The organism is Arthrobacter sp. lap29 (assembly GCF_032458965.1).
Classification (GTDB): domain Bacteria; phylum Actinomycetota; class Actinomycetes; order Actinomycetales; family Micrococcaceae; genus Specibacter; species Specibacter psychrochitiniphilus.
In genome coordinates, this window is the sequence record NZ_JAUCEK010000001.1 from 519,043 (window position 1) to 575,762 (window position 56,720).

At 60.1% G+C, this 56,720-nt stretch carries 55 protein-coding genes (2 of these 55 only partly in view); 36 read left to right on the forward strand and 19 right to left on the reverse strand.

Features of this window, described 5'->3' with window-relative positions; translation table 11 throughout:
* The 4 genes in view from murA to RY113_RS02350 are tightly spaced (at most 17 nt apart) and all read left to right on the forward strand, a layout consistent with a single transcriptional unit that may run on beyond the window.
* Positions 1-253: the end of a UDP-N-acetylglucosamine 1-carboxyvinyltransferase gene (gene murA, locus RY113_RS02335; RefSeq protein ID WP_110107400.1), read on the forward strand. 1,085 nt of this gene lie to the left of the window's left edge; only the last 253 of its 1,338 coding nucleotides appear in the window; its start codon lies beyond the left edge, outside the window; it ends in the stop codon at positions 251-253.
* A 17-nt stretch (positions 254-270) separates the two neighbouring features.
* Positions 271-1,071: a lysophospholipid acyltransferase family protein gene (locus tag RY113_RS02340; RefSeq protein ID WP_315913371.1), complete on the forward strand. Its 801-nt coding sequence runs from the start codon at positions 271-273 to the stop codon at positions 1,069-1,071.
* On the forward strand, positions 1,068-2,105 hold the full coding sequence (locus RY113_RS02345; protein ID WP_315913163.1) for an NAD(P)H-dependent glycerol-3-phosphate dehydrogenase: 1,038 nt from the start codon (positions 1,068-1,070) through the stop codon (positions 2,103-2,105). Before RY113_RS02340 ends, RY113_RS02345 begins: the two co-directional genes overlap by 4 nt.
* A gap of 3 nt (positions 2,106-2,108) precedes the next feature.
* Entirely contained in the window at positions 2,109-3,245 is a 1,137-nt protein-coding gene (locus RY113_RS02350; protein WP_315913164.1) for a D-alanine--D-alanine ligase family protein, read from the forward strand.
* Positions 3,246-3,279: 34 nt separating this feature from the next.
* Here the strand turns inward: RY113_RS02350 and RY113_RS02355 are convergent, their stop codons facing one another.
* The 4 genes from RY113_RS02355 to RY113_RS02370 all read right to left on the reverse strand — a co-directional run bounded on the left by RY113_RS02355 (position 3,280) and on the right by RY113_RS02370 (position 5,946).
* The gene (locus tag RY113_RS02355; protein ID WP_315913165.1) at positions 3,280-3,828 is read right to left on the reverse strand and encodes a hypothetical protein; all 549 of its coding nucleotides are present in this window, start codon (positions 3,826-3,828) and stop codon (positions 3,280-3,282) included.
* Positions 3,829-3,936: 108 nt separating this feature from the next.
* Positions 3,937-4,344: a cupredoxin domain-containing protein gene (locus tag RY113_RS02360; RefSeq protein WP_315913167.1), complete on the reverse strand. Its 408-nt coding sequence runs from the start codon at positions 4,342-4,344 to the stop codon at positions 3,937-3,939.
* A gap of 63 nt (positions 4,345-4,407) precedes the next feature.
* Positions 4,408-5,136 carry a class F sortase gene (locus RY113_RS02365; RefSeq protein WP_315913168.1) on the reverse strand — a complete coding sequence of 243 codons (729 nt, stop codon included), beginning with the start codon at positions 5,134-5,136 and terminating at the stop codon, positions 4,408-4,410.
* 6 nt (positions 5,137-5,142) lie between these two features.
* Complete coding sequence (locus RY113_RS02370; RefSeq protein WP_110107409.1) at positions 5,143-5,946, reverse strand: hypothetical protein; 804 nt, start codon at positions 5,944-5,946, stop codon at positions 5,143-5,145.
* A 358-nt stretch (positions 5,947-6,304) separates the two neighbouring features.
* On the opposite strand from RY113_RS02370, the gene RY113_RS02375 reads away from it, so the two are divergent.
* The 5 genes from RY113_RS02375 (at position 6,305) to RY113_RS02395 (ending at position 12,359) form a co-directional block, all read left to right on the forward strand.
* The gene (locus tag RY113_RS02375; RefSeq protein WP_245932295.1) at positions 6,305-6,970 is read left to right on the forward strand and encodes a response regulator transcription factor; all 666 of its coding nucleotides are present in this window, start codon (positions 6,305-6,307) and stop codon (positions 6,968-6,970) included.
* Between the two features lie 85 nt (positions 6,971-7,055).
* On the forward strand, positions 7,056-8,240 hold the full coding sequence (locus tag RY113_RS02380) for a sensor histidine kinase (protein ID WP_146213089.1): 1,185 nt from the start codon (positions 7,056-7,058) through the stop codon (positions 8,238-8,240).
* Positions 8,221-9,222, forward strand: coding sequence for a hypothetical protein (locus RY113_RS02385; protein ID WP_315913169.1), 1,002 nt, complete (start codon positions 8,221-8,223; stop codon positions 9,220-9,222). Before RY113_RS02380 ends, RY113_RS02385 begins: the two co-directional genes overlap by 20 nt.
* Before the next feature lie 5 nt (positions 9,223-9,227).
* Positions 9,228-11,135: a hypothetical protein gene (locus RY113_RS02390; protein ID WP_315913170.1), complete on the forward strand. Its 1,908-nt coding sequence runs from the start codon at positions 9,228-9,230 to the stop codon at positions 11,133-11,135.
* A 75-nt stretch (positions 11,136-11,210) separates the two neighbouring features.
* Positions 11,211-12,359: a class I SAM-dependent methyltransferase gene (locus RY113_RS02395; protein ID WP_315913171.1), complete on the forward strand. Its 1,149-nt coding sequence runs from the start codon at positions 11,211-11,213 to the stop codon at positions 12,357-12,359.
* Between the two features lie 616 nt (positions 12,360-12,975).
* Here the strand turns inward: RY113_RS02395 and RY113_RS02400 are convergent.
* Together RY113_RS02400 and RY113_RS02405 are read right to left on the reverse strand one after the other, a co-directional pair.
* Complete coding sequence (locus RY113_RS02400) at positions 12,976-13,458, reverse strand: DUF3515 domain-containing protein (RefSeq protein ID WP_315913172.1); 483 nt, start codon at positions 13,456-13,458, stop codon at positions 12,976-12,978.
* A 94-nt stretch (positions 13,459-13,552) separates the two neighbouring features.
* Positions 13,553-14,734, reverse strand: a complete 1,182-nt coding sequence (locus tag RY113_RS02405; protein ID WP_110107422.1) for a CaiB/BaiF CoA-transferase family protein — start codon at positions 14,732-14,734, stop codon at positions 13,553-13,555.
* A 143-nt stretch (positions 14,735-14,877) separates the two neighbouring features.
* Between RY113_RS02405 and RY113_RS02410 the strand changes: the two genes are divergently transcribed.
* From RY113_RS02410 to RY113_RS02420, 3 genes are all read left to right on the forward strand, one after another.
* Positions 14,878-15,717 carry an IclR family transcriptional regulator gene (locus RY113_RS02410; RefSeq protein WP_211315163.1) on the forward strand — a complete coding sequence of 280 codons (840 nt, stop codon included), beginning with the start codon at positions 14,878-14,880 and terminating at the stop codon, positions 15,715-15,717.
* Between the two features lie 131 nt (positions 15,718-15,848).
* The gene (locus RY113_RS02415) at positions 15,849-16,388 is read left to right on the forward strand and encodes a PadR family transcriptional regulator (RefSeq protein WP_110107426.1); all 540 of its coding nucleotides are present in this window, start codon (positions 15,849-15,851) and stop codon (positions 16,386-16,388) included.
* A gap of 5 nt (positions 16,389-16,393) precedes the next feature.
* On the forward strand, positions 16,394-18,127 hold the full coding sequence (locus RY113_RS02420) for an AarF/UbiB family protein (protein ID WP_315913173.1): 1,734 nt from the start codon (positions 16,394-16,396) through the stop codon (positions 18,125-18,127).
* A 65-nt stretch (positions 18,128-18,192) separates the two neighbouring features.
* Here the strand turns inward: RY113_RS02420 and RY113_RS02425 are convergent, their stop codons facing one another.
* Both RY113_RS02425 and RY113_RS02430 read right to left on the reverse strand, forming a co-directional pair.
* A complete protein-coding gene (locus tag RY113_RS02425; protein WP_315913174.1) occupies positions 18,193-19,281 on the reverse strand; it encodes a histidinol-phosphate transaminase in 1,089 nt (362 codons plus the stop codon).
* A gap of 47 nt (positions 19,282-19,328) precedes the next feature.
* Entirely contained in the window at positions 19,329-20,777 is a 1,449-nt protein-coding gene (locus RY113_RS02430) for a cytosine permease (RefSeq protein WP_315913175.1), read from the reverse strand.
* A gap of 344 nt (positions 20,778-21,121) precedes the next feature.
* Here RY113_RS02430 and RY113_RS02435 point away from each other — a divergent pair, with 344 nt between their 5' ends.
* The 3 genes from RY113_RS02435 to RY113_RS02445 all read left to right on the forward strand — a co-directional run bounded on the left by RY113_RS02435 (position 21,122) and on the right by RY113_RS02445 (position 25,548).
* Entirely contained in the window at positions 21,122-22,297 is a 1,176-nt protein-coding gene (locus RY113_RS02435; protein WP_315913374.1) for an acyl-CoA dehydrogenase family protein, read from the forward strand.
* A 399-nt stretch (positions 22,298-22,696) separates the two neighbouring features.
* Positions 22,697-24,376, forward strand: a complete 1,680-nt coding sequence (gene hutU / locus RY113_RS02440; RefSeq protein ID WP_110107436.1) for a urocanate hydratase — start codon at positions 22,697-22,699, stop codon at positions 24,374-24,376.
* Positions 24,377-25,062: 686 nt separating this feature from the next.
* Positions 25,063-25,548, forward strand: coding sequence for a hypothetical protein (locus RY113_RS02445; RefSeq protein WP_315913176.1), 486 nt, complete (start codon positions 25,063-25,065; stop codon positions 25,546-25,548).
* 15 nt (positions 25,549-25,563) lie between these two features.
* On the opposite strand, the gene RY113_RS02450 is transcribed toward RY113_RS02445, so the two are convergent.
* Complete coding sequence (locus RY113_RS02450; RefSeq protein WP_315913177.1) at positions 25,564-26,352, reverse strand: GNAT family N-acetyltransferase; 789 nt, start codon at positions 26,350-26,352, stop codon at positions 25,564-25,566.
* Between the two features lie 231 nt (positions 26,353-26,583).
* Between RY113_RS02450 and RY113_RS02455 the strand changes: the two genes are divergently transcribed.
* From RY113_RS02455 to RY113_RS02480, 6 genes are all read left to right on the forward strand, one after another.
* Complete coding sequence (locus tag RY113_RS02455) at positions 26,584-27,801, forward strand: NRAMP family divalent metal transporter (protein WP_315913178.1); 1,218 nt, start codon at positions 26,584-26,586, stop codon at positions 27,799-27,801.
* A gap of 59 nt (positions 27,802-27,860) precedes the next feature.
* Entirely contained in the window at positions 27,861-28,676 is an 816-nt protein-coding gene (locus RY113_RS02460; RefSeq protein WP_110107441.1) for a putative hydro-lyase, read from the forward strand.
* A gap of 121 nt (positions 28,677-28,797) precedes the next feature.
* Positions 28,798-29,556 carry a LamB/YcsF family protein gene (locus RY113_RS02465; RefSeq protein WP_110107443.1) on the forward strand — a complete coding sequence of 253 codons (759 nt, stop codon included), beginning with the start codon at positions 28,798-28,800 and terminating at the stop codon, positions 29,554-29,556.
* The gene (locus RY113_RS02470; protein ID WP_315913179.1) at positions 29,553-31,181 is read left to right on the forward strand and encodes a 5-oxoprolinase/urea amidolyase family protein; all 1,629 of its coding nucleotides are present in this window, start codon (positions 29,553-29,555) and stop codon (positions 31,179-31,181) included. The genes RY113_RS02465 and RY113_RS02470 overlap by 4 nt, the downstream gene beginning before the upstream one ends.
* Positions 31,178-32,920 (forward strand): biotin carboxylase N-terminal domain-containing protein, encoded by a 1,743-nt coding sequence (locus RY113_RS02475; RefSeq protein WP_315913180.1) that lies wholly within the window; start codon positions 31,178-31,180, stop codon positions 32,918-32,920. Before RY113_RS02470 ends, RY113_RS02475 begins: the two co-directional genes overlap by 4 nt.
* A 53-nt stretch (positions 32,921-32,973) precedes the next feature.
* The gene (locus RY113_RS02480) at positions 32,974-33,648 is read left to right on the forward strand and encodes a GntR family transcriptional regulator (protein ID WP_315913376.1); all 675 of its coding nucleotides are present in this window, start codon (positions 32,974-32,976) and stop codon (positions 33,646-33,648) included.
* 122 nt (positions 33,649-33,770) lie between these two features.
* Here the strand turns inward: RY113_RS02480 and RY113_RS02485 are convergent, their stop codons facing one another.
* Both RY113_RS02485 and RY113_RS02490 read right to left on the reverse strand, forming a co-directional pair.
* On the reverse strand, positions 33,771-34,535 hold the full coding sequence (locus RY113_RS02485) for a C1 family peptidase (RefSeq protein ID WP_315913181.1): 765 nt from the start codon (positions 34,533-34,535) through the stop codon (positions 33,771-33,773).
* 181 nt (positions 34,536-34,716) lie between these two features.
* Positions 34,717-35,832 (reverse strand): ROK family transcriptional regulator, encoded by a 1,116-nt coding sequence (locus tag RY113_RS02490; RefSeq protein WP_315913182.1) that lies wholly within the window; start codon positions 35,830-35,832, stop codon positions 34,717-34,719.
* Positions 35,833-35,923: 91 nt separating this feature from the next.
* On the opposite strand from RY113_RS02490, the gene RY113_RS02495 reads away from it, so the two are divergent.
* From RY113_RS02495 to RY113_RS02510, 4 genes are read left to right on the forward strand one after another with little or no spacing between them, the layout of a single operon-like run.
* On the forward strand, positions 35,924-36,868 hold the full coding sequence (locus tag RY113_RS02495; RefSeq protein ID WP_315913183.1) for a sugar ABC transporter permease: 945 nt from the start codon (positions 35,924-35,926) through the stop codon (positions 36,866-36,868).
* A complete protein-coding gene (locus RY113_RS02500; protein WP_315913184.1) occupies positions 36,868-37,782 on the forward strand; it encodes a carbohydrate ABC transporter permease in 915 nt (304 codons plus the stop codon). Before RY113_RS02495 ends, RY113_RS02500 begins: the two co-directional genes overlap by 1 nt.
* Positions 37,783-37,791: 9 nt before the next feature.
* On the forward strand, positions 37,792-39,156 hold the full coding sequence (locus tag RY113_RS02505; RefSeq protein ID WP_315913185.1) for a sugar ABC transporter substrate-binding protein: 1,365 nt from the start codon (positions 37,792-37,794) through the stop codon (positions 39,154-39,156).
* A 35-nt stretch (positions 39,157-39,191) separates the two neighbouring features.
* Positions 39,192-40,349 carry a glycoside hydrolase family 27 protein gene (locus tag RY113_RS02510; RefSeq protein ID WP_315913186.1) on the forward strand — a complete coding sequence of 386 codons (1,158 nt, stop codon included), beginning with the start codon at positions 39,192-39,194 and terminating at the stop codon, positions 40,347-40,349.
* 290 nt (positions 40,350-40,639) lie between these two features.
* On the opposite strand, the gene RY113_RS02515 is transcribed toward RY113_RS02510, so the two are convergent.
* From RY113_RS02515 to RY113_RS02525, 4 genes are all read right to left on the reverse strand, one after another.
* Positions 40,640-40,906 carry a hypothetical protein gene (locus RY113_RS02515; RefSeq protein WP_315913187.1) on the reverse strand — a complete coding sequence of 89 codons (267 nt, stop codon included), beginning with the start codon at positions 40,904-40,906 and terminating at the stop codon, positions 40,640-40,642.
* On the reverse strand, positions 40,873-41,331 hold the full coding sequence (locus RY113_RS18470; protein WP_396334187.1) for an LD-carboxypeptidase: 459 nt from the start codon (positions 41,329-41,331) through the stop codon (positions 40,873-40,875). Before RY113_RS18470 ends, RY113_RS02515 begins: the two co-directional genes overlap by 34 nt.
* 108 nt (positions 41,332-41,439) lie before the next feature.
* Entirely contained in the window at positions 41,440-41,955 is a 516-nt protein-coding gene (locus RY113_RS02520) for a hypothetical protein (protein ID WP_315913188.1), read from the reverse strand.
* Positions 41,956-41,988: 33 nt separating this feature from the next.
* Complete coding sequence (locus tag RY113_RS02525) at positions 41,989-42,387, reverse strand: VOC family protein (RefSeq protein ID WP_315913189.1); 399 nt, start codon at positions 42,385-42,387, stop codon at positions 41,989-41,991.
* Positions 42,388-42,550: 163 nt separating this feature from the next.
* Here RY113_RS02525 and RY113_RS02530 point away from each other — a divergent pair, with 163 nt between their 5' ends.
* A complete protein-coding gene (locus tag RY113_RS02530) occupies positions 42,551-42,889 on the forward strand; it encodes a helix-turn-helix domain-containing protein (protein ID WP_170121014.1) in 339 nt (112 codons plus the stop codon).
* 12 nt (positions 42,890-42,901) lie between these two features.
* A complete protein-coding gene (locus RY113_RS02535) occupies positions 42,902-43,690 on the forward strand; it encodes an ImmA/IrrE family metallo-endopeptidase (RefSeq protein ID WP_315913190.1) in 789 nt (262 codons plus the stop codon).
* A 103-nt stretch (positions 43,691-43,793) separates the two neighbouring features.
* Here RY113_RS02535 and RY113_RS02540 read toward each other — a convergent pair whose 3' ends face one another.
* On the reverse strand, positions 43,794-44,075 hold the full coding sequence (locus RY113_RS02540) for a hypothetical protein (protein ID WP_315913191.1): 282 nt from the start codon (positions 44,073-44,075) through the stop codon (positions 43,794-43,796).
* A gap of 190 nt (positions 44,076-44,265) precedes the next feature.
* On the opposite strand from RY113_RS02540, the gene RY113_RS02545 reads away from it, so the two are divergent.
* The 6 genes from RY113_RS02545 (at position 44,266) to RY113_RS02570 (ending at position 50,826) form a co-directional block, all read left to right on the forward strand.
* Positions 44,266-45,282 carry a thiamine-phosphate kinase gene (locus RY113_RS02545; protein ID WP_315913192.1) on the forward strand — a complete coding sequence of 339 codons (1,017 nt, stop codon included), beginning with the start codon at positions 44,266-44,268 and terminating at the stop codon, positions 45,280-45,282.
* Positions 45,283-45,322: 40 nt separating this feature from the next.
* On the forward strand, positions 45,323-46,261 hold the full coding sequence (locus tag RY113_RS02550; RefSeq protein ID WP_315913378.1) for a DAK2 domain-containing protein: 939 nt from the start codon (positions 45,323-45,325) through the stop codon (positions 46,259-46,261).
* A complete protein-coding gene (locus tag RY113_RS02555) occupies positions 46,248-48,488 on the forward strand; it encodes an ATP-dependent DNA helicase RecG (protein WP_315913193.1) in 2,241 nt (746 codons plus the stop codon). The genes RY113_RS02550 and RY113_RS02555 overlap by 14 nt, the downstream gene beginning before the upstream one ends.
* Positions 48,489-48,515: 27 nt before the next feature.
* Entirely contained in the window at positions 48,516-49,100 is a 585-nt protein-coding gene (rsmD, locus tag RY113_RS02560; RefSeq protein WP_315913194.1) for a 16S rRNA (guanine(966)-N(2))-methyltransferase RsmD, read from the forward strand.
* Positions 49,101-49,424: 324 nt separating this feature from the next.
* Positions 49,425-49,946: a hypothetical protein gene (locus tag RY113_RS02565; protein WP_315913195.1), complete on the forward strand. Its 522-nt coding sequence runs from the start codon at positions 49,425-49,427 to the stop codon at positions 49,944-49,946.
* A gap of 121 nt (positions 49,947-50,067) precedes the next feature.
* On the forward strand, positions 50,068-50,826 hold the full coding sequence (locus RY113_RS02570; RefSeq protein ID WP_315913196.1) for an alpha/beta hydrolase: 759 nt from the start codon (positions 50,068-50,070) through the stop codon (positions 50,824-50,826).
* On the opposite strand, the gene RY113_RS02575 is transcribed toward RY113_RS02570, so the two are convergent.
* From RY113_RS02575 to RY113_RS02585, 3 genes are all read right to left on the reverse strand, one after another.
* Positions 50,736-51,587 (reverse strand): PaaX family transcriptional regulator C-terminal domain-containing protein, encoded by an 852-nt coding sequence (locus RY113_RS02575; protein WP_315913380.1) that lies wholly within the window; start codon positions 51,585-51,587, stop codon positions 50,736-50,738. The genes RY113_RS02570 and RY113_RS02575 overlap by 91 nt on opposite strands.
* A gap of 17 nt (positions 51,588-51,604) precedes the next feature.
* A complete protein-coding gene (locus RY113_RS02580; RefSeq protein ID WP_315913197.1) occupies positions 51,605-52,843 on the reverse strand; it encodes an aminotransferase class V-fold PLP-dependent enzyme in 1,239 nt (412 codons plus the stop codon).
* Between the two features lie 84 nt (positions 52,844-52,927).
* A complete protein-coding gene (locus RY113_RS02585; protein WP_315913198.1) occupies positions 52,928-53,797 on the reverse strand; it encodes a tryptophan 2,3-dioxygenase family protein in 870 nt (289 codons plus the stop codon).
* Positions 53,798-54,096: 299 nt separating this feature from the next.
* On the opposite strand from RY113_RS02585, the gene RY113_RS02590 reads away from it, so the two are divergent.
* The 3 genes in view from RY113_RS02590 to RY113_RS02600 are tightly spaced (at most 29 nt apart) and all read left to right on the forward strand, a layout consistent with a single transcriptional unit that may run on beyond the window.
* Positions 54,097-55,533, forward strand: coding sequence for an SPFH domain-containing protein (locus tag RY113_RS02590; protein WP_315913199.1), 1,437 nt, complete (start codon positions 54,097-54,099; stop codon positions 55,531-55,533).
* A complete protein-coding gene (locus tag RY113_RS02595) occupies positions 55,523-55,765 on the forward strand; it encodes a hypothetical protein (protein WP_110107486.1) in 243 nt (80 codons plus the stop codon). Before RY113_RS02590 ends, RY113_RS02595 begins: the two co-directional genes overlap by 11 nt.
* Before the next feature lie 29 nt (positions 55,766-55,794).
* On the forward strand, positions 55,795-56,720 hold the 5' portion of the coding sequence (locus tag RY113_RS02600; protein WP_315913200.1) for a Gfo/Idh/MocA family oxidoreductase. It continues 115 nt past the right edge of the window; only the first 926 of its 1,041 coding nucleotides appear in the window; the start codon lies at positions 55,795-55,797; its stop codon lies off the right edge, out of view.

The window sequence follows — 56,720 nt, forward strand, 5'->3', positions numbered from 1 at the left end:
GTGCCGCTTCGGCCAGCGCAACTTCATCCACTCGGCCGTCATCTCAGGTGCCACACCACTGGTGGGCGCTACCATCAACGTCCCCGATTTACGTGGCGGCTTCAGCCACATGATCGCAGCCCTGGCCGCCCAAGGCACCTCCACGGTGACGGGCATTGACGTGATCAGCCGCGGCTACGAGCACTTCACTGAAAAACTTGACGGCCTCGGTGCCGACTTCGACATCCGCGATTCAAATAAGGCGCTGATTTAGAAGTGGCCAAGCGCACCATGTCCCGGCGCACCCGGGCGTTCTTTGCCCTTTTGGCAGGGATTGCCCGGCCCCTCATGAACGTTCTCACGGCCAAGGAATGGCACGGCACAAAGAAGCTGCCCCACGGCGAGGGTTTCATTGTCGTGCCCAATCACTGCACGGAAATTGATCCGATTGTTGTGGGCCACATGCTCTACAACCAAAAGATCATGCCGCACTTTTTGGCCAAGGACGGGCTGTTCAAGACTCCCGTGCTTGGCGCGGTGCTGCGCGGTGCCCACCAGATCCCGGTGGAACGTAGCGGAGCAGGTGCCGGAAAGTCACTGGATGTGGCCAAGGAAGTCCTCGGGCAAGACGGTGCCGTGGTTGTCTATCCCGAAGGGACGCTCACGCGGGATCCCGATCTTTGGCCCATGAAGGGGCGCACCGGTGCCGCCCGGCTCGCGCTGAATACCGGTGCCAAGGTCATCCCGGTTGCCCATTGGGGTGCTCAGGAAGTTTTCCCGCGCTACGCCAAGGGTTTCAAAATTTTCCCCCGCAAAACTACCCATGTGCTGGTGGGGGATCCCGTTGACCTGAGTGAATTCATGGGTAGCAGCGGGGACAAGGCCACTCTTGACGCCATGACTGAGAAGATCATGGGGGCCATTACCGAGCTGCTGGAAACCCTCCGCGGCGAGAAGGCGCCCGCCGAACGCTGGGATCCTGTGGCCCACCAGCAAAAGTCTCACGGCAGGTTCGTGGAACGCGGTGCCGAGTCCCAGAAGAAGAGCAACACTGACGACGCCGGAACAACACAAGCAGGGGATCTTCAGTGAGCTACGTGGATGGTATTGCGCCTGTCAAGATAGCAGTGTTGGGTGCCGGTAGCTGGGGCACCACCTTTGCCAAGATCCTAGGCGACGCCTCTGCCGGCACAGATCGCAAGATCGTGGTGTGGGGACGCCGGCAGGAGGTAGTGGATCAGATCAATGATCTGCACCGCAATCCACGCTATCTCTCCACCACGGAGCTGCCCGCGAATATCTCCGCCTCCACTGATGTGAAAGAAGTGCTCAAGGACGCCGAACTCGTGGTCCTGGCAGTTCCTGCCCAGACGTTGCGCGAGCAATTGCGCGGGTGGGCCGGGCACCTGGCCCAGGACGCCGTCGTCGTGAGTTTAATGAAGGGGCTGGAACTGGGCACGGACCAGCGCATGTCCCAGGTGATCGAGCAGGAATTTTCCATCTCCGCGGACCGCGTGGTGGTTATTTCAGGCCCCAACCTGGCCATGGAAATTGCGCGCCAGGAACCCACCGCCTCCGTGGTTGCCTGCACGGATGAGGACACGGCCAAGTGGGTGGCCAACGTGTGCAAGCCGAGCTATTTCCGCCCGTACACCGTCAATGACGTGGTGGGTGTGGAGATTGGCGGGATCGTGAAGAACGTGATTGCGCTGTGTGTTGGCATCTGTGAAGGGCAGAAGGTGGGCGATAACACGAAGGCCTCGGTCATCACCCGCGGGCTCGCCGAGACCACCCGGCTGGCGCTGGCATTGGGAGGGCGGGCCGAAACCATGGCCGGGCTGGCCGGGCTGGGCGATCTTGTGGCCACCTGTTCGTCCTCACTGAGCCGCAACCACACCGCTGGGCGCATGCTCGGCGAGGGGCTGACGCTCGATGAGGTCAACAACCGCATGACGCAAACTGCCGAGGGCATCAAGTCCGGGCGTGCGGTCTCCGATCTTGCCGCCAAGATGGGGGTCGATATGCCCATTACCAACGCCGTTGTGGGTGTCCTTGAAGGTAAACTGACTGTCGATGATCTGGGGCCGCTGTTGTTGGCCCGCCAATTGAAATCCGAAGGCGACTAACGCGTGACTACTGATTCCCCCGCTACAACTGCGCCCACACGCGTCGCCATTCTCTTTGGCGGGCGCTCCAGCGAGCATGCCGTGAGCTGTGTGACGGCCGCTGGTGTGCTGGGTGCCATTGACCGGACCAAGTACGACGCCGTCCCCATCGGTATTGCGAAAAACGGCCAGTGGGTTTTGGCTGGCGAGGAGATCGCAGGCTGGTCCCTTGCCTCGGCTGTGCTGCCGGAAGTTGTGGCGGGCAAGCAGAGCGTTTCCCTGGCTCACCTAGATGGCGGGCACCAGCTGGTGGTCTCGGAAGCGGGGACTGTTCCGCAGGAGCTGGGTGCCGTGGATGTGGTGTTCCCGCTGCTGCACGGGCCGTGGGGCGAGGATGGCACCATTCAGGGTTTACTTGAGCTCTCTGACACCCGCTATGTGGGTGCTGGTGTGTTGGCGTCAGCTATTGGCATGGACAAGCACTTCATGAAGGTGGTTTTTGAGGCCGCCGGACTGGCTGTGGGCCCGTATGTGGCCGTGAGTGACCGCGAGTGGACTGTGGACCCCGCCGCCGTCAAGGACCGCGTGGCAGCTTTGGGATTCCCCGTGTTTGTGAAGCCGGCACGGGCGGGCTCCTCCATGGGTATTTCCAAGGTGGATTCACTGGAGGGACTGGACGCTGCCATTGCCGAGGCTCGCAAGCACGATCTTAAACTCGTGATTGAGGCCGGAATTGTTGGCCGCGAAATTGAGATTGCCGTCCTTGAAGGACGCGGCAGTGAGCCCCCTCGCGTCTCCCTTCCGGGCGAGATCGCCATGCTTGACGGGGCGCACCACGCCTTTTATGACTTCGAGGCTAAATACGTTCAAGGCGGGGCGGTGAACCTCAGCTGCCCGGCAAAGATGCCGGAGGCCGATATTGCCCGGGTGCAAGAACAAGCTGCCCTGGCGTTTGACGCCGTAGGCGCTGAGGGACTGTCCCGTGTTGACTTCTTCTACACCGAAGCCGGGGAATTGATCATTAATGAGATCAACACGATGCCCGGCTTCACTCCGAGTTCAATGTACCCGCAAATGTGGGCGGCCTCGGGCCTGAGCTATCCGGACCTGATTGATGAACTGATTCAGTTGGCCCTGAACCGGAAAGTTGGCCTGCGCTAACACCCGCTGGGCCGCACCTTATAAAGAACCCGGATTAGTGTTCGGTCCAGCACGCCAAGATGGTGGTGGCCATTTGGAAGGCAAAGTCCGTCCGGGAGATTTTGTTCTGGCCCACGGTTGCTGACATGGCGGTTCCGTCCACGTGGAGGACCATGTTGTCCTTGGCAAAGACCACATCACCGCCGGCGGACTGATAACCGGACAAGCCCAGGTTGGAGAGGCCTACAACGGGTGGGGCGGCTAAGGATGTGGCTAGTTTTTTGGCCTCTGCAAGTGCCTGCGCGTCCCCGGTCATAACCTTCACGGTCATGCTAAACGGGCCAGCCGCCAGGGAGTAGTTGCAGGTGTACGTCTGCCCGTCCCACGAGATAGTGGTTGCAGGGGTGGAGGAAAGCCCCAGGATCTTGGTGACGCTATCCTTGGCTTCGGCGGAGCAGACCATAGAGGTGGCCGCCGACGGCGCTTCTACTGTGCCTGCCATAGCCGACGGCGAAGAAGGGGCACCGCCCTGTGAGGCACCATTGACTGGGTTCATCGGAGCGGTAACTTCTGCCGCACAGCCGCCGAGAAGAATTGAAGCCATGAGCAGTCCCATCACCGCGGGATATGCCTTGTTCATTGCTATTTCCTTACTAGTGGTGGAGGAACTGTTGATGGCGGATATGTTGGTGGCGTCAGGCATCGGTACGTTCTAGCGAACGGTCAGGACACCGTGCATGGAAGTGTTGGATTCGCTGTGGAACGGGTAACTCCCGGGCTTGCTCGGTGCCTTGAAGGTGGCCATTGCCCCGGCTGCCACGGCCACGCTAAAGCTGCTGCCGTCCTCGGAGGTAAGAGTGTAATTGGCAGTATCCATATTCATCACGGTCACGGTGGATCCGGCCGCAACGGGGGTTGCATCACGGTACGCGCCTGCTTCGATGTGGATCATCGAGGCCATGCCGTTGCCAGCTTCGCTCATGCCGTCCATGGGCATCTCGGTTGACATGGGCGCCATAGCCGCCGGTGAATTTTCCGGAGCCGCAGCCATGCCACACCCTGACAGGCCAAGCAGCACTATCAGTGCGGCGGCCCCTTTGAGAGCTAGTTGCGTGTTCATAAGCGTCCAATCCAATGAAATGCTATTCCGTGGTGCCGGGCCCTGCCCGGCACCTGGGAGTGGCTAGGAGTTGTGGCTGGAGACGAGGTGTCCAAAAACAACAGTGTTTTCGGTGTATTCACCGGAGGAGGTATCAAGGCCACCGCAGGTGATGAGGCGGATCTCGGCCCTGTTCGTATTGCCGTAAACGGCAAGGGTCGGGAAGGTGGCCTTCTTAACCACCTCGAGCTTGTCGACTTCAAAAACGGCCACGGTTCCATCGGCGCGTGTCACCGAGAACTGCTCACCGGGCTTCATTTCATGCAGCCGGAAGAACAGGCCCTGTGGTGATGCCAGGTTGTTGACATGGCCAAGAATGACCGCGGGGCCCAGCTCCCCAGGCGTTGGGGAGTACTTGTACCATCCGCCGGGATCGCCGGGCTGACCGCCTGGAATCTCCATGGTGCCATCAGCTGCCTGGCCTAAAGGTACAAGCGAGGTGTTGATGCCCACTTGCGGTACTTGCAAGCTGACGGGTGCCGATTCTGCCAGAACTGGACCCTTCGAAGCGGGCTTGACAGGTTTTGCTGCCGGGGCGGAAGTGCTCGCCTCGGCCGAGGGGGCCGGCGTCGGGCTGGTTGTTGCGGGTATTTGCGGTGCAGCTGTTTGCGCGGAGGTTGCCACCGGATCCGGGGCAGTGGCCGGCAAAGACTCCGGGGCGCACGCCGTGGTTCCTAGGACAAGTGATGTGAGGAGGACGCCGGCCGCCGCGGAAGCGGTGAGGCGCCCGCGGCGACTGGAGTTCTTATTCATGGGGTATCAGTCCGCGATCTGCTTCGAAGCGGTCTTCTTTGTGCGCAGGGCCAGGAAAGCACCCGCGGCCATCACGAGAGCTCCACCACCGGCATAGAGCGCAACATCGGAAGTGGCGCTGGTGGACTGTGTTACCGGCTGGGTCAGGCCCGTATCAGGAGCACCGCCCGGCATGGCAGCCATCTGGGAGACGGCAAGGGTGCCACACAGTGCCGGGGAGGTGGCAGCCAGCGGAAGGCTGGGAACCAAATCGCTCTTTGCATCCTGGGCAGCGGCCGGAAGTGTTGCCGGATCCAAACCATGGACCACCACAACGCCGGTGCCAGCCTTCATAGCTGCAATGGTTGCGGCATTCATGGTGAAGGTGCGCTCGTAGGTGTAGGAAGCGCCCATGCCTCCCACCTTCAAGTCCAAGGCGGCCTTGTCACTGGTGTCACCACTGGTGGATAAGGTGGTGCCAATCTTTCCGTACGAGGGACCACCCTCGGTTGTGCTGATCACTCCGTCCTTGTTGGTATCGGCATCCGGGCCAGGACACGTACCCATGGCATCAATGTGGATGTGCTGGACATGCGGGTAGGGGGCGCCATCGAATGTTGCCGCGAGCCCGCTGACGTTTTCGGTGACTGTTGCCTGATCTCCGGTCAAGGTGATCATGACACTGCCAGTGGCATTGCTGCCGTTGAGAGCTCCAAGGTTTGCCTGGTAACTCGTGGTGCCGTTGTCATCAGCCATGGCTCCTGCCCCAGAGAATGACAGTGCAGCCAACGCCAAGGCGGGGACAATGAGGAAAGCAGATTTCTTATACATAAGAGATTTCTCCTTATTTTTCTGAGACTTCAGCTTTGAGGCCTCACAGTACGTTCGGAGCCAGGCCGCCAGCGGATTGGAACAATTCCCAGGTTCAGAGAAATTGTCTTCCCGCTGATCTGCCGGGCCGCCATCGCAGGCTCGTGAATTCCGCCCAAACACGGGCCCATACCCCCTACACGCCGCGAGTTGGAGCGCCACATGATGAATGGAAAATGCGACGGGGCTTAGAGCCAGACAAAGCGGATAAAAAACCAAATGGCGTAACTTAACCCCGCTGTCTTGGCCAATAACGACTAAACTCACACCCCGCCCCTATGCTGTCCCTATAGCCGTCTGGTAGGAGGAGTGCTTTGCGATGGTCGGTCCAATAATTCGGGTGGGTATTGTTGATGACAGTGAAGTGGTGCGGATTGGCTTTTCGGCGGCTGCCGCCATGGATGCCAAATTTGCGCTCCAGGGCATCAAGGTAGTTCTCGCTGCTGAAACTGTTCCGCAACTGCTGCAATCGCCAGTAAGCATGTTAGATGTTGTGGTCCTTGATTTGTCCCTTGCGGACGCGTCGGAGCCAGGAGAAAATGTGCGCCTCTTGGTGGATGCGGGCTATCCGGTTCTGGTTTTTAGCGTGGCCGAGAACACCGACGCCATCAAATCTGCTTTGGCGGCCGGGGCCGCCGGGATCGCGCGCAAGGGTGATGACGTCAAGGACGCTCTGGACATGGTTCGCAGGGTTGCAGCAGGAGAGACCATTGCGAGCCAGGAACTGGCCATCGCCATTTCCTCGGATTCACTTTTTATGGCGGCCGAGCTCAGTGATCGCGAACGGGAAACTCTTAAGTTTTATGCCACCGGGTTTACCGGGGTCCAGATTGCTCGGCGCATGAATGTCTCGGTGAATACCGTGGGCACCAACATCAAGCGTATTCGAGAAAAATATGCGGCGGCCGGCCGGTATGCGCCCACCAAATTGGAGCTCTATCACCGCGCTTTGGAAGACGGAATCATTCCCACGGGATTGAGCTAGTACACAACTAAGCGTTTATTGACCCTAAGGGGAGCTCTTGCCTGTACCGCAACCAAACAGCGCTCTGCTACCCAACACAGTGCAGATGACGGAATTAGTGTTGGCCCGCTCCATTGGGGTGTTTTCACTACTGTTAGTGGCGTTGGCGCTGCCTGATCTGCTGCAGGATACGGGCGGTCCTGCCCACGTTTGGTACACAGTTATTGTTGTCCTGATCCCGGTGCTGGTGGTTGCCGTCATGGTGCCTACCCAACGGCAAGGGTTGCGCCGAATCTTCGCAGGTACTGTGGCCTGGTTGCTCCTGGTGGGGTTCTTGTTGTGGCATCTGGGCCTGATTGGTAATTCGCTTGGCCCGGATGCACGGCCTTGGTCGTGGGGCATTGCCGGTGCCGGGGTGGGACTGGCTGCTGTGGCCAAAAACACCCGTATGGCCAGCTTGTACGGATTTTGTTTTACGCTCCTGGTGTTGCTCATTCCCGCCATGCCGGCCGGTTCTTCCCGGGCCTGGGCAGATTCGTGGCAGGATGCTTTGCTGACAGCAGCCATGACTGCAGTCATTGTCGCCCCCATTTGGGCACTGCGTCAGGCCGTTCAAGAATCAGAATCAGCGGCAGTCACGGCATTGGAGAAGTTCGCTGCTGCGGCCCGTTCCGAAGCTATCACTGTAGAACGCATGCGCCTGGATGCCCTCACCCATGACATTGTGCTGAGCACGTTGATTGTGGCCTCCCAAGCCGTGACCCCAGAGGTTGTGGCGGCGTCGCGGAAGACCGCCCGGCTGGCTCTAGCCCAGATGGATGCAGTGGGGGAGGCGACCTCTGTGGCTGCCGAACTCACCATTGCGGAGTGGCTGGGCCGGATGAGGGTGGCTGTATCCCTGCACGGAGGCTCCTTTGACGTCCCGCCCCCTGGTTCGCAGGCACCGGCAAGTCTTTCCCTGGTTGCTGGCCGGGCCATAGTTGAAGCCACCACAGAGGCGGTTAAGAACAGCATTGCGCACGCTCCCGGTTCATTGCCTGCTGTGACGGTATTTTTTCCAGCGTCACAGGTCATTGGAAAGCCCCAGGTAGCCGTTGAGATCGCGGATAATGGGCCAGGTTTCGATGTAGCGGATATTGCCATGGAGCGCATGGGCATCAAGGTTTCCATCGTGGAACGAATGCTGGGTGTCCAGGGCAAGGCCGCAGTGACTTCAAGTCCTAGTACAGGGACGCTGGTGCGGCTGGAATGGAGCACGGACGGAGGGCATCATGGATCAGCTCAGAACTAAGTGGCTGGTTCTGGTCTTCGCCACGTGCATGCCCATCGCTCATGTGATTATGGGGCTAGCCAACACGGCTAAGGTCAGTTCTTTATGGCAGTACCTTTTGGCCATGGTGATCTGTCTGGGTCTGGTGGTGCTTTTGTGCGTGGATATGGACAGTGGGGCCATACCGTTGAAATCAGCGTGGCTTGTTGTTGCCGGGGTTGTGGTCATGGAATTGCTGGTGACAAGTGTTCTGCCGCTTGGGATTCATCCAGGCTATGCGGCATGGCAAAACGGCGCTATTCAGATGCTCCTGGTGGCCTTAGCATTCCGAGGACGAACGTCCTTGGCATGGCTTGGCATGGGAGCCTTCGCCGCTCTTGACATGAGAGCTTCTCTGGGCCATGGGTTATCTCTTGTTGACGGGTTGGCGTTAGTGTTGACCCCCATTATGTGGATGGTGATTGCCACGGCCGTCCTGATGGTCTTGGGACGCAGTAGGAACAACATTGCGGTCTACTCGGAGCAGAGTCAGAAGGCTGCCCTCAGGCTGGCATGGGAAGAGGCCCACAATATTTACCGGGCGCAACGGCTGGTGGAATTGCAGGAGGCTACGCGTCCGGCACTGGAAGCGATTGCCTGCTCGAAGCTGACGGATGAACAGCGCAGGGAATTGACGTTTCTGGAAGCCGGGTTGCGCGATCAGATGCGCGGCAGGACGCTGGTGACCGGGGGAGTCCCGGATGCTGCCCTTGCTGCCCGCAAACGCGGCGTCAAAGTTGATCTGCTTGATGACAGGAAAGCGCCTCTGCCTGGCGCCATCGCTGCTGACGTGTCCCGGAAGCTATTGGAAGTTTTGGCCCAAGCGCAGGCGGGAACGGTGCGAGTGCGCGCCTTGCCTGTAGGGGAAGTCCCCACTGTCACGTTCCTCGCTTTCGACGAATCAGCAGACCAGTTTGAAACTTATGCTGAAATCAGCGTCCTCCACTCTGAACCGGACAGGTAGAACCTTTGATAAAGACCCCGGAATTCGTTCCTGCCCGCGTACCTTCAAGAGCCATGGGCCGTGCGCTGGTTTTGCTACTGGCCCTGGTACTCACGGGCTGCACACTGGCGCCACCGGCCGGTGAACGGCTTGCAGCGGAGGGAACCGCCACCGCGGATGGAGTGCTGCTGGAAGTGGACCGCGCTACGGTGAGCCTGCCCGGTGGAGCCGTAGCACCAGGAACCACTGTGAGTGCCTCCATCAAAGCGGCGGTGCCACCGCCTCCAACACAACCGCCTCCAACACAACCGCCTGCAAAAGCCAGCACCGCTGGCGTGGAACTGCTTCCTGCGGCCAGTGACCAGCTGACCGTCACAGTGGGTGAAGAGCTGGCAGCAGGCACGTCAATGACTATCACCATAGCCCTGTCCCGCGTTCCGGAAAGGTCGGGGCTTGATCCCGCACCAGCTTCTTTGGCATTGGCCCACCTGCGCAGCGGAGAAGAAGTGCCGGACTTACTCAGGGTGTCGCTGATAGGAGAGACAAACACTGGCCGAATCTCCGCCCAGGTTCCGGCCGGTGGAACCTTTTGGGCTGTCTACGCGGACGTTTCCTCGCTGCTGGGCGAGGTGTCACGCACTTTAGCGGCCACGGAAACCGCCAACAAACCACCGTGCGCGGATAAACCTGCCTCGGTAGCTGGCATGAGGTTCACTGCAGCCTCAGCCACAGCCTCAGCCACAACAGGCTCGTGGGCCTGTTTGCGGGAGCACAACGGCATGCTGGTGGTCGCGGTGGCGGCGAAATCAGCTGTGCCGCTGCGCGTTGCCTCCCATGAAAAGCTTCTGGGAGCCCCGGTCCTCGATGAAAAGCTGCTCCAACCTTATTTCCGCCAAGTTCTCCAGCCGTTGCTGGAACGGCACAAAGATCTGGTCGGCGCTCTGCCAGGGGTGGTGATGGAGTACGAAACCGCGGCAGCCGGCGTCGAACATCAGGAATGGGAACTGCGCCCCTACCCGGCCATGTTCCTCCTGAAATACGTGGCCACGGTGGTGCAGACCACCCTGGATGACGCTATTGAGCCGGCCACCATTGATGCCAGCCGCACGGCCGCTTGCGTGGCGCCCTTACTCGAGGCAAACAAGGAGGAGCTGGCTCTTAAGGAATCTTGGGCTGCGCCCTTCGTGAAGGATTTCATGAATTGCGTGGCAACGTCCCTGGAGATTAGCCAGCGCATGGATGTTTTGCTCGGTGCAGTCAATGCCGTGCCAGATGTGGTGGCGGGAGCCGCAATCCTAGAATGGGATGAGCTCCAACCTGGCCAGGGCACCAGCGTAGCCATTGCCGGCGCCATGGAATGGAGCACATATTCGGGCACACTCAATGATGCAAGAATCAGTTTTGAGCACCCCGTCGGGTGGACCGTCATGGATGGCTCGGTCAACCCGCAATTTGGTGCCAGCAACGCCTTGGTGGTGTACGACCATCAGGGCAACCGCAAGGCCGCCATGAACGTGGAGGACGGCGCCCATGTCAGTGGCCCCGTTGACCTCCGTCCCGTGAGCCATCTAGGGGGCGGATCTGACGCCGCACCCACGCGCATCCCAGGGGCTGAGGTGCGGGCGGTGGCGATGGATCTTTCGTCTCAGCCGCAACTGCGCACCCGGGACTTGGCGGATCACAAGGTGCAATTCTCCATGTCCTTGTCCACGCGCAGCACGGATGGTGCGGCATTGAAGGAGCTGGCTGTTGGCCGGCTGGAGGGTCAAGTGGTGGTTGAAACCGGTGTGAGATCACGCGCACAAAACCAGACACAGCGGTATGTCATGTTTGCCCACAGCGACGGCTTTGAGACCATTGCGGCCGCCCAGGAGTATGCCAAGGGTGGTGAATTTAGGGCTATCCAAAAAATGTTAGCGTCCTTCAAGGGATAAACTGGACGCTGGTCGCATCCTGCCTCAGCACACCACGCACATCATGGCGCAGGCAACATTCTAGGAGCCTTCCCCATGAGTACTGAGCCCGTACAGCAGCCGAACATTATTCGGTGGACCCACAACGGCGCCGAACAGAGCGCCCTGTGGGTGAGCGCCAGTGGGGCAGCCATGCCCAAAAAAGTGCTGGCTGTGGATGATTCTCTCACCGCGGATGAGGCCTACCGGCTCGCTGCACAGGGGACAGCTTTGCTTTGGCTAGGCGATTACCACAATGCCCGCCAGCTTCTTTCGGCCATGGCCCGCCGGCTGCCTGTTTTTTCAAGGCTCGACGGCGAATCAGTGGCCCAAGCGTTCTACCGCTACCGCCAGGGACGGACACAAAGGGCCAAGATGCTTGGGCGCGTGCTGGTGCCGCTGGCTTCCGGCCCCGCCGTGGCATTGCGCCGCGCCCCGGATGTCAGCCAGGCGTGGCTCTTGGCAGCAGGTCCCGTGGAGGAGACCACTGTGGCTCCGTTGCAGGATGTGCTGGGTTCCATCGGTGCTTTGGAATGGCGGCGCAACGGATTGTTTGTGCAGGAACTCGATGCTGTGATCCGTCCTCATTACGGCACTTTTGCCCCCATCCGAAGTGAGTATTTAGCTCTTGTAAACTCTGCTGCCCTGCCCTCAAAGGAACTGGCCTTCGACATTGGCACAGGCACCGGCGTGTTGGCTGCCATCCTCGCCAAACGCGGGGTGAAAAAAGTAGTGGGTACTGACACTGAAGCTCCAGCAATCGCCTGCGCGCAAGAGAACGTGGCTGATCTTGGCTTCTCAGATTCCTTCGAGGCCGTCCAAATGAGCATGTTCCCGGAAGGGAAAGCACCCTTGGTGGTGTGCAACCCGCCTTGGCTCCCCGGCACAGCCAACTCCGTGCTGGACCACGCTGTCTACGATCCCAAGAGTCGTATGCTCAAGGCATTCTTGGCCGGCTTGGCCAAGCATCTGGAGCCCGAAGGCGAAGGGTGGCTCATCATCTCGGACCTGGCCGAACACCTGGGTCTGCGTTCCCGGGAGGAGCTGCTGGGATGGATTGATGCTGGCGGCCTGCAAGTGCTGGAGAAGCTTGACACGCCGGCACGGCACCCGCGATCCATGGATACCGCTGACCCCTTCTTTGCCGCCCGGTCACAGGAAGTCACGTCCTTGTGGAAACTAGCTGCCAAAGCCTTGGCTTCCTGAGACGTTGACCATTTGCGGGGTCCGGAAAGACTCGCTGTGTGCGGATCCGGTCCGGTGTTTGTGTGTGGGCGTGGCAAAATTGCGTCCATGAATGATGACGCTGAGATTCCCCTGCCTACCGGTAAAAGCTGGAAAGCTCGACGCAATGTATCCCTGCTTTTTTCTTGAGGCTGTTCCTCGTGAGAGCCATTCTTAGCGGAGCATTCGTGGTGAATCTAGCTAACAGCTCCAACAGCCAGTCAAAGTAGATCAGCGATGCCTTCTCATATGAGGCCACCCGCCTGTCAAGGCCCAGGAGGGTTCAGCGTCGAAGGCGTGCTCAACTGTCTGCACCGACGAGGGATTGGGCGCCAAGACCTTGGCCGCCATGACGCTGGGGCTCAGAAAGTCTCGAGGTGCCAACGTGCTTTCCTTTACGCTTGCCACTGTGGGGACCGCACCAAGCGTTGATGGCCAGTCCATTGCCCTCAAGGACGGACGGCGCCATTTTGACTATCGCTGATGCCCTCGCCTCGGACGCTTTGGTCCTACACCTGGATAACTCCGGGTTGCGCTAAGGACTCAAGCCAAATTTCCGCCCTTATCCGGCTAGCACCGGAGTGCTGTTACTCTCCGGTTACTTCTGGGTGGCTGCGTCGCCAAGGCCCACACATCCGCCGGTAGCCGGAATCTTTGCTGCTGCCGCCGAGATCTGGGTCAGCACGGTGTCCGAGGGGACCTTGTTATCTCCCAGGATCACTTCTGTCGCGGGGTTTCGGCCATAGGTGGTGAACGTCCACGTGTCCTCACCCTCCTTGATGACCCAGTCCACACCATTGACGGTGACACACCTGTCAGTGGTGGGGCCGGGTACCTGTACGCCGCACCGCAGAAGCACCGCAGCAGGTTCACCCCACGCCGCTGTCGCTTGGCTGGAGGTGGTGCGGCGCTTCGCGTCGGCAAGTGAATCAGGCAGAGCCACCATCATGGGGGCACAGGCCGGATTGTTGGCATCGGGCGCTACATCGATGGTCACCGCTGGGGTGCACGCCGTGAGTACGAGCAGGGCAGAAGCGGCAATGGTGGCGGTACGCAGGGCAGAAGACGCAAAAAAACGCATGATCCAAGCCTAACGGCTTGGCGCAGCGCCACGAACCCGGAGGCCGTGGCGCCGCGCTGCGGGCCTTATAGCTTTTCTAGAGCTTGTAGCTTCCCTAGAGGCCAGTGCGCTCGGGTCCTTCGATCCAGTTGCCGAGCAAACCGTTGTGCTGGCCAAGCGTCGGGGCGGGGGAGGGCGCAACTGAACCGGTCAGCCGCAGCGGTGAGGCCAGTGTCTTGAAACCGTCCGACTCTATGGCCACATTGCCGCGGTGTGCAGCATGTTCGCTGCTGAGGGCCTCATTGACGGTGTGCACCTTGGAGACCGGAACATGGTGGGCCGCGAGCAGTTCCAGTGCCTCGTCGTCTGTGAAGGGCTGCAGTGCTTCTTCCAGTGCCGCCCGGAATTCAACAGGGAATTCGTTGCGGCGGGTTTGTTCGTTGAAACGTTCATCCTCGAGCCACTCGGAACGATTCAGCGCCTCTGTCAGCCGGGGGAACAGACGATCTCCCGCGATGGCGATGGCGATGGAGCCGCGGCCGGTTTGGTAGGTGCTAAACGGGGTGGACATGGCGTGGTCGTTGCCGCAGGCCACCGGTTCTTCGCCGTGTAAGGCCCGCATGCCCACCGATTCCAGGACGGAAACCAGGCTGTCCAGCATGGCCACGTCGATGTGCTGGCCCCGGCCGGTGTTGTGCCGTTCATTGATGGCAGCAAGGGCCGCAATAGCCCCGTAGAGGCCCGGAACTATGTCACCAATGCTGATACCAACTCGGGTTGGATCCCCGCCGCGCAGGCCGGTGATGGACATGAGCCCGCTCATGGCTTGGGCGATCAGGTCATAGGCCGGCGCATTTTTGAGTGGCCCATCTTGCCCAAAACCGGAGATGCTGACAATGACGAGTCTGGGGTTTTCCACCATCAGACTTGCCGCGGAGAGCCCCAACCTGTCCATGACGCCGGGCCGGAAGTTTTCAATGACGATGTCGGAGCGCCTCACCAAGGCGAGCAGGCGCTCACGTTCCTGTGCAACCTTCAGGTCCATGGTGATGCCGTACTTGCTGCGGTTGAACAGGCGGTAGTAAGCCGATTCTCCGTTGTACCAGGGACCAAAATGGCGGGAGTCGTCGCCGTCCGGGCTCTCCACCTTGATGACTTCAGCGCCCAGATCGGCCAAGATCATGGCGCAGAACGGTCCCGCCAGGACCCGGGAAAGATCCAGCACTCGCAGGCCTTGAAGGGATCCGGGACGGTTCAGTGCGGCGGGGAGGGGCTCGGGGCTGGCGGAAGTGATCATCGCAGATATGGTCCTTAGAAGGTTGCTGGGCCCGGGTCTAGGGCGCAAGTTACTTCCATCACAGCATTGAAAGGGGACGCAAAACAATTAACTGGCTCGCTGTACGTCTGTAATCACAGACTTACGCGGAATACAATGGCCGTATGAGTTCTGTGAATTTACCCCAAGTGCCCGCAGCCAGGAACGTGTTGGCTATGTTGCGCTATATCGCATCGCAAGCCGGACCCGTGGGGGCCGCGTCAATTGCCCGGGACGTGGAGCTGCCCCGCTCAACCACCTACCATCTGCTGTCAGCGCTGATAGATGACGGCTTTGTGGTGCACCTGCCCGAAGAGCGCAAGTATGCGCTGGGTGTGACCGCGCATGAATTAGGTACGGGCTACTCCCGCCAAGTTCCGCTGCAGCGCCTGGCCCGCTTCCCCATGGCCCAACTGGTTGAGCGCAGTAGACGCACGGCGCACCTTGCAGTGATGCATGGGCGTGAAGTTATCTACGTCATTGAGGAGCGGGCAAAGCGACAAGCCACGCTGGTGACCAATCCGGGTGTCAGGCTTCCCGCCCACCTGACCGCAAGTGGGCGCGCCATGTTGGCCACCATGCCAGCGGAGCAGTTGGACGCCCTCTATCCGGGGCCTGAAGCATTCCCCCAACGCTATGAAAACGGTGTGCATTCGGTTCAGGCGCTCAAGGAGCTATTGGCCTTGGTTCGGGAAAGAGGATTTTCCTGGGAAGAGGACGAGGTAACGAACGGTTTCTCCAGCTTGGCTGTTCCTGTTCTTGACCGCAGCGGCCATGCCCTAGCCAGCGTGACTTTGACCGTGTCCAACCGTCCCGCGTTGAGCCCGGCAGCGGCGGCCAAAAATGCCCTTGAGGGAGTGATTCAGGAGCGCGCGGTCCAGCTAGAAGATCTAAAAACGCAGTGGCTGCCAGAGGTGAACCGGTGTGCAAGGGAAATCTCCCGGCGGCTACGCCCCAATATTTAATGCGCTCGGCGCGCAGCTAGCGGACCACGCAACTATAAACTCTCCTTCGAAGCCATTGTTTTCGACAGTCTTGCGGGTATATCGTTAACTATCGTTCGTGTATCGTTCAAAATTTATTTGAGGAGAGCAAAATGCATAACTCATTCCCAGTCGGTGGGTTCGGCGGCGCCAATATTGATGGTGTCTGGCAAGCAGTTGAAGAATTGCGTTCACGGTTTGAAAAGCGCCCCGGAACCCGAGCCGGCCGCGGTGAGGTACGGGCGGCCGTACTGGCACTGCTCGCCGAGGAACCCATGCACGGCTACCAGATCATCCGGGAAATTGAGGAACGCAGCGGTGGTAACTGGAAGCCCAGCGCTGGCTCCGTTTACCCCACCTTGCAGCTCTTGGCTGATGAGGGCACCATCGCGGCCGAGGAATCCAATGGGCGCAAGATCTACTCGCTCACTGAGGCTGGGCGGGAAGAGGTCCAAGGCAGTGATGCAGCAGCGCCGTGGGACTCAACGGCCCCGGGGTCTGGCGGATTTGCTGCGCTACCCAAGGCTGGTATGGAGCTTGCCCAGGCTGCCGCTCAGGTAGGGCGGACAGGGAACAAAAAGCAAGTTCAAGAGGCTGTCGAAGTCCTCGATGAGGCGCGGCGGCGGCTCTACACTATCCTCGCCCAAGGCTGAGAAGGGTGGCGTCGGAGCATCGAGACCCGGCAGAAACGGTAGTGAGTGCGGGGGCTGCCCGCGCTCGCTACCGGCGCATCCTGCGCTTTGCCGCCTGGCACCTGTTGGTGACGTGGTGGTTTGAACTGTTCCTGCCCCGCATTGGGCTGGGAAGCATCTCTTCGCGCACGCGCCCGGCGCGCATGAAGCGCTTTGCCCAGCGCTTCCGCACGCTCGCGCTGAACCTGGGTGGCTTGATGATCAAGGTAGGTCAGTTTATGTCCTCCAGACTAGATGTGCTGCCTCCCGAGCTCACTGCCGAGCTAGAAGGGCTCCAAGACGAAGTCCCGGCTGTTGCGTTTGCGCAGATCCGCAGGCTGGCCGAGGCTGAGTTGGGTGCGCCGCTGGAGAACATCTTTGTCTACGTTGACGAAGTACCGGTAGCCGCGGCATCCCTGGGACAGGCGCACCGTGCCCAGCTCCGTTCCGACGATGCCCAGCGCACCGGACTCCAGAACGTGGTGCTGAAAGTTCAGCGCCCCGGCATTGGTGAGATTGTTGCAGTGGACCTTGCGGCACTGCGCCGGGTAGGGCGCTGGCTCAGTAGGATCCGGATTGTCTCCAGCCGCGTGGACATGCCAGCACTGATGGAGGAATTTGCGCAGGCCAGCCTTGAGGAGATCGATTATCTGCACGAGGCGGCTAGTGCAGAACGCTTCGCTGCCGACTTTGCCCAGGATCCTCGCGTGGGAGTACCCGCCGTGGTGTGGGAACGCTGTACACGCCGAGTGCTCACACTCGAGGACGTAACGGCGATCAAAATAACGGATGCGTTGGCTCTGCGTGCGGCGGGTATAGATCCGGCGCAGGTGGCCTCGGTATTTGCCAGTGTCATGTTCGAGCAGTTGTTCACGAGCGGGTTCTTCCATGCTGACCCGCACCCCGGCAATATCTTTATCACCCCCGCCGTTGATTCCGGAGCGGGCGCAGGCACGGTCTCTGAAACGGAGCCACGCTGGGAGTTGACGTTCATTGATTTTGGCATGATGGGGGAGGTCACGCCTAAGACCCGCAGCGGTCTGCGCAAGTTGTTGATTGCGGCCGCTGCTCGTGACGGCAAGGGCCTCGTTGCGGCTATCAATGACGTGGGTGTGCTGGTGCCTTCGGCGGACACTGGTGAGCTGGAACGGGCGCTGACGCAGCTGTTCGCACGGTTTGGCGGGATGGGATTTGCCGAACTTCGGGAAGTTGACCCCCGGGATTTTGTTGATTTCGCAGAGGAGTTCGGTGATGTGGTGCGCTCACTGCCATTCCAGCTGCCGGAGAATTTCCTGCTCATCATCCGGGCCATGTCACTGACCTCAGGGGTGTGTAGCTCCTTGGATGCTAAGTACAATCTATGGGATTCCGTGGAACCCTTTGCCGCTCAACTGTTGCGGGAGGAGGGCGGGAATTTCATCAAGGACGCCGCGACTCAAGCCGTTGAGGCGGTGAGCCTGACGCTGCGCTTGCCCCGGCGCGTGGACGGGTTTCTCTCACGAATTGAAGAAGGCTCGCTGCCGGTGACGAACCCCCGGTTGGAACGCCAGAATGCCAGATTGCTTGGTTTAACGCGTCGGCTGGGTTCGTTAGTGGTTTTTGGAGCACTGCTCATAGCCGGTGCGCTGGTGCGGTCTGAGGACATAGTGCTGGGCAGTGTACTGATGGGAGCGTCAGTGCTGGCATTGCTGCACGGCATGTGGGTTGGCCGCCGGCGATAAATGCCTACGCTCAACGAGCGGCGGGGTATGTACCGCCAGAGCGTACTGCCAGTGACTAAACTCAACTAGCTTCGCTGCCACCTGTCAACGCCGCTCAGTACCGCGGCTTCGGCTTGGCGGGAGCCAACGCTGACGCGCACACCCTCGCCAGGAAAACAGCGCACACTGACGCTTTCGGCCAGGCACGCCCCTTCTAGTGCGGCCGATGCATCGCCCACTGGCAGCCAAAGGAAGTTCCCGCCACTGGCAGGAACATCGATGCCGCGAGCGGCCAGCTGCGCCTGAAGGTTGCTGCGGCCCGCACGAACCGTTGCGATATTGGCCGCTAGGGCTTCCGTATCAGCCAGTGCGGCAACGGAGGCTGACTCGGCGACGGCATTCAAGCCAAAGGGCGGTGAAACGGCACGGACGTGACGGGAAATGTCCGGATGAGCAACCAAGAAGCCGGCACGCAGTCCGGCCAGACCGTACGCCTTCGAAAAGGTGCGCAACAGGACAAGATTTGGGTACTTGACTCTCAAAGTGAGGATGTGCTGGAAGGAGGTTTCGGCGTCGTCCGTGAATTCCAGATAGGCCTGGTCAAGGACGACCAGCACATGGGCGGGGATGCTCGCCAAGAACTCTTCCAGTTCCTGGCTGCCCAGCACTGTTCCGGTGGGATTGTTGGGGCTGCACAAGATTATGGCGGCGGTGGAATCGGTGACTGCATGGGCCATGGCAGGTAGATCGTGCCGATGGTTGGCGGTCAGCGGGACCTGAACATCTAGGGCTCCGGTGAGGCGAACCAAAATGGGGTATGCCTCGTAGCTCCGCCAGGCAAAAACAACGTCTTTGCCCGGCCCGGCAAAAGCGGTCAGCAATTGCTGAAGCACGGCGAGCGAACCGCCGCCGGTCACCAAGAGGTCTTGGGCAATGCCGAGTTGCTGGCTCAGTGCCTTGATCAGGGGATCACCGTCAATGGTGGGGTACTGCTGGCAGTGCTGGGCCGCGGAACCAATCGCGGCCAGCACCGCCGGGGAGGGAGTCAAGAACGATTCATTAGAGGAGGCGCGCCACAAGGGAGCGAGCGCGCCGCCAGCCTTGGAATAGACCGGCAGCGAGGCCACTACATCCCGTGGAACAGGCAGAGATGGAAGGGATGTTGCATGTGACACTGAACGCTCCTTGCGGTGTGGCCCGGGTGGTGCCAGATGGCGCTGGTTTAGACGCTGGCTGTGACGTCGGAGTCGTCGGCGGGGTAGATCATCTCTGCCGGCGGGTGGTTGAAGCGCTTGGCCACTGGGTAGTAGACCGCTGCCGTGACAATCAAGCCCACAATCCAGGAAATGTCCGCGCCGCCCAGTAGCGGCGTGATGGGACCGGTATACAGGGTCTGGGCCAGGAACGGGATCTGCACCAGGACGCCCAGCAGGTAGGTCAGCAGTGCGGGGACGTTCCACGCGCCGTAGCGGCCCTTGGGGTCGTAGAGGGCAGGGACATCAACCTTTTCCTTCGAGGAGAAGTAGAAGTCAACGAGGTTGATGGAACTCCAGGGGATGAACACCATCAGCAACAGCAGCACGAAGTTTTTGAAGTTAGAGATGAAGTCATCCGATGCCACCAGGGCAATGATCACGGAGACGGAGATGAAGCCGATGACGTAGGCAAAGCGGACCCAAGGAGCGAAGCGCAGTTGACGGGTGAAGGCGCTGACCGAGGTCAGGATGGTCATATAGCCGCCGTAAGCGTTGAGCGTGTTGACCGTTAGCTTGCCCACCACAATCACGATGTACATCAGGACAGCGATGGCTCCGCCACCTGCAAGGTCACCAACGAAGGCCACTTGGTTATCAAGGAAGCCCTTGCCTGCAGGCATGGCGATTGCTGCGAACATGGCCCCAAGAGTCATGGACCACTGGGCGCCCAAGACGGCACCGGACATGCAGGCAAAGAACGTCTTGCCGGCGGGGGTGTTAGAGGGCAAGTAGCGGGAGTAGTCCGCAACGTAGGGCCCGTAGGTCAGCTGCCAGCCGGCACTGAGGGAAATTGAGAGCAGGAACGTGGTGACGGTGAAGCCACTCACGCCCATGACGGAGCCGACGTCGTGCTTCAAGAAAAGCTGGATGGCCAGGTAGCTAAAGCCAATGATGCCCACGATCGTGGAGATGCGGCCCAGCATGTGGATGTACTTGTAGCCCAGCGTGGCTACCAGAACCGTCAAGGCACCAAAGATGATGACGCCCACTGCGGGGTTGCCGGTGGGAATGATCTGATTCACTGCCTGGCCGGCCAGGACCGCGCCGGTGGCCGCGAAGCCTAGGTACATGACGATGACCAGGATCAGCGGAATGACGGCGCCGAAGACACCGAACTGGGCGCGGCTGGAAATCATCTGTGGCATGCCCAACTTGGGGCCCTGAGCGGCGTGCAATGCCATGACGGTGCCACCGAGCACGTTTCCGATCAGCAAGCCGATGATGCCCCAAAATGCGGTAGACCCGAAGATGACGGCGAGGGCGCCGGTGACGATCGCCGTGATCTGCATGTTCGCCCCAAACCAGAGGGTGAACTGGCCAAAGGGTTTGCCGTGGCGCTCCCGGGCTGGTACGAAGTCAATGGATCGGCGTTCGATGGCCGGCCCACTCTTTCGTACGGTTTGAATCCTTGACATGTCATTCCTCCGTTGGAATAGGTTTGGGTCCCCCGAATTTTCTTTAATCCATCTGAGCACGAAAGACCACGGGTCAGTGACGTGCTTCACTGAAGCCGTCTGTGTTCCGAGACTAAGGACCTATTTCTGTGATCTGGGGCATTTTTGGGGTACTTCTCGGGCTATGTTCAAGTTACGCCGCGATGTGCCGGCGGCGCGGAGGTGCGCTCTATCAGCCCCGCAAGGCTGACCGGCCAATAACCAACCATTGAAGGAGAATTCCCTTGACTGCAACATCCAATGCTGCTTCAACAGCTGCTGCAACTTCCGCTTCTCCTGCGTCTACCGCTGCCGCAGACGCCGGAGTGGAGGCTGCCATCCTTCCCTATCCTGACGGCGACTTCTTCGGCTTCGAAAGCCTGCTGCCTGCCGATGAACTGGCCCGCCTAAATGAAATCCGGGACTGGATGGAAGCCAACGTTCGCCCCATCGCCCGTGACCAGTGGAGCCGCAGCGAATTCCCCGTTCACTTGATCCCCAAGGTCGCCGAGCTGGACATGATCAGCCCCGTGCGCCGCCAAGGTTATTCACACCTTCTGGCCGGCATGATTACGGCCGCGATTCACCGCGTGGATGCTTCCTTCGGTACCTTCTTCAGCGGACATGACGGACTCTTCACCGGTTCCATTGAACTGCTCGCCTCCGAGGAGCAGAAGGCCGCTTGGCTGCCAGATATTTATGCACTGAGGAAGACCGGAGTCTTTGCCATCACCGAGCCCAACGCCGGCTCCGACGTTGCCGGGGGCACCACCACAACTGCCGTGCGGGAGGGGGACTCCTGGGTACTGAATGGTGAAAAGCGCTGGATTGGCAACTCCACCTTCTCCGACTACGTCATTATTTGGGCCAAGGACGTTGCTGACGAGCAGGTCAAGGGCTTCCTTGTTGAGACCTCTCGGGAAGGTTTCAGCGCAACCCTGATAGAGAATCGCATTGCCCTGCGTGCGGTCCAGAATGCCGATATTGTCCTGAAGGACGTGGTGGTGCCTGACTTTAATAAGCTGGCCGGCGCCAACAGCTTCCGTGACACGAACAAGGTACTCAAGACCACGCGGGCAACCGTGGGTTGGCAGGCCGTGGGCATCCAGATGGCAGCGTTTGATGTGGCGCGCCGGTACGCGGTGGAGCGCACGCAGTTTGGCAAGCCGATTGCCAGCTTCCAGCTCATCCAGGAGCAACTAGTTACCATGCTCTCCAATGCGCAGGCTTCCATGGGCATGATGGTCCGGTTGGCGCAAATGGAGGATGAGGGCACCACCCGCAACGAGCATTCAGCCATGGCGAAGGCGTTCGTGACCAAGTGCATGCGCGAAACCGTGGCCTTGGGCCGCGGAGTTCTGGGCGGCAACGGTGTGTCCGTGGACTATGAGATGGCCAAGATCTTCTGCGACGCCGAGGCCATCTACACGTATGAGGGCACCTACGAGATCAACACCTTGGTTGCCGGCCGCGCGATCACCGGCATTGCTGCGTTCGTCTAGTGAGTGCGTCTGCGCCGCAAGGGCCAGAGGTACGTTAAACCGATGCGTGTAGCTCGCGTAAAAATACGCGCAGCTCTCCGGTGGCGCTACGTCAGAGGCTGCCCGTGTAACTAGCGGAAGCCTCTTTGCAGTTATGCCACTTCCAAGGGGTAGTTGTGGCCATCAGACACACGTTCTGGTGGTCCCAGCTACCCCTTTGCTCTCCCCGCGCAGCGGCGAGGCGGACGCGGCGGGTGAGCTGCCGGCGTCGTGCTTCCCAGAAGTCTCGTTGTCTTGGATCACAGACGCCTAGCGCGACTGGGACCTATGAATGTGGGGCGAGCAGAGGTTGTATAGAAACATAGAAACTTTCGCCGGAGCTTCCCGGCCACCAATGTACTAATAGCTAAGGAATCTCTCATGGCAACGATGCATGACCCCTCCCGCACCATCCGCGCTGACCGCGGCACCGAGCTGAGCGCCAAATCATGGCAGACCGAGGCGCCCCTTCGCATGCTCATGAACAACCTGGATCCGGAGGTTGCTGAGCGGCCTGAGGACCTGGTTGTGTACGGCGGCACAGGCCGAGCGGCCCGTTCTTGGGAAGCCTATGACGCGATTGTTGCCACGCTGAAGACCCTCGACGACGACGAGACCCTTCTGGTGCAGTCGGGCAAGCCGGTTGGGGTGTTCCGCACCAACGTCTGGGCGCCGCGCGTATTGCTGGCCAACTCGAACCTGGTGGGGGACTGGGCCACATGGCCCGAATTCCGCAAGCTCGAGGCCGAAGGCCTGATGATGTACGGCCAGATGACCGCCGGCTCATGGATCTACATTGGTACCCAGGGGATTCTGCAGGGCACCTTTGAAACCTTCGCCGCCATTGGCGAGAAGCGCTTCGGCGGCACCCTCGCCGGCACGCTGACCCTGACCGGCGGCTGCGGAGGCATGGGCGGCGCCCAGCCACTGGCAGTCACCTTGAACGGTGGCGCCTGCCTGATCGTTGACGTTTCTGAAGAGCGACTACGCCGCCGTGCCGGCAAGCGCTACTTGGATGAGGTTGAAACAGATCTCGACGTGGCCCTCGAGAAGGTTCTGGCCGCCAAGGCCGAGAAGCGCGCCCTGAGCGTGGGCATTGTTGGCAACGCGGCAGAAATCTTCCCGGAAATTCTGCGCCGCCACCAGGCTGGCGAATTCACGGTTGACATTGTCACGGACCAGACCAGCGCCCATGATCCGCTCTCCTACCTGCCCACCGAATACACGGTGGAAGAATGGCACACCGAGGCAGCCAATGACGAAGAGGGCTTCACCAAGAAGTCCCAGAACGCCATGGCCCGCCACGTCCAGGCCATGGTGGAATTCCAGGATGCCGGAGCTGAAGTTTTTGATTACGGCAACTCCATCCGTGACGAGGCTCGCAAGGGTGGCTACAACCGGGCGTTCGAGTTCCCCGGCTTTGTCCCGGCCTACATCCGCCCGCTGTTCTGCGAAGGTATGGGCCCGTTCCGCTGGGTGGCGCTCTCCGGAGATCCCGAAGATATTCGTGTGACCGATGAGGCGCTGAAGGAACTGTTCCCGGAGAATGCGCACCTGCACCGCTGGCTCAACGCCGCTGCGGAACACGTTGAATTTGAGGGCCTGCCGGCACGTATTTGCTGGCTGGGCTATGGCGAACGTGCCAAGGCTGGTGTGCTGTTCAACGAACTCGTTGCCTCCGGTAAGGTGTCAGCACCGATTGTTATTGGCCGCGACCACTTGGATTCCGGTTCCGTTGCTTCTCCGTACCGCGAGACTGAGTCCATGAAGGACGGGTCCGACGCTATTGCCGACTGGCCGTTGTTGAACGCCATGCTCAACACCGCCTCCGGTGCCACTTGGGTTTCCATCCATCACGGCGGTGGCGTAGGCATTGGCCGTTCCATCCACGCCGGCCAGGTCTCCGTGGCTGACGGGACCGCGCTTGCGGGGGAGAAGCTTGCCCGGCTGCTGACCAATGATCCCGGTATGGGCGTTATCCGCCACGCCGACGCCGGCTACGAGCGTGCCGTAGAGGTGGCCGCTGAGCGTGGGGTGCGTATCCCAATGCAGGAGCAGTAAGACAAAAGGGTGGTGGCCGGCCGGGGCTGCTGGATCAGGATGAGTAAGTATCCAGATTCAGCGGCACCGGTGGGCCATTTTGCGTTGGAGACTTAGACGTTCCATATGGCGGCGTCAAGATCGCCCGGCCGCCAGCCCCGGGTGCGCGCAGCCTCATGGATAGCGTTTGAAATATGTGAGTAAGACAAATCAAGAATTCCAGCATCAATCACCCAACGCTTGATGCGGATGTCGACGGAAAACACCAGTAGACAGCCCTGTCAAGATGTCGAAATAATCCAGCGTTTTCGGCCCTACGTGCTTGACCTTCCGCAATACCCTCCGCAAGGAGTCGCCGCTGCAGGACTGCATCGACAATTATGGCCCCGATGTGTTGCCAGCCACGGGAGAGCTGCACTGCCCCACTGATGCCCACTTCATCGAGGTGGCAAAGAATGAACAGTTGCATCAGTCGTTACAGTCATGTGGGCAGGATCTCACAATGTGTCCGTACATTCGTGGGGCGCTGTCTAGGCTTCATTTACGCCATGGGTACGTCCGCCCCCGTGAAAATTGCAGCTTCAGGTATCCAGGGAGAATTTTCTCAGCCCACATCCCAGATGGGGGGCGGGTTCGTGTTGCGCATGGCGCGGCAGGCTTTTGTGGCCGGCCGGGGCTGCTGGGTCCCGACGGCCGTAACATGAGGCATGAGCCTTTTGGAACTGACAGGTGATGGCATGGGTTGGCCGGGGTGGTGGGAATGGCTGGCGGCAGTGGCGCCCGTGATCGCCTCGACTATGGTGGCCGTGGGAATTGTGCCAGCGGGGATAACCATCCGCAGCGGCTACACGACGGCCCGGCTTTCGCGCTGGTGGGGGCAGGCCCAGTGGGCACTGGATGCCTCCTTCAGCCCGATTCCGGAAAAACAAAAGGCCGGTCTGCGCCTGCTAAGAGTCTTGGCTGCCCAGAAATGGCTCGGGGCCGGGGAGCTGAGGGTCCTTGAAGCTGCCGTGGAGCGGCCCCTGGCCGACGCTGCACGGGCTACAGCTGCACCGACCGCGGCAGCCCCGTCCATCGTGGAACCACCTCACGAGGTTGCCGTGGAAGCCGCCTGGCTGAAAGTTAGCCTGGGCCTTCGGCTAAACCAGGTGACGCCGGCATGGATCAAGGAAATGGCCGGCGAGGAACCGTGACGGGAAGGGTGCGGATCAGCGCTTCCATCTGTACGGAGTGGTGGTGGAGACTTTGAGCAGCCCGGAGCGTTCCAGGATGGGGCGCGAATCCTCCGTGGAATCGCTATGCGCCAGCAACTTCCCTGCGGCCAAGGCCGAGTGGGCGCGGGCTGCGGTCAGGGCCCGGTAAATCCCGCGGCCTCTGAATTCTTTGAGCGTTGCCCCGCCCCAGATCCCGGCAAAATCTGAGTTGGGCACAGGTTCCAGCCGGCCAGCGCTGACCATTTGGCCTTGGCTTTCTGCCACCCACAGCTCCATGCCGTCATTGCGGGCCAGCCGGGCCATCAGGGAGTCGGCCTGACGCGGGCTGGCAGGGTCCCCAAAGGCTTCATCGGCCATAGCGGACATGGCACGCACGCCGTCGTCAGAGAACACTTTCCGCAGGCTCACGCCGTCGGGCAGGGGCACAGCACGGGCCAACCCCTCCAGCGGGCCAACCATGATGGATTCAGCCTCATCAGGGGTGAAGCCATTGGCTAGCAGCGCTTCCTGCAAGCCGGGGGCGTGGTCATGGCCGCGAGTTTTCCACTCAACCTCAGTGATGCGCGGGTCCGCTTGGAAGTGGGATATCGCGGTGGCGACGAGGACTGCGATTTCTCCTGCGTCCGCCCCACCCAAGTCCTGATAAGTGATGAAGCCACGGCCGCCGTCGAACGTGACAAGCCGCAGCGGGCCCTCAAGGGTGACGTCGATGGCGCTGGGGGTTTCCGCATCGGTGCGCAGCTGCTGATCATAGGCCCGAAGGTACTGCTCTGTGATTGTCATTGGCTTCAGCTTCTCACGGAAGCGGCGTGGGGGAGGGTGTCCTGAGCATGTGAGTGAGACGATCGCAAAGTGGTGAGCGTGTGGCCGAGCCCGGGGATTAGCAGCGGTGAAGTAGTCATGAAATAAAAGGTTGTTGAACAACTTGTTGCTGAGATTGTTCAACAACCTGTAGTGTACTTCTCATCGCCCCTTATTGTGACGGCAGTCACCCGCTACCCGACGGATGGAATCATGGCTACTCCCACTGTAAAACCGAAGCTCAGCACTTCTGCACGACGCACGGCAATGCTCGGTGCCATGTTCCTCATGGCCACCAGCGCAATCGGTCCTGGATTCATTACTCAGACCACTGAATTCACGGTCCAGATCGGCGCCTCCTTCGCCTTCGCCATTGTGGTGTCCATCCTGGTGGACATCGCCGTTCAGCTAAACGTCTGGCGTATCATTGGCGTCTCGGGACTGCGCGCCCAAGAAATTGGCAATAAGGTCCTGCCGGGTGCCGGCTGGGTGCTTGCAGCCCTCGTCTTCATCGGTGGGATGGTTTTCAACATCGGTAATATCGCCGGAACCGGGCTGGGCATGAACGCCATGCTGGGGCTGGATCCCAAGATTGGTGGGATCATTTCCGCAGCCGTCGCCATCCTCATTTTCCTCTCCAAGCGTGCGGGTATGGCTTTGGACAAGATCGTGGTGATGCTCGGTGCCATCATGATTTTGCTAATGCTTTATGTGGCCATAGTTGCGGCGCCTCCCGTAGGTGAAGCGCTGAAGAACGCTGTGGCTCCGGAGAATATTAACTTCCTAATCATCACCACGTTGATCGGTGGCACCGTGGGTGGTTACATCACCTACGCCGGTGCGCACCGCATGGTGGACTCAGGCGCCGCCGGTGTGGAGAACGTCAAGGACATCACCCGGACCTCAATCTTGAGCATCATTGTCACGGGCATCATGCGCGTGCTGCTTTTCATGGCCATCCTTGGCGTAGTTGCCGGTGGCGCGGTGCTGACCAGCGACAACAAGGCGGCAGAGGCCTTTGGCCACGCGGCTGGCGATATTGGTATCCGCTCCTTCGGTGTGATTCTCTGGGCCGCCGCCCTGACCTCGGTGATTGGTGCCGCCTACACCTCGGTTTCGTTCATCACCAAGTCCAGCACACCTGAGCGCACCCGTAACCTCATCACTGTCGCCTTCATTGCCGTCTGCGCGGTCATCTACCTCTTCTTGGGCCAGGCCCCGCAGACGCTGCTGATCTTCGCCGGCGCCTTCAACGGCCTGATTCTGCCGTTCGGCTTCGCAATCCTGCTCTGGGCCGGTTGGCGCCGTAGGGACCTCCTGCAGGGTTACGCGTATCCGAAGTGGTTGCTGATCATTGGTGTGGCTACCTGGTTACTCACCTTGTTCTTGGGTTGGAACTCGCTGGCCGGCCTGGCCAAGCTCTGGGTCTAAGCATTAGGGTCCCATCCGGGCAGCCCTCTTTGGGAACTTTTGAAAGGAACCGTCACGCCATGACCGCAATTGACCGCAACGCTTCGCTACCGGAAAATCGGGCCGAGTTGTCACCTGCGCAGGCACGGGAACTCTTCCGCAACGGCCTGGTTGGACCCACGGCAGGGTTCTCGCGGGGCTACGCGCAGGCAAATCTGATCATTGTGCCCAAGGACCAGGCCTTCGACGTGCTGCTTTTTGCCCAACGCAACCCCAAATCCTGCCCTATCCTGGGCGTGTTGGACGCGGGGGAGACCAGCGGGGAGCTGCTGGCAGGTGGAGACATCCGTACGGACGTCTCGCAGTACTGCGTTTATGAGAACGGCGTCAAGATTGCCGAACCCACTGATCTGAGCGAGTACTGGCGCGATGATTTGGTGACGTTCATAGTGGGCTGCTCGTTCACGTTTGAGACAGCCTTGATGGAGGCCGGAATCTCCATCGCCCACATCGATGCGGGCGTGAACGTGCCCATGTTCAAGTCCAACATCCGCAGCGCCTGTGCTGGTTCCATGTCCGGGCCCATGGTGGTCTCCATGCGCCCCATCCCCGCCTCCCAAGTGTCCGACGCCGTACGCATCACCTCGCGCTACCCGGCCGTGCACGGGGCGCCGGTGCACATTGGCAATCCCGAAGAGTTGGGCATTATGGATCTTTCCAAGCCCGATTTTGGCGATGCGGTCCACGTCCCGGCCGGGCATATCCCGGTGTTCTGGGCCTGCGGAGTCACGCCTCAGGCCGCGGTCATGGAATCACGTCCGGCATTGGCCATCGGGCACGCCCCAGGGCACATGCTCATCACCGATGCCAGGGACAGCCGCTACCTGGTGCCCTAGCCGTTCCTAGGCACCGAACGAAGCCCTACAAAGCCAGAAATCACGCAATCACAGATTGTTGAACAATCTGGATTCATGGTGCATCCTTAGAACTAACCAATTCGCGAGACCGGGGTCACAAATGCCATACATCGACTTGAACGCTGACGTCGGAGAATCCTTCGGCAATTGGACCATGGGGAATGACGCGGCAATATTCGTACCTGTTTCCTCAGCAAATGTTGCTTGCGGATTCCATGCGGGAGATCCCAGCGTCATTGCTCAGACCTGCCGCGACGCGGTTGCCGCGGGTGTCACCATTGGAGCGCACGTGGGATACCGGGACCTGGCCGGCTTCGGCCGCCGCTTCCTTGATTGTTCCCCCACCGAGCTCGCCGACGACGTGCTCTATCAGCTCGGTGCCCTCGAGGCGCTGGCGCGGGCCGCCGGAGCGGGCATTAAATATGTCAAGCCCCACGGCGCGCTTTACAACACCATCGTCCATCACGAAGCCCACGCCCAGGCCGTGGTTGATGCTATCCGCGCCTTCGGTTCAGACCTGCCTGTGCTCTTGCTGCCCGGCTCGGTTGCTCTCACCAAGGCTGCGGCGGCTGGACTGCGGCCTGTCGCCGAGGCATTCGCCGACAGGAACTACAACCCCGACGGCACCCTGGTCTCACGCCGGGAAGCAAATGCGGTACTGCACGACGCCGGACAGGTCACCGAAAACATGGTCCGTCTGGTCACCGAGGCGAAAATCGTGGCCATCGATGGTTCGGTGATTCCGATGAACGTTGAGAGCATCTGCATGCATGGGGACACCGCAGGGGCCGTGGACATGGCCACGGCGGTGCGCGCAGGCCTAGAAAACGCGGGCGTCAGCATCAAGAGCTTCGTATGAGCATCCTGGCCACGCGTTTCGCAGGTTCCAAGGCGGTGCTCGTTGAGCTTTCGGACCTCGATTCGGTGCTGGCTCTGGCGGCATTGCTGAGCGCTAACCCGCTGCCGGGTCAGATCGACGTCTTAGCCGCGGCAAGCACTCTCTTTATCAAGGCAGATTCCACGGCGAGCGCAGAAAAAATCGCTACCGCGGTGTTGGCCTTGGAACTTGGCGCCGCGGGATCCAACACCGGTTCGCTCGTTGAAATACCCGTGCACTACGACGGCGAAGATCTTGCCGAGGTCGCCGGGCTGACCGGACTGAGCATCGAAGCCGTCATCAACGCGCATACGCAGCAGATATGGCGGGCGGCCTTCGGCGGGTTCGCGCCGGGCTTCGCCTATCTCATGGGTGAAAATCAGCTGCTCAACGTGCCACGCCGTTCCACTCCGCGCAAGGTGGTCCCCTCCGGGGCCGTGGCACTGGCCGGAAATTCCTCGGCCGTTTACCCACGCCAATCACCCGGCGGCTGGCAACTGATCGGCCACACCGACGCAGTGCTGTGGGATCTTGATCGTGAAAAACCAGCATTGATCCGCCCTCAGGACCGGGTGCGTTTTGTCCCGAGCCGTGAGGTTCTGCAGGTGTCTGCGGTGCCAGCCAAGACCCACGCACCGGCATTACCGGCCGGAACTAACCTGCTTGAAATCTTGGACCCGGGTCCGCAATCCCTTATCCAGGATCTGGGCCGTCCCGGGCTGGGGGATCTGGGCGTCTCCGCTGCGGGATCAGCCGATACTCGCTCAGCAGCCCAGGCCAACCGACTGGTGGGCAACGCGCCCCAGTGCGCCATCATCGAAAATCTCATGGGTTCGCTGAGCCTGCGTGCTCAGGGCGATGTGGTCCTGGCTGTTTCTGGTGCTAGCGCAACCATCACGGTGGATCCGGTGGATGGAGATGACTTCCACGGTGCACGCGAACTTTCCATGGATACTCCTTTTGCTTTGCTGGATGGTGAAACCCTCAGGCTCACCCCCGCAGGCAACGGTTTACGCAGCTATCTTGCCGTTCGCGGTGGCATCGATGTGCCTCGGGTGCTTGGCTCACGCTCCACCGACTCCATGTCTGGCATTGGCCCGGATCCGCTGGCTCGCGGCACCAAGCTGCCCGTTGGAGCCATCCGCGGTGCCCACATTGTTGGCAACCCGGAATCCTCAACGCTCCCCGTGCCCAACGCCGAGGGTATCTACACCTTAAGGATCAGTCCTGGCCCCCGCGATGACTGGTTTGATGCTTCGGGGCTTGCCCGGCTGACAGGACAAATCTGGAGCGTCTCGGCCGAATCCAACCGCGTCGGCATTCGTCTGGCACTTGGGGCTAACGCCACAGCACTGGAGCGCACCCGCACCGGCGAACTGGCCTCGGAGGGCGTCGCGGCTGGTGCTCTGCAGGTCCCGCCCTCGGGCCTGCCGGTTCTCTTCCTGGCAGATCATCCGGTGACCGGTGGGTATCCGGTCATTGCCGGAGTCATTGCCGAGGACCTGCCCGCGGCCGCCCAATTGCCCCCGGGTGCCTCTATCCGTTTTGTTTTGACCGATCTGCACGCCCCCAGTCAGGCCCTCCCCGATGAAGGAATCCACGCATGAAAAAAGTATTGATCGCCAACCGCGGGGAAATCGCCGTCCGCATTGCCCGGGCCTGTGCCGACGCTTCAATGGTTTCTGTGGCCGTATATGCGGATCCCGACGCCGATGCGCTCCACGTACGCCGGGCCGATGAAGCCTACGCACTCAACGGTTCCACGGGTGCACAGACCTACCTGAACATCCCCAAGATCCTTGACATCGCTGCACGCTGCGGTGCCGATGCGGTGCACCCGGGATACGGGTTCCTCTCCGAAAATGCTGACTTTGCGCAGGCCGTCATCGACGCCGGGTTGAGCTGGATTGGGCCCACCCCGGAGGCCATTCGGTTGCTGGGTAACAAGGTCACGGCCCGTGAAATCGCGGTACGCGCCGGAGCCCCGCTGGTCCCGGGCACCGATGGCCCCGTAGCATCGGGTGCCGAGGTCCGCGCCTTCGCAGAAGAATTCGGTATGCCGGTGGCCATCAAGGCAGCCTTCGGCGGCGGTGGCCGCGGCATCAAGGTGGTGCGTAGCTTCGAGGAGATTGACAACGCCTTTGAATCGGCGGTCCGTGAGGCCACCTTGGCCTTTGGCCGTGGGGAATGCTTTGTGGAACGCTTCCTCGAAAAGCCGCGCCACGTCGAAGCCCAGATACTGGCTGACACGCACGGCAACGTGGTGGTGGTGGGCACCCGCGACTGCTCACTGCAGCGACGCAACCAGAAGCTCGTCGAGGAGGCGCCGGCCCCGTTCCTGAGCGAGGAACAGCGCGCCTCCATCCATTCCTCGGCCAAGGCCATCTGCCGTGAGGCCGGATATCATGGCGCCGGCACCGTGGAATATTTGGTGGCACCGGATGGACTGATTTCCTTCTTGGAGGTCAACACCAGGCTGCAGGTTGAGCACCCGGTCACCGAGGAAACCACCGGAGTGGACCTCGTAGCCGAGCAATTTCGTGTTGCCGCGGGACTGCCGCTCTCCTTCACCGAAGACCCTGCACCGGTGGGCCACGCATTCGAATTTCGCATCAACGCCGAAGATCCTGCCCGGGGCTTCCTGCCCGGCCCGGGCCGCATCACCGCTTTTGAGGCACCCACCGGTTCGGGTATCCGAGTGGACTCCGGGGTGCGGACCGGATCTGTGGTCCCCTCACACTATGACTCGCTGATGGCCAAGCTGATCGTCACCGGTGACACCCGCGCCCAGGCGCTGCGCCGGGCTAAGGTGGCGCTGGATGAAATGGTCATCACCGGTGTCCCCAGCGTGTTGCCGTTTCACCGTGCCGTGGTGCGCCATGGCGACTTCGCCAACGACGAGCGCTACGGGGTCTACACCACGTGGATCGAATCCGAGTTTGCGCAAGAGCTGGCCTCCAGCCCGGAAATCGCCGCCGCCCAACCGGGCTCCGAACGCGAAAGCCTCACCATCGAGATCGACGGCAAGGCCATGAACATTGGCCTGCCAGCTTCACTAGTTGAGTCCATCCGTCATGGCGCAAGTGGCACAGCACGGGATGCTGCGGTTGAAAATATTGCTGCGGCCACCGATGAAGCCGCGCTGAGCGCACCGATGAACGGGAATTTGATCAAATGGGTCCTCGAGGACGGTGCGGTGGTGGCTGAGGGTGACATCGTGGCGGTACTGGAGGCGATGAAGATGGAATCGAACATCGTGGCGCACAAGGCAGGGGCATTTACCCGTGGCGACCAGCAACCTGGTGTTGCCATTTCCCGTGGCGATATTCTCGGAACCATCGCTTAACACTTGGTGGTGCGTGGTTGGGGACGGGGTTGGATTAGATTGGGACGATGCCAATGAACGCGTTATTTTCAGCCCAGCCCCTCGCAGAGGGGTCTACCCACGCGCACACCGGCGCCTGGGTAACTTCCGTGATCCGCGCCCGCATCGCGGAAGGCCAGTTACTTCCGGGGGCCAAGCTTTCTGAACTAGCGCTCTCCGAAGCATTGGGCGTATCCCGCAATACCTTGCGTGAGGCCTTTACAGTGCTTGATCATGAGCTGATCATCACCCGCATCCCTAACCGCGGCGTCTTTGTGGCGTCCCCCGGCGTCGCGGGCGTGAAGGAAATCTACGGTGTGCGGCGCATGATCGAACCGGCAGCTGTCCTCTGGGGAAAACAATTAAACGTTGCGGCGTTGGCGGACGTGGTGGTTGATGCCCGGGCTGCGCTCGCAGACGGTGACATTGCGGCCATGGCCGATGCCAACCAGCGCTTTCATGAGGAGTTGGTGCGGGCCACCGGTAGCGAACGCCTGCAGGAATTAATGACCCGCGTGTTGGCACAAATGCGCTTGGTGTTCCATGCCATGAGCGATGCTCCGGACTTCCATTCACACTACGTGGAACTCAATGGCTCACTCGTGACGCTATTGCAGGACAACAAGCGCGAGGAGGCTGCTCACGCGCTGCGAATTTACCTAGACCGGGCAGAAGCTGAACTGCTCGAGCATTTGGAGCAGGAAAACTAAGCTGCTGGGTGCGGTCGCCGCGCACAGGCATAGCCTTTCCGGCGAGGCTGGACGCAACCTCGCCGGAACCATGGCCGGTATTCTCCCGGCTACAGCGGCGCTGGCTCTCACTGCGGTGGCTCTTAAGATGTGGACCTCACGGACCAGAAATCGCTGGCCAGCGAATGGTTGAGCAGGTACGCGTAGGGCATGGTGGCGTACCCGGCCATGCCCCATCCGGTACCCCATGAATTGCGGATGGTGAAGCGCTGGCTGGCGTCGTCGTAGCCCACCGCCACCACGCAGTGCCCGCCCAGGACGCTCTCGCTGCTTGCAGGCATGGGCACCACTCCCGTACTGGCTACCTCGGCACTTTCGAAACTGTCGTAGACGGTGAAGCCGAACACGATGGGGAACCCGGCCGCTAGGCATCCCTTCATATTGCTCAATGACTGGCTGACGCGAGAGTAGCTGATGGCACGGTCGTCTTTGGCAGCGGCGTAGCACTTGGCCGAAGGCTTCTTAGCGAACTTTGTGATGTCGTAGGGCCAGAGAGTTTCATCGCACGCCCCGGTGCTGGCCACGGTCTTGATGCCATCACGGATCTGGGCGCCCGAATCTGAATCCACGGTGCCCTCAATGACCCTTTCGTTGTAGTAAATGAACAACCGTGACGGGGTGGAGGTGTCAGCTTGGCCCTCCTTCATGGCGTCAAACTGCAGCACCCCTGCGACGCCGTTTCCGGTGCAGGATCCGAGCTGGCCCTGATCGTAGACGGGAGGGCAGTTGGGACGCAGATCCACAGCCGGCGGCAGGCTGGCCTGAACAGCCGGCGGCGCCGCAAAGTGGTAGTCACGCTGGTCCGGGAGATCCGGGATCCAGCCGTATCGGGCATTGGTTCTGGGCATGATGACAGGCCTCCTCCGCCCCGCTGTGGTCGAGACAGGCCTGGAACAGCGTGGCTAACTTCGACGTTCCTCCTCCGTGCGTGGCGCGTCAAGGTTGGTCTTGCTCGGAGGCATGCTCGCGGCAATGCCAACTGAACTCATCGAGTTGAACCTCAGCAGGCATTGGTCCCGGCTTCGGCGGCTATCGGGCTTTGCTGGCTGGGATGTCCACATCGAAGACGGTCTGGTCGATGTCGATAAGTGCTAGCTTGACGGCTCCGTGGAGAACGCCACGGTCTCCCAGCTCAGAAGTTCGCAGAATGGGGTCGGAGACCAACTTCCCTGCCAGATTTTCAGTGAGGCGGCGAATGATTGCTGGGCCGCCCTGCCCAATGCCGCCGCCAATGACAATGATCCTGGGATCGAGAGTCAGCGCAATCGCCCGGATACCGAGCGCCAGGTCACTGCAATATTTATCAAGGTCGGTTTGCTCCTGGATGTCACCCTCGGTGTCCAGCATGGTCTTGATATCTGGATAGCTATCCAGCCGCGACCAGCCAAGCTCCGGCATCTCGCCGATGAGACCTGCGGCTCCCCGGTATCCTCGCACTAGACGTCCGTCCATGACTATGCCAAGGCCGACGCGATAGCCGGCGAGGATGAAGACGAGATCCTCATCGACCGGGCTGTTTGACTGCCAGACCTCACCGAGGGCGCCCAAAGCGCTGTCGCCCTCGACCTGGACCGCGGTGTCATACTTTTGTTCAAAGGCGGCGGCGAGGTCGGTGCCAACCCAGCCAGGCATGTCTGGACCACCGTAGAATGTGACGGTTCCTTCACGCAGGACCCCGGGGCTGGCGACCCCGATTGACCAAATCGCTGCCGGTGGAATATCCATTCCTTGCAGTAGCGTGTCGATTTCACGAAAGGTCGTCTCGAGCCTTTCTTCCCTGCTCTGAGTCGGGGCAAGTGAGGCTTCATGTTCGGCCAGTGGCTGCCCGTTGAGATTGCAAATTTGGATCCGCAAGGTGTGTGCGCCAACGTCCACGCCCATGATGAATCCCTGATTGGTATTGAACTGGTAAGTCTTGGCTGGACGCCCCATCAGCGAGGGGCTGTCCGGGGTCGACTCCACTGCCCAGCCGTCCTCAACCAGTTCTGCGACGATGTCGCCCGCCGCGGGGCGTGAGATATGCAGTTCGCTGATGATGTCACTGATGGTGACCGCATCATGGCGCATACGGTTTAGTGCAGATTTGGCGTTGATTTGGCGTTGCAAGGTCCGTCCCGCGACGACCGGTCGCCGTTTCTCTTCCATTCAGATTCCATCCTTGACATTGATGTAATGCAACCTTACTGTAAATGCAGATCATTAAGTAACTTACTTAACTAGCACCTGAGGATGTTCATTGACGAACACAACCATGCACCTTGCCAGATCATCACCACGTGGTGCTGGCGAAATTTCGCCATCCAAACGGCGGAAACGAACGGGCCAAGGTCGTGCTGCTGCGCTTTTCCTCCTGCCAGCCGGCCTAGGATTCGCGATCTTCTACTTCTACCCCACTGTGCGTGGACTCATACTGAGCTTCACGAACACCACCACGCTTCAGAGCGGATCCTTTATTGGAATCGACAACTACACCAAGGCGTTCAGCGATCCGCTGTTCTTGAATGCACTTGGGGTGACGTTTCTCTACGTTGTGATCAACATTGTGACCCAAACGCTTTTTGCGCTCGCCTTGGCCTTCATGTTGCATCGCGTGGCCAAGGCCGCGTTTTGGCGATCCTTTGTGCTGCTGCCCTGGCTCGTCCCCGGTGTTACAGCTGCTTTGTTGTGGATGTGGTTGCTTGACCCATCCCTGGGTCTGGTCAACGGGATTTTCGATTCTCTGGGCTGGACTCAGCTTCCCTTCTTTGCTGCCCCTGAAAGCGCAATCACTACGGTGGCCATGGTCAATACCTGGCGGTACACCGGCTATGTAGCCATTCTGCTTCTTGCCGGAATGGAAAGTATCCCAGGAGGCCTGTACGAGGCCGCCGCACTGGACGGGGCCGGAGAATGGCGAATGTTCCGTTCCATCACAGTTCCATTGCTTCGGCCCATCCTGACACTGGTACTCATCATTTGCATGGTTGGTTCGGTGCAGATCTTTGACACCATCGCGGTGGCAACTGAAGGAGGGCCACTGAACAGCACCAACGTCCTTTATTACTATATTTTCCAAAAGGCGTTTACCAACTTCGACCTGGGGTACGCAAGTGCGATGGCTGTGGTGGTGTTGGCGATTCTCGCTGTCCTCACCCTTTTGCAGTTCAAACTCTCCCGCGGCAACGAATCGGACCTCAGCTAATGACTACCAATCTGAACATCAAGCACGTGGCCAAAGCTGAGCCCGGGAAACTGAACCTTCTCAAACTCATTGGCTGGATATTCCTTATCATTTGGGCAGTCCTGGTGATCGCCCCACTGCTCTGGACCCTCAAGAGTTCCCTGAGCGTGAATGACCAGCTGTTCCAAGGTCCGCTTTCGGGGATCACAGCACCGGTGACAATTGATAACTTCCTGAGAATTCTTGGCTTCGGATCATCCGCTGCCGCCGAGGGCGGCAGCGGGGCAACATTGCCATTTGCGCAATTTTTCGTCAACTCCGTGGTTTACACGGCACTAACGACTCTAGGCCAGGTGGTGTGCTGCACCATGGCTGCCTATGCCTTCGCCAGGCTCCGTTTCCCGTTGCGGAACTTCATCTTTGGGATCTTCCTGACAGCGTTGATGATCCCGCCGATTTTCACCATGCTCCCCAACTTCCTCCTGATGAAGAACCTAGGCCTTGTCAGCACCATGGCAGGGCTGGTGCTCCCAACTTTGCTGATGACACCCTTCGCTGTGTTCTTCATGCGCCAGTTCTTTCTGTCCGTACCTAGGGAAATTGAGGAAGCAGCAATCATTGACGGGGCAAACCACTGGACGCTATTCAGCAGGATCGTGGCGCCCATGGTCAAAGGACCGATTTTGACTTTAGGGATCATCACCGCCGTCCAGCAGTGGAACGACTACCTCTGGCCGTTGCTGATCGGAAGGAGCGACTCCAGCACGGTACTCACCGTGGGTTTGAGCAGGTTCCTCGCACAATCACCCAACGGCGCAATCGACTGGTCCGGTCTCATGGCTGGAAGCGTCCTGACTGTTTTACCTGTGCTGGCACTCTTGCTGATTTTTGGAAAAAAACTTGTGGGCGCAATTCAATTCAACGGAATCAAGTAAGGAAATACAATGAAAAAGAAGCAACTGAGCAGTCTGCTCGTTTTGACGGCCATGGGCGCCACCACTGCCTTCATGGCAGTTGGCTGCAGCTCCGGAGACAGCGGATCAGCAGACGGAACCGTCAACTTGAACTACGCACTATGGGACGACAAACAACTGCCCGCCTACCAAAGCTGTGTGGATGCCTTTGTCAAGGAAAACCCTGGCATCTCGGTGAAAGTCACTCAGACAGCCTGGGACCAGTACTGGACGAACCTCACCACGGAACTGTCCTCAGGAACAGCCCCCGACGTGTTCACCAACCACGTGTCTCGGTACCCCGAACTTGCTGCCAACAACCAGCTTCTGGACCTCCAGCCGGCCGTCGATGCGGCCAAGGTGGATATGGGTCAATACCGTGCGGGCCTCGCCGAGAATTGGGTCAAGGACGGCAAACGTTATGCATTGCCGAAGGATTTTGACACCATCGCCTTGGCTTACGACAGCCAGAAGCTGAAGGACGCCAACATAGACCCGGCCAGCCTGAATGATCTCAGCTGGAATCCCAAGGACGGTGGAACGTTTGAGCAAGTAATCGCTGAGTTGACCTTGGACAAGAATGGCAACAACGGGCTCAGTGCTGATTTCGATAAGAAGAACATTAAGACCTACGGTCTGTTGGCCTATGAACCAGGAGACGGGTTCGGCCAGACTTGGTGGGGGAACTTTGCGGCGAGCAACGGGTTCACCTATACCGAAAAAAACCCGTTTGGCACGCAGTACCACTACGACTCACCTGAATTGGCTGACACGTTGACATGGTTCCGTTCAGTGGTTGAAAAGGGTTACATGCTGCCGCCGGAGAAGCTCGGAAAGCTCGGCCCGGTGCAGCTTCTCTCTTCCGGTCAGGTAGCCATGAACACCAACGGGTCTTGGCAGATGAATGCTTTTACGGAAGCAAACAAGGACATCAAGTTTGCCAAGCTGCCCGTGGGGCCTGAGGGACGCAAGTCACTGCTGAACGGCCTGGGTGACTCTGTCTACGCCGGCACCAAGCATCCTGAGCAGGCCGAGAAGCTGGCGCTGTACTTGGTGTCACCAGAATGCCAGAACGCCGTGGCGAGCAAGGCCGTCGTGTTCCCCGCCATCACCGAAGCTGATGCCACGGCGGTGGAAGCATTCAAAAATAAGAGCACCACTCCCATCGATCCGTCGGCCTTCATTGAAACCGCCGATGAAAAGAATGGCACAGTCCTCTACCCCATCACGGAACATGCTACTGAAGTCAATAAGATCGCCGGTGACGCAATCGATGCCATTATCCGCGGAACAAAGCAGGCGCAGCCTGCTTTGGCGGAAGCACAGCAGCAGATCAACTCCCTGTTCGGAAAATAGCCAAGGACATCACCATCAATACCATTGACTTCGCAATGACGGATCTCCAATACTCCGGTAAGCCCTTGATTGCCCCGGTGCCGCCCATGGGCTGGAACAGCTGGAATTGTTTCCGCTGCCATGACATCAGCGAACAAAAGCTAATTGAGGTTGCCGATGCGCTGGTTGCCAGTGGCATGCAGGCGGCAGGCTTTGACACCTTCGTCATCGACGATTGCTGGCAGGCCCACACCCGTGGCGCCGACGGACGTCTGCGTTCTCACCCGACCCGGTTCCCATCCGGCATGGCTGCCCTGGGGCAGGAATTGAAGGCCCGCGGATTCAAGTTCGGCCTCTACGCCTCACCTGGACGCAAGACCTGTGCCATGATCTACGACCGCTACCCGGGCCGGGACCTAGGCTCCTTCAACCGGGAAGAGCTGGACGCCCAGACTTTCGCGGGCTGGGGCGTGGACTTTCTCAAGTATGACTGGTGCGAAGCCGATGAGGACGGCACCGGACTGCGCTACCCTGACGCGTTTGAACGGATGGCTCTGGCATTGGAAGGCACGGGCCGGAAGATTATCTATTCGATCTCTGAATACGGTCGCACCGAACCGTGGACCTGGGCCGGGGATTATGGGCACATGTGGCGCACCACGGTAGACATCGAGCGGAACTGGGCCTCCATCATGTCAATCGCAGACACCCAGGCACTGATCACCGAGTTCGCCGGCCCCCACCACTGGAATGACCCGGACATGCTTCAGGCTGGTAACCCTGGCCTGAACAAGGTAGAGGAGGAAACCCACTTTGCTCTGTGGTGCTACCTCGCCGCGCCCCTGATGGCCGGTCATGACCCCCGCACCATGAGCGATGGGGTCCGGGAGCTACTCACGAACCCGCACCTGCTGGGAATCGACCAGGATCCCCTTGGCAAGGCCGCAAGCCGGACCCAGCCAGTGCAGGACGTAGACGTGTGGGCTCGCCCGCTCAGCGACGGCGAGGCCTGGCTGGTGGTGAACAAGACCGAGAACACCATCCACCTCACCCATCAGGACGGAGAACTGCGCTTGGGCCAGGTCACCATCAGCCCCATCGCAGCCGGTGCACAAGTGCTGCCGCTGCGCAGCGGCAGCCCTGCACCTCTCACAGAAGGAACTCTGTGGGATATTCCCCCTCACGGATGCCTGGCAGTCAGCCACCGGGACTAAGCCAAACGCGGCCAAGAAAAATGCACGACCGGAAATGCCGCTTTGTCTGCGGGGCCCAGGCTCCCGGGCCAGGCGGCATTTTCGCGCATAAGTAATGTTGCTCCCATCTAACTGATCCGCCAGACGGTGGAGACGAACTTACCCTTCGTTCGGCACCCGCCGGCGTTGCCCGTGCCGCAGGCTAGATCTTGTCTACCGGAACAAACGCGCTGAACGATCCAGAAGTTGCAGATCGCCTCGGCCTGGCCGCCGCGAGCCAACACGAGCGACTTGCTTTCTGTCAGTTTTGTTCAGTGGTCTTGGGCACCGTTGACGATCGGGAGTTGTGGCGGGATGCGGCCGCTAACATTCACCTCTGCCCGGCCTGGGTCGAGTCGTTCCCAAGGGCCGTTGCCGTTCCACACAGGGTGGGATACCTCTGGCGTGTTTTCCCAATCGTTCCAGTCGTTGACTCGGTGACTACCCGGTGAGGACTGCCAAAAGGTGGTCCCTGCCGGTAACGAGGCAATCGCAATCCATGACATCAGTGATTCTGGGACGCCATAGGGAGTGTCCATGAGGTTGTTCCCATGGAGAGTTGCCTTACCTGTCCGGAGCGTAACGGGGGTGAGCAGAGTTGAAATATCGGACTACCCCACCAACAAGGATGGTTCGGCGAGAGCGAGCGCATCGAAATCAAGATGGGGAATGACGTCGATGGCGCTCTCCCTCCCCATGGCGGAACAACGGCTTTGACCATGGGGTCCAAAAATAACCGCATCAGCTCTTGGGCCTGTTGCTCCACCGGGGCACGGATGTGAGTGGCGCCGTCCAGGCAATCAGCGACTTGGACTACGAACCCACGATCACGCAGTTGTTGGACCGCAAAGTCGAGGCGTCCCTGAAGTTTTTTACTGATTCCAATCGACCCCGCCGTCACTCCAACGATGTCTGCTGGCCTAAGTAACCGAAGGCATCGAATCTCCAACAACTCTACTCGCACGCGCTAAGAGCAGCCTGGGACGACTGGCTTGAGGAAGGTGAGACGACACCGGGAGCGACAGAGAACTTGCACGGGCTCGAGTCGGCAGACACGATGAGAGGTCAAGGCTCAGCTGTCGCCAAGGAACGGCGTCGGCAGGTGCTGTTTGGGACCGAGCCTGCCAGCGGCAGCCCCCTGTGGGCTGCGCGCCATGTCACGGGCCAGAACCTGAGAAATCTGCTGCAAAGTGCCGGGCAGCAGCCCACCCAACGCCCGTGCTGCATATCTCTGCACACGGGACGCCCGGAGCGCCCTGATGAAATCCATGTTCCCCGTGATTAGTGGAGGCGTTTGGGCACCCGCAATACCGAGCAGGTAGTCGGGGCTGACAGCGAAGTGTTCCGACAGCGCCGTCAGCAGCCGAGGGTTTGTAACGACGCGCCCGGTTGCGTCCTTCATATAAAACCATCGGGCCCTGGAAAGGTGCACCCCACGGGCAGTGCACGCCGCCGCAATCTCGTTGAAGGTTACGAGGCTGCCTTTCCGCACGATGCTGGCATCGAGCAGCAGCTGAAGTTTGCGGGACAGCACCAGCTGTTGCGAGGGCTGCTCGGTGCCGAAGAGTTCGCTTGAGCCGGGGTTCATGGGTTCTTCCTGCCCTTTTATTGAGTGGGAGCCTCAGTGCGGCTTGGACCACCAGAGTTCGAGCTGGATGTTATCCGGGTCGCGGAAGACCAGTGCGGCACCGTTGGCCGTGTCCTCGGCGGGGGAGTGAACCACGTCCAGAGCAGCCAGCTGCTTCTGCCAGGCATCCAAGTCGGAGCGTTCGGTGACGCTGAAACCCACATGATCCAGGCCCACGCTCCTGTCGTCGAAACGGCCCACGGGGACCTCACTGTGCTGGTTCAGCCCGATGATCAGCCCCGTGGCCTGGTGCACCAGCACAATCATGATCCGGTTGCCCAAGTCCACCCGCCGCAGCCGTTTCAAACCGAGAACCTTGACGTACCAGTCCGCGCTGGCTTCTGCATCGCTGACGGAAAAATCAATGTGCGACGGCTTGCCAAACGTTGGCATGGCGGCCTCCTCATAGGATCGGACGATCTTGCTCCGAGCCTATCCCTGAGGTTGCCCGGCTGCGATGGGCGGTCTAGAATTGAATCACAGCGGTGCATCTTGATTCAGGATGAGCTTCCATCGATTCCATTCACCAACACCAGAGGGAATAAGGTGCAAGGCAATGCGCACGAGTGACCGAATCCGGCACTATCGTGAGAAGGCCGGATTGACGCAGCGGGGACTTGAAAGTCTGACTGAAATATCGCAGTCCACAATCAACCGGATTGAATCCGGGCGGCGTCCGGTGAAGCCCTACGAGCTGACGGCTATTGCAGAGGCTCTTGGCTGCCCCGAATCAAGCCTGGTTGAACATCATGAAGTTCGCGACCGCATCCAGTGGGCGGCCCGGACAAACTCCACCGCAGTGCCTGATCCCAGCACCGCGAAGGACTTCCTTTTCTATTTGCTTGAAATGGACACCTATCTGAGGGGCGTCCTGCAACCGATTGAGTCCTCTTGAGGGGCCACGACCATGGACAATGAAGCGGTTGCTGCCCATGCGGCAGACAGATTTCGCGAGAAGTATGAACTGGGTGACGCGCCAATTAGCGATCTCAACGACCTGCTTGAGAGCTATGTGGGCATCGATGTGGCCATCGTTCCCATGGAACCGGGGATGGACGGAATGGTTGTGCACGATCCCCACACAGGCCAGCGCATCATTTCAGCGGCCTGCAGCCAATCTCCTGAACGGCAGCGGGCCACGCTGGCGCACGAACTGGGGCACATTGAACTCGGAGACTACGCAGACGGCGGATTGATTCAGTGCCAGGTAAGAACTCCTCAAGAAACTCGCGCCGACGCCTTTGCCCGACACTTGCTGGTCCCCGCCAAAGGCCTCGAGGCCTACCTTGAAGGTCAGGCATTAGCCAAGGGCCAGCTGACAGAAGCTGACATATCCAAAGCCGTAAGATACTTCGCTGTCTCACCTGCACTGCTGCTCATCCAATTGGAAAGGGGTGGATGGCTTGCCAGCGGACAAAAGGAAGCTTGGCGCAGCCTGAGCGTGCCCGGACTGGCCGCCCGCTTTGGGTGGTCCGACGAGCACCGGGCATCCCGGGTGAAATCGGCAACGCAGCAACCACCCATGCGCATAGTTGCCGAAGCCGTCAGAGCCTACGAGAACAACCTTGTGGGCCTTGAAGCCATCGCAACCATTCGAAACATGGACGTGGCAACGTTGCGGGACGAGTTCGAATCCAACGGCATCCGGCCCAAACAAGTGAATCCGCGGCCAAGGAGATTCGGGAGAAACAAGTGATGCTCCCTGGCGCGGCGGGTACGGAACATCATCAGAGCGAGTTGATCGTCCTTGACGCCGGGCCGGTCTTAAACTTCATGGGCAGGAAGGACACCACCAACCTCTACCTGAACTGTCTGAAGAACATGACCGGGAAAATTCTCATGTGGGCACCGTCAGTGACTTCACAACTCACTGGGACTGGCTGAAACGCAATGCGCCACCCGGCATGAGCCTGACCGGTAAGCATCGTGGTGAGATGGTGCTGGTTGCCCATGCTCGACTGCTTCTTGCCCAGGGCAGAGATGTTGTAGCCATGATCGACGACCAGGACGCCATCAAGCTTGCCGAAAAAGCAGGCATCGACACATTTACCACCGTCGAGTTCTTTCAGGAATGCGTCCAACGGAACTTCATCACGACCAAAGCTAGAGTTGAAGCAACTTTATGGGTTCGTATGCACCCAGGACGACGGACTGCTGCCGTTTGCCCGAACAGAGCTGGTACACGAATTCACTTCACCATCTGGTTAGCCCTGGGCCCTCCCAGCTCGCACCGGGTCCGCCAATGTCACACCCTTCCGATACGGTTAATCCATGAACCTCACCGTGGCGCAACTCTCCGAATCCGAGCTTCTGGCCCGCATCTTCCCGCGCCTGCACGCCGGCACCACCACCTTGCTGGGCCCTGGGGATGACGCCGCCATCATCGCCGCCCCGGACGGACGCACCGTCATCTCCATCGACACCCAGGTCCAGGACAAGGACTTCCGCCTCCTCTGGCCCAACGGCAGCACCTCCTCCGGGTTCGACGTCGGCTGGAAGGCCGCCGCCCAAAACCTCTCCGACATCAACGCCATGGGCGCCATTGCCACCGCCATGGTGGTCAGCCTCACCCTGCCAAGTACGACGCCGGTGGGCTGGGTTGAGGACTTCGCCAACGGCCTCAGCGCCGCCATAGTTGCGCTCGGGGCACCCCAGTGTTCGGTAGCTGGTGGGGACTTATCCGGAGGCAGCGAACTGGTGATCACCGTGGCTGTGACGGGCTCCCTTAATGGGCTGGATCCGGTCCTGCGCAGTGGCGCCCAGGTAGGTGACCAGGTGGCCGTGTGTGGAAACATGGGCTTCGCAGCCGCCGGCTGGGCCCTGTGCGAGAGTTCAATTCCCCCGTCCGCGTACACACCCGCCATGGCACAAGCCGCTGCGCTCTTCGCGCGTCCGGTCCCGCCCCTGGCTGCAGGGCCCGTGGCCGCCAAAGCCGGGGCCACCGCCATGATGGACATCTCTGACGGACTGCTGCGTGACGCCGGACGGATCGCGGCCGCGAGCAAGGTCCGCCTCGACTTTGATTCCTCCATGCTGGCGGCCCAGGCAGAAAAACTGATGGAAACCGCCGTCGAACTTAAGGAAAATCCGCTGCAGTGGGTGCTGACCGGCGGGGAAGACCACAGCCTTTTATCCACATTCCCGGCCCGTCAGATCCTCCCGGAAGGCTTCGTTAGGATAGGCTCAGTAGTGTCTGTGGACGCCGCAAAAAGTGCTGTGACCGTGGACGGACAGAATTTTGAAGGCGCCGAAGCAGGCGCCCTGGGATGGGATCATTTTGCAGTCTAAGATCACCGCAACTGCACCCGTAGTCCGCCGCTGGCTGGCCATGGCCGAGCAAACATTGGCCAATCACAGTGACAGGCTCAACGCCATCAACATCTACCCGGTGGCGGATGCGGACACGGGCACCAACTTGTACCTGACGGTCCGTGCAGCCGTTCAGGGACTGGCGGAGCTGGAACCATCTGACGTGGGCACCACCATGGCTGCCGCCGGACGGGCCGCCATGGAACAAGCCAGGGGCAATTCTGGAACGCTCTTCGCCGTCTCGCTGGCAGCCATGGCGGAACCTCTTTTTGATGCGCAGCGCCTCAACGGTCCGCTTCTGGCCTCCGCCTTGCACCGCGCTCAATTGAGGGCTTGGAGCGCGTTGAGTGAGCCCATGCCGGGTACCATTCTTTCGGTGTTGGAAGCGGCTGCCCGGGGTGCGGCCTCCGTGGGATCCGCCATGAACGGCGATGAATCCAACCTAACGTTGGCGCACACCATTGAGAGTGCTGTTAGTGCTGCCCGCGAAGCCGTGGTGCTCACTGAATCCCAGCTGCTTGTGCTCAGCGAGGCTCGCGTAGTGGATGCCGGCGGTGTGGGGTTGCTGTTGATCCTTGACTGCCTGCGATCGGTGATCGTGGGGGAACCCTTGCAAGAAGATTTATTGGACGGGCTTTCCGGCTACAAAGTACAGGATCCCAACATTGCTCTTTCCATGCCGGCGCAGGAGGGTGTTGAAGTCATGTGCACCATCTCCTTGACACCGCTGGCCGCGGCCGGGTTGCGCTTGGAACTTGATGGCATGGGTGATTCCGTCATCATGAGTGCTGTTTCTGAACAGGCTGATCCCACGGGAGCCTACCCGTGGCGGTTGCATGTCCACGTGCCCTCGGCGCCCATGGCGCTGGAAGCCATCCGAGCTGTGGGTGATCCAAGCAATGTGAGTATTTCAGCGTTATCCGCCACGGCTGCCGAGGACTCCCATGAGCTTCTCTGACCTCAGCTCAGCTTTCCCCAACCCGGCTCAAGGCTATACGGATTTAGGCCTTGAACTCTCCAGACTGATCGGCACGCCCTCGGCTAAGTCGGTAGCTAAGAATCTGGAGATTCTCACAGTCGGGCAGATGCTGCACCAATTCCCGCGCCGGTACCTTGCCCGCGGGGACTTGACCGATCTGGACCTCTTGCAGATCGGCGAAGAGGTCACAATCTTGGCCCGCGTGGTAGCCCTCACCACGCGGTATATGCAGACGCGCAAGGGCACCATCAGCGATGTTGTCATCACGGATAACTCCGGACGCCCGGCCTCCTTGGTCATTAGCTTTTTCAACGGTTTCAAAGCCAAAAAAGAACTGCAACCCGGTGTGCTGGCCATGCTCTCCGGAAAAGTGGGGTTCTATGGCGGAAAACAGGTCCTGACCAACCCCGGTTATGTTCTTTTACCGGATGATGAATTGGCAGAGCATGAGGCGGAGCTGCACTCCGCCAAACCCGTGCCCGTCTACCCCGCCACGGCAAAGTTTCCCAGTTGGAAAACCGAAGACATCATCAAAGCGATCCTGCCGGCCCTTGACCTTGAGAAAGTTCCGGACCCCGTACCCAAGCACATTGCCGCCCGCGAGCAGCTTTTGCCCTTGGCGGAGGCCTACGAGCAAATACACCGGCCTGCCGATATGGATATGTGGCCTCTGGCTCGCCATCGTTTTCGCTTTCAGGAGGCCTTGGCCTTGCAAACGGCACTGGCTCAGCGGCGTCTTGAAGCCATGCGTCAGGACGCCACCGGACGCGCTGCCGTCCAGGGCGGCTTGCTGGATGCCTTCGACGCGCAACTTCCGTACACCCTGACCGGCGGTCAGGTGGAGATCGGGGCATTGATCTCCCAGGAAATTGCGGCCGGACACCCCATGCACCGGTTGTTACAAGGAGAAGTGGGCTCTGGCAAGACACTGATTGCGTTGCGTGCCATGCTGCAGGTGGTGGACGCAGGTGGGCAGGCGGCGTTTTTGGCTCCCACCGAAGTGCTGGCCGCCCAACATATGAACTCCATTACGGCGCTCTTGGGGCCCTTCGGTGCGGGGACCCTGCTGGGAGGGCCGAACGCCACACAAGTAACCTTGCTGACGGGATCCATGCCTGCCGCCGCCAAGAAGAAGGCCTTGCTGGCGGCTGCAACCGGTGAAGCAGGCATTGTTATTGGCACGCATGCGCTTTTATCTGATACGGTGCAATTTGCTGATCTGGGCCTGATTGTGGTTGATGAGCAGCACCGTTTCGGTGTGGAGCAGCGTGACGCGCTGCGGGCCAAGGCGCTCAAACCTCCGCACCTGCTGGTCATGACGGCCACGCCCATTCCGCGCACCGTTGCCATGACAGTGTTTGGGGATCTTGAAGTCTCCGAATTGACCGAGTTGCCGGCCGGGCGAACACCCATTCTCACGCATGTGGCACCCTTGGCCGAGCACCCGGGCTGGGAGGCCCGGGTGTGGCAGCGTGCCCGTGAAGAGATCGACGCCGGCCGGCAAGTCTATGTGGTGTGCCCCAAGATCGGGGATGAAGACTCGGCTGGGACGTTGCTGGAGTCAGTGGAGAACAACGCATCCGACACCCGCCCCATGGCTGGGGTACTGGGCGTCTTACAATATTTGCGGACAGTTCCCGCGTTGGCCGGCCAGCGCATTGAAATGTTGCATGGGCGCCTGGACAGTGGCGAGAAACAAGACACCATGGCGGCTTTCACCTCCGGGGAGATCAACGTTTTGGTGGCCACCACGGTCATTGAGGTGGGAGTTGATGTGCGCAATGCAACGCTCATGGTCATCTTGGATGCGGACCGCTTTGGCATGTCTCAACTGCACCAGCTCAGGGGGAGGGTGGGGCGCGGTGAGCACGCCGGCACGGCCCTGTTAGTGACGGGGCTTGAGCATGATCATCCAAGTCGCAAACGGCTGGAGGCAGTGGCCGCCACGATTGATGGTTTTGTGCTGGCCCAGCAAGATTTGCAGATGCGCCGCGAAGGCGACATTCTGGGAGCCAGACAATCCGGGGGAGTCAGCGGGCTGCGGATACTGAGCGTGGTGCGGGACGAGGACTTGATTGGGCGGGCTAGAGAAGATGCCACTGCCATTGTCACCGCGGACCCGGAGCTGGAATTCCACCCCGCACTGAAACTGGAAATTGAAATGTATTTGACGCAAAAAAGTGAGGCTTTCCTTGAACGTGGTTAGAAATACTGGCGCAGTGCGGGCCCTGGCATGAGCCGGATCGTTGCCGGAGCCGCCGGTGGCAGCCCACTGGTCTCAGTACCAGGAGAAGGAACACGGCCCACCACGGACCGGGTCAAGGAAGCCTTGTTTTCGCGGCTGGAATCCATGAACATGCTCGCCGGCACCCGGGTCTTGGATCTGTACGCCGGGTCTGGATCGCTCGGGGTGGAAAGTGCCAGCCGTGGGGCGGCATCTGTTGAACTCATCGAGTTCAATGACAAGGCCGCAGCCGTGTGCCAGCGCAATGCTGAACTGGTTAATAAGGTCATAGGCTCCAAGATTGTCAAAGTTCAACGCGCCAAGGTGGAATTGTTCCTTGACCGGGGCGTTGAAGCCGGTGCGGATCCGTGGGGCCTTGTCTTCATGGACCCGCCCTATCCGCTGACCGAGACGGAGCTGTCCCTGGTACTGGAGTTGCTGGCACCACGTCTGAGTCCTTTCGCCGTGGTGGTGGTGGAGCGTTCGGCGAGGACACCTGAACCTGCCTGGCCAGCTGGCCTGGAGCGCTTCGCTGAGAAAAAGTATGGCGAAACACGGCTTTGGTTCGCCGAACCCGCCGCTGCTGGAGACTGAAAGCCTGCTGCCGGCTGGAAGTGAACATTAGAAATGTGTGAGCTTTGACATGCGGCTCTTTTGTGCTGAAAAATGTCTTCCGGCCCGGACGCTCGGGGCGGCCTGCTGACGGCGTGTTGCCCGTGTTCAAGCGGAAGTGCCCTCCCGGCGGTGGCAGGCAGCAGCCAGATTCGCTGCTCGCGCTAGGGCGTGGGAGGAACCGGCAAATGCGCTCAATTATGAGAGAAACCGCCCAATTTGGTGTTCTGGTGAATTTGTTAGCCGATGCAGGTGGGCAATCATGAAGACATGACCACTACGCACAACACAGCAAAAAAATACTCCATGAGCACACTTGCTGGAGCTTCCCTTCTCCTGCTGGGGCTCTCTCTTGCCGGCTGCTCCACGAGCACCCCGGAAGCAACCACAGAGACCTCAAACAGCACTTCCTCCACCCAAGGTGGCGCTGAGGCGGCCGTTGACGTTCAAACTCCCGCCTCCACCGCGGCCACCCCGTCCGCCACGCCCAGCGAGAAGGCCAGCGAGAAGGCTGGAGCACAAGGACGCACAGTAACCATGCATGTTGAGGGCGCCAAGAGCGATGCCCTGGTCAAGGCTCTTGTAGTCACCGACGATGGGAAGGAAAGCGGTGGTGAGATGACCAGCCAAAAGCTGCCGTTCGATCAGGAAGTAACCCTGCCTGCCGGTGCCGCTTTCACCAAGGTTCTAGTCCTTGGCAAGTATGCTTCCGGTGCCACCGGCGAAATTTCGTGCTCCATCAGCATCGATGGTGTCAACGTCTCCAGCCAGAGCTCCACCAACCACAAGCCGGCCGAGTGCTTGTTTGTTGAGAAGAACACCAAGTAACACTGATGTGGCCGCAGCGCGTTAAGCCAGAGTTGTAATGCAACACTGAGATAATGGAGCACTGAGACAATGGAGCGCAGAAGGGCTCCCGCCCGGAACAGCTAAGAGATATGAGGTGAGCATGACAGATCCCCTTGCAGCTGATGTTGAGCCGGAAATTGTTAGGTACGGGGACGCTGGCCCGCAATTCGTGGAACTTTGGGCGCCACCGGTTGAAACGCCCAAGGGATACGCCATCCTTATTCACGGCGGTTATTGGCGCTCATTATGGGACACCACGCTCATGCTTCCCCTGGCCTACGATCTACTGGCTCGCGGCTGGGCTGTGGCGAACCTCGAATATCGAAGTGTTGGCAATGGCGGTGGCTGGCCAGTAACACTCCAGGACGTCCACGCTGGCATCCAGTGCGCCAAGGATGAACGCCCTCAGTGGTGCGCCGCGGGTGCGGTGGTCAGCATAGGCCATTCGGCGGGCGGTCAACTGGCGCTTCTTGCCGCTCACCTTGTAGATGCCGTGGTGGCGCTGGCGCCAGTGACTGACGTGCGGCGCGTCGACGCCGAAGAGTTGGATGACAATGCCGCGCTCGGCTTCATGGGCGCTCACTATGCTGACATGCCGGACGCGTACGGCTTGGCCTCACCGATCAGCCAGCTGCCTCTTGAACGGCCCATCCTCGTGGTACACGGGGATGTTGATGTGTGGGTCCCGGAAGGTCACTCGGAAGACTTTGTCCAAGCGGCTGTGGCCGCTGGCGATGATATAGATTTCCAGAAGATTCCAGGTCTGGATCATAGGGCTGCCATAGACCCGGCTGCGGCGCATTGGGATGGCACTGTGCGGTGGATGGAACAGACGAAGGACTTGCTGGCCAACGCATGAGAATTGCTGATCTGTTGGAATAGTCCAATGCCCTGCCCGCCCGGCCAATCGGAGGGGAGGCACTCTTCTGGCAATCCCGGGTCGAGATAAGGGATCTTGCGCCACAGGTCAATCATGGTGACATAGGTGGCAAACGCCTCAGCATCGGCGCCCACCTCCTCTGTAGCGACGTGTTCGTGGAACTTGATAAAGTCTCGGTGCAGGGTTGCAACCGCGTCCAAGTCCCACCATGTGGCAACTACCTCGCGTAGATTTCCGGTTACCTGCGGGCGCGAGGTGGTGAATAGCACCGCCCGCTCGCCCAGATCCAAAGATTCGAGGATCTCTTGGATTTCCTGACTAAGATACTCCGGAGCTATCCACAGGCCTGGGGAGACCATCCCGCACCCAATCCAATGCAATTGCCGGCGCAATTGATGCCGGCGTTCGCGTTCGGACTCTGGGAGGGAAAAGGAGAGCAGGCACCACGGGTCCTGCGCATCCATGGAGCGGGGGTTATGGATGCGCCTGTCGCCTCGCTCCAGCATGCGTGCCGCGCGTGAATCCACCTCATACCCAGCCACCCCGCTCCGTTCGGCGGCAACTACCACGCCCTTTTTTCGCAGGCGTGTTAAGGCAGTCCGGGTCAGGGTTGCTGGAATCTGCAGCGCGTTCATCAACTCAAGGATGGACGTGGTTGACATCCATCCCCCTGCGTCCCTGAGGTACAAGCCGATGACTGTGCGCAAGAGGGAAGCGGTGCTTCCCGGCCTTGAATCCATGTCATCGAGGACCGCCGTCACGTCAGTGATACCAAGACTTCCCTGATTGCTTGGATCCCGGCCTGAACCTCGGCAAAACTGGTACTGAGCGGGGAGAGGCCAATGCGTAATCCGTGCGGTGGGCGGAAGTCTGGAATCACTCCCTGCTCCCACAGGCGGGCTGTGACTTCGCCGAAGAGCGGATGGTTCACGCTCACATGAGATCCGCGGCGGTCAGGGTCTCGAGGACTGGCAACTTCGGCACCGAGTGGCACCAACAGTTCCTCGGCCAAGGCCAGTGCATGCTCGGTCAGTGCTATTGATTTCTCGCGTATGGCATCCATGCCGACCTCGGCAATGAGCTCGGTCATGTCCTTGAGCGGCTGCATGGCCAGGATGGGGGGAGTGCCGGTAATGAACCGTCGCACAGTGGCAGCAGGCTCAAAGTTGGCTGACATCCCGAAGGGATCTGCCGCACCCATCCAGCCCCAGATAGGCTGCCGCAGCGAGGAGAGCAGCGAGCTGTTGACGTAGGCCAGCGCGGGTGCGCCGGGGCCGCCGTTGAGGTACTTGTAGGTGCAACCCACGGCAAGGTCCACTCCCCATGCGTCAAGTTCCAAGGGGACAGCGCCAATGGAATGGCTAATATCCCACATCATCAACCCGCCAGCGGCTTTGACCATGCTGGTGATAGTTGGAGCATCGGCCAGGAAACCCGAACGGTAGGCAACATGGCTGAGCAGCACCACGGCAGTGCGCGGCCCAATGACGGTGCCAACATCCTCGGCAGTGACACCGGTCAGGGGATCTGGATCGATCCAAACAATCTCCGCGTCACGTTCGGCGGCGATCCCTTCAACTATGAATCGGTCGGTAGGGAAGTTATCGCGATCAATGACGATCTGATTCCGGCCCGGCTGCCCATCCAGCCCTGCGCGCAACAGCTTATAGAGCAATACGGATGTTGAATCCCCTATAAAACTCTGTCCGGGTGCTGCGCCCAGAACAACCTCGCCCAGCCGGTCGCCCACAGCGGTGGGCTCATCCATCCACTTCTCATCCCAGGATCTAATGAGAGAAGTGCCCCACTCTCCCTGGACAAAAGCAGCAAGATTACCGGCCGTGACACGCAGCGGCCGGCCCAGTGAATTTCCGTCCAGGTAGGCAATGACAGAGCCACCTTCGGGCTCAACAAAGTAATCGCGGTAGGGTGCCAGCCTGTCCTTGGCATCTAGCTGTGCGCTGGTGGGAGGGGAAAGTTCCGGGCTCTTGATCATCGGGTGTCCTAGGGGAGGAGGGGAATCAGTGCAAAGAGGAATGGAAGTCAGAAGTGGAGAAAGTGTGATGAGGAAACTGTGACGCTATTTGCCGATTTCTGTGCGGACCGCGAAGAGTTCGGGGAAAAACGTCAGGTCCAGGGCGCGCTTGAGGAAATCCACTCCGGAGGACCCGCCGGTGCCGGGCTTGAAGCCAATGGTCCGTTTGACCACGCTCATGTGGCGGAATCGCCAGGCTTGGAAGTTGTCCTCAAGGTCCACTAAGTCCTCACAAGCTTGGTAGAAACTCCACTGCGTAGTGTCCGACTCATAGATTTGTTTGAATACGGGCACCAGCGCTTCCTGAAATACCCATGCTTCGCTGACGTCTCGTTGAAGAATGCGCTCCGGGATGGCGTAGCCGCTACGAGCCAGTGCGTGCAGGAAGGCGTCGTAGACGGTGGGTTCCGCCAGGACGGTGGAGAGGAGTTTGTGGGCCTCCGGATCAGACTCAAAGACCTTGAGCATGCCGCGGTGTTTATTGCCCAAGATGAACTCCACTGCCCGGTACTGGAAGGACTGGAAGCCGGAGGATGAGCCCAGCGAACCGCGGAATTGTGCGTACTCACGGGGAGTGAGGGTGGCCAGAACCGACCACTGCTCGGTGAGTGTCTTCTGGATATGTTTGACCCGGGCCAGACACTTCAGGGCTTTGCCGATCTCGTTATTGTCCATCAAACGCCGGCACTCAATGAGTTCGTGCAGGACAAGCTTGAGCCACAGTTCGCTGGTCTGGTGCTGGATGATGAACAGCAACTCATCGTGGTGTTCCGGGGAGCTCACAGGGTGCTGGGCCGAGAGCAGGGCATCCAGATCAAGGTAGCTACCGTAAGACATGGTGGCGTTGAAGTCCGTGCGGATAGTGCCTTCGATCTCGCGGACGCCTTCGGGGGTCTGTGCGTGGGGGCAGCTCATCTAAAGACTGTATCACTATGATGACGAGCGTCAAGAAGCTGAAATAGTGAATCGGAATGTGGGTGGTGAGGTGTTTTGAGAAGAATGGTGAGGCCCCGGCCAGCACTGGCATAAATACGATGGGCGGCACACTGCCAGCGCCAAGGAATGGCGAGTATTTTTGAGAGTGGGAAACTTTCTTGGCACCAGATGTTGCCCGCCACTGTTTGACCACAACTTCATCTTGAGGCCGTGAGATCCTCCCTAGTGGGACAAGGGGTACCGCTGCGACCGTTCCTTCTCTTGAAAGGATGCAGCTCATGCAATATCTGATCCCATTCATCCCGGTCCTGGCTGTGATTGTTGCGCTGGTTGTGCTGGGACTGTTGGTCCGTGGGGCCGTAAAGCTGATATGGCAGGTGGCCGAACCCAACGAGGCTCTGATCATTTCCGGTTTCACCCGCGGCAATGTAGGCACCGCAGAGGGCATGGATTTCAAGATTGTCACCGGCACGGGTGCGTTTGTCATCCCGGGGCTGCAAACCGTCCGGGCGCTTTCGCTGACACTGAATGAGACTGAACTCCAGGTCAATTGCGTCACCTCGCAAGGGATCCAGGTGGTGGTCCAGGGCGTTGTCATCTTCAAGATCGGAGATTCCACGCCGTTCATCGCCAATGCGGCCCGGCGCTTCCTCGGCCAGCAGGCCAAAATGGAGAGCCAGGTCTACAACGTATTTGAGGGCCACCTGCGTTCGATCATCGGCTCCATGACCATGGAGGAAATCATCCGGGAGCGCGACAAGCTCGCATCTCAGGTGCGCAGCGCCAGCGGCATTGAAATGGAAAAGCTGGGCCTGGTGGTTGACTCCCTACAGATCAAGGACCTAGAAGACCCTACCGGCTACATCCAAAACCTGGCGAAGCCGCACATTGCCCAGGTCCAGATGGAGGCCAGGATCGCGGAGGCCACCCGCAACAGGGAGGCTGCAGAAAAGGAGGCCGAGGCCGCATCCCTGATCGCGGATGCCCAAAGCATCTCCGCCATCCGGCAGTCGGCAGCAGCAGCCAACGCTCAAACTGCTCAGGCCAACGCCGCTCAGGCGGGCCCTCTGGCGGACGCCACGGCACGCCAGCAAGTAGTGGTCCAGGAAACTGAAGTTGCCAAGCTCGAGGCTGACAGGGAGGAGCAAAAGCTACAAACCTCCGTCCGCAAACCCGCTGACGCCAAGGCTTACGCCCAGCGGACCGAGGCCGAGGCGCAGAAGGCTGCCGATATCAGCGCCGCCGAAGCCCGGGCCAAGAAGACGGAACTAGAGGCACAGGCAAACGCCACGGCGGCCGCGGCCATGGCCGGGGCCACCCGCGTCACGGGGGAAGCCGAGGCCGCGGCGACGAAGGCACGCGGGGAGGCAGCGGCGTCGGCCATCAAGGCCAAAGCACTGGCTGAAGCGGACGGGATCAAGGCCCGGGCCGAAGCCTTGGGCACCAATCAGGAAGCCGTCATCAGCCAGCAGCTGGCCGAAAACATGCCAGCAATTGTGGCCGCGGCGGCAGAACCATTCGCCCACGTGGGCCAGCTGACAGTCCTCAACGGCGGCGAAGGCGTCAACAACATGGTGGGTGGCATCCTGGCCCAGGTAGGGAACTACCTTCCGGCGTTGACGGATGCCTTGCGGGAATCGAACGGGCCCAGGACAGCGAAATCATCCCCACAGCAGGTGCCGCAGCGCCCGGAGGGGGAGGCACATGCGCAGTGAGCTTGATAGGTCCCTGACGGGAAAGATCGGCAGGGTCAGCGGTGGGGTGGGGCCGGACACGCTGGGGGAAGTCATGCTGGAGGTGCGCGGGGGCACGGCAGCGTATTTGGCCCGGCCCTACGACGGTTCCAGCATGTACGCCGTGGGGGAGCGGGTGCTGGTCATGTATTTGGAGCCGCCGCAGACGGTTTACGTTGAGGAGTTGCCCGAGTTTCTGCAGCGTCCCACGTAGGGTGGGAGGAAAATTGCAGGACTACTTTCGTGAAGGACTTTTTCGTGGAGCAACTTCGGGTCGGTTTGATCGGTGCCGGCGGCATTGCTGGTGTCCATATTGCCGGATGGCAGCAACTGGGTGCCCAGGTGAGCGTGTATTCGCGCTCCGGTGCGGCCGGGCTGGTGGCACGGTATGCCATCAAGGAAGTTCACAGTCTTGAGGATCTGTTCCAGGCCTCCGATCTCATCAGTATCCTCACGCCCACGCCCTCGCATCACGGCTATGCCATGGCCGCGATCGCCGCCGGCAAGGATGTTATTTGTGAGAAGCCGCTAGCGGAAAATGCTGCCCGAGCGGCAGAGATTCTCCGCGCCGCCCGGGCTGCCGGGACACGGCTATTCCCAGCCCACGTGGTGCGCTTTTTCCCGGAGTATGCCGCTGCCAAGGCCGCCGTGGAGGCCGCGAGGCGTGCAGGGGGTGCTGAGGCTGCCAGCGAACCCGCTGTCCTGGCACTGAGCCGCTCCAGTGCGGGCCCAGCCGAAGGCTCATGGTTCTACAACGAGGACTTAGGTGGCGGGATTATCAGAGACCAGATGATTCATGACATTGACCAGGCCTGCTGGCTAGCCGGTGAAGTGATCAGCGTCGAGGCCTATCAGAATCCGCCCAGTGTTGAGTCAATGGTGCCCCGGCCTGTGCGAGCTCAGGTGATTTTGAAGCACCGCAATGGTGCGCTTAGTACATTGCACGGCGAATGGGGCATGGACGGCCTCCCCTTTAGCACCAGCGTCAGCATCGAGGCGGCCAACGGTGGCACCATCTTCGCCTGGCCGGAGGGGGATATGGTGCCCGCGTCGGTGAATGAACCCGGGGACTACCTGCCAGTTCAGGATGTGGTGAACAGCCCGTACACCCTGCAAAATGCGGAGTTTGCCGCGGCCCGCGCCTCTGGGGAGCCGGCTCGTGTCTCCCC

Bases quoted from the DNA above. Each gene is read 5' to 3' on its own strand.
- RY113_RS02340 (WP_315913371.1), top strand. From the start codon at position 271: ATGTCCCGGCGCACCCGGGCGTTCTTTGCCCTTTTGGCAGGGATTGCC.
- RY113_RS02355 (WP_315913165.1), bottom strand. From the start codon at position 3,828: ATGGCTTCAATTCTTCTCGGCGGCTGTGCGGCAGAAGTTACCGCTCCG.
- RY113_RS02360 (WP_315913167.1), bottom strand. From the start codon at position 4,344: ATGAACACGCAACTAGCTCTCAAAGGGGCCGCCGCACTGATAGTGCTG.
- RY113_RS02365 (WP_315913168.1), bottom strand. From the start codon at position 5,136: ATGAATAAGAACTCCAGTCGCCGCGGGCGCCTCACCGCTTCCGCGGCG.
- RY113_RS02370 (WP_110107409.1), bottom strand. From the start codon at position 5,946: ATGTATAAGAAATCTGCTTTCCTCATTGTCCCCGCCTTGGCGTTGGCT.
- RY113_RS02375 (WP_245932295.1), top strand. From the start codon at position 6,305: ATGGTCGGTCCAATAATTCGGGTGGGTATTGTTGATGACAGTGAAGTG.
- RY113_RS02380 (WP_146213089.1), top strand. From the start codon at position 7,056: ATGACGGAATTAGTGTTGGCCCGCTCCATTGGGGTGTTTTCACTACTG.
- RY113_RS02385 (WP_315913169.1), top strand. From the start codon at position 8,221: ATGGATCAGCTCAGAACTAAGTGGCTGGTTCTGGTCTTCGCCACGTGC.
- RY113_RS02395 (WP_315913171.1), top strand. From the start codon at position 11,211: ATGAGTACTGAGCCCGTACAGCAGCCGAACATTATTCGGTGGACCCAC.
- RY113_RS02400 (WP_315913172.1), bottom strand. From the start codon at position 13,458: ATGCGTTTTTTTGCGTCTTCTGCCCTGCGTACCGCCACCATTGCCGCT.
- RY113_RS02405 (WP_110107422.1), bottom strand. From the start codon at position 14,734: ATGATCACTTCCGCCAGCCCCGAGCCCCTCCCCGCCGCACTGAACCGT.
- RY113_RS02410 (WP_211315163.1), top strand. From the start codon at position 14,878: ATGAGTTCTGTGAATTTACCCCAAGTGCCCGCAGCCAGGAACGTGTTG.
- RY113_RS02415 (WP_110107426.1), top strand. From the start codon at position 15,849: ATGCATAACTCATTCCCAGTCGGTGGGTTCGGCGGCGCCAATATTGAT.
- RY113_RS02430 (WP_315913175.1), bottom strand. From the start codon at position 20,777: ATGTCAAGGATTCAAACCGTACGAAAGAGTGGGCCGGCCATCGAACGC.
- hutU (WP_110107436.1), top strand. From the start codon at position 22,697: ATGGCAACGATGCATGACCCCTCCCGCACCATCCGCGCTGACCGCGGC.
- RY113_RS02445 (WP_315913176.1), top strand. From the start codon at position 25,063: ATGAGCCTTTTGGAACTGACAGGTGATGGCATGGGTTGGCCGGGGTGG.
- RY113_RS02450 (WP_315913177.1), bottom strand. From the start codon at position 26,352: ATGACAATCACAGAGCAGTACCTTCGGGCCTATGATCAGCAGCTGCGC.
- RY113_RS02455 (WP_315913178.1), top strand. From the start codon at position 26,584: ATGGCTACTCCCACTGTAAAACCGAAGCTCAGCACTTCTGCACGACGC.
- RY113_RS02460 (WP_110107441.1), top strand. From the start codon at position 27,861: ATGACCGCAATTGACCGCAACGCTTCGCTACCGGAAAATCGGGCCGAG.
- RY113_RS02465 (WP_110107443.1), top strand. From the start codon at position 28,798: ATGCCATACATCGACTTGAACGCTGACGTCGGAGAATCCTTCGGCAAT.
- RY113_RS02470 (WP_315913179.1), top strand. From the start codon at position 29,553: ATGAGCATCCTGGCCACGCGTTTCGCAGGTTCCAAGGCGGTGCTCGTT.
- RY113_RS02475 (WP_315913180.1), top strand. From the start codon at position 31,178: ATGAAAAAAGTATTGATCGCCAACCGCGGGGAAATCGCCGTCCGCATT.
- RY113_RS02480 (WP_315913376.1), top strand. From the start codon at position 32,974: ATGAACGCGTTATTTTCAGCCCAGCCCCTCGCAGAGGGGTCTACCCAC.
- RY113_RS02485 (WP_315913181.1), bottom strand. From the start codon at position 34,535: ATGCCCAGAACCAATGCCCGATACGGCTGGATCCCGGATCTCCCGGAC.
- RY113_RS02490 (WP_315913182.1), bottom strand. From the start codon at position 35,832: ATGGAAGAGAAACGGCGACCGGTCGTCGCGGGACGGACCTTGCAACGC.
- RY113_RS02500 (WP_315913184.1), top strand. From the start codon at position 36,868: ATGACTACCAATCTGAACATCAAGCACGTGGCCAAAGCTGAGCCCGGG.
- RY113_RS02505 (WP_315913185.1), top strand. From the start codon at position 37,792: ATGAAAAAGAAGCAACTGAGCAGTCTGCTCGTTTTGACGGCCATGGGC.
- RY113_RS02510 (WP_315913186.1), top strand. From the start codon at position 39,192: ATGACGGATCTCCAATACTCCGGTAAGCCCTTGATTGCCCCGGTGCCG.
- RY113_RS02515 (WP_315913187.1), bottom strand. From the start codon at position 40,906: ATGGACACTCCCTATGGCGTCCCAGAATCACTGATGTCATGGATTGCG.
- RY113_RS02520 (WP_315913188.1), bottom strand. From the start codon at position 41,955: ATGAACCCCGGCTCAAGCGAACTCTTCGGCACCGAGCAGCCCTCGCAA.
- RY113_RS02525 (WP_315913189.1), bottom strand. From the start codon at position 42,387: ATGCCAACGTTTGGCAAGCCGTCGCACATTGATTTTTCCGTCAGCGAT.
- RY113_RS02530 (WP_170121014.1), top strand. From the start codon at position 42,551: ATGCGCACGAGTGACCGAATCCGGCACTATCGTGAGAAGGCCGGATTG.
- RY113_RS02535 (WP_315913190.1), top strand. From the start codon at position 42,902: ATGGACAATGAAGCGGTTGCTGCCCATGCGGCAGACAGATTTCGCGAG.
- RY113_RS02545 (WP_315913192.1), top strand. From the start codon at position 44,266: ATGAACCTCACCGTGGCGCAACTCTCCGAATCCGAGCTTCTGGCCCGC.
- RY113_RS02550 (WP_315913378.1), top strand. From the start codon at position 45,323: ATGGCCGAGCAAACATTGGCCAATCACAGTGACAGGCTCAACGCCATC.
- RY113_RS02555 (WP_315913193.1), top strand. From the start codon at position 46,248: ATGAGCTTCTCTGACCTCAGCTCAGCTTTCCCCAACCCGGCTCAAGGC.
- rsmD (WP_315913194.1), top strand. From the start codon at position 48,516: ATGAGCCGGATCGTTGCCGGAGCCGCCGGTGGCAGCCCACTGGTCTCA.
- RY113_RS02565 (WP_315913195.1), top strand. From the start codon at position 49,425: ATGAGCACACTTGCTGGAGCTTCCCTTCTCCTGCTGGGGCTCTCTCTT.
- RY113_RS02570 (WP_315913196.1), top strand. From the start codon at position 50,068: ATGACAGATCCCCTTGCAGCTGATGTTGAGCCGGAAATTGTTAGGTAC.
- RY113_RS02575 (WP_315913380.1), bottom strand. From the start codon at position 51,587: ATGGATTCAAGGCCGGGAAGCACCGCTTCCCTCTTGCGCACAGTCATC.
- RY113_RS02580 (WP_315913197.1), bottom strand. From the start codon at position 52,843: ATGATCAAGAGCCCGGAACTTTCCCCTCCCACCAGCGCACAGCTAGAT.
- RY113_RS02585 (WP_315913198.1), bottom strand. From the start codon at position 53,797: ATGAGCTGCCCCCACGCACAGACCCCCGAAGGCGTCCGCGAGATCGAA.
- RY113_RS02590 (WP_315913199.1), top strand. From the start codon at position 54,097: ATGCAATATCTGATCCCATTCATCCCGGTCCTGGCTGTGATTGTTGCG.
- RY113_RS02595 (WP_110107486.1), top strand. From the start codon at position 55,523: ATGCGCAGTGAGCTTGATAGGTCCCTGACGGGAAAGATCGGCAGGGTC.